Source organism: Pseudomonas sp. PHC1 (genome assembly GCF_046487845.1).
In the GTDB taxonomy this organism is placed as follows: Bacteria; Pseudomonadota; Gammaproteobacteria; order Pseudomonadales; family Pseudomonadaceae; genus Aquipseudomonas; species Aquipseudomonas sputi.
The window spans coordinates 339,154-394,800 of sequence record NZ_JBJXHJ010000002.1 but is presented as its reverse complement, the minus strand read 5'-3'; the positions used below and the strand labels follow the sequence as shown (position 1 = coordinate 394,800).

Sequence of the window (55,647 nt, the reverse complement as noted above, 5' to 3'; positions counted from 1 at the left end):
GAGGGCGCTGTAACGCTTCGTCATGGACAATCTCCGGATCGGCGGGAAGTGAATTCTGCGATCGGACAGAGCATGGGCCGTGCCAAAACGCCGGTTTCGCTATGCAAAGCCACGGGGTTAGCGGGTTTGCTCGGTCTTACTGGTCTGAACAGTCAGCTCGGGTTTCGCACTGCGATAGCGCATCGGCTTGGGCCGCCGAACCCCGGTGGGGCACGACTTGCCTGATGCCTCGAATAGCTTTACAACTGGCCGCACCTTGGCCTGGTTCGTCTGGAAAACCATGAACTCGATCTCCCGCGCCGTACCCGAAGTGGCGTTGCAAGCGATCCGCAAACTGATTACCGAGCAGGGCTTCGGCCCCGGCGATGCGTTGCCCTCGCAGCGGGATCTGGCGGTTCAGCTGGGTGTCAGTCGCGCATCGTTGCGTGAGGCGTTGTCGTCCTTGAGTGCGCTGGGTGTGGTCAGTATCCAGCCGGGCAAAGGCGTGTTCGTGCAGGCGCCTTTGGAACTGCCGCGCGGCGAGGGCGCGCCGGCCTGGCCGTTTGCCGCCCAGGCGTCGCCGCTGGAAATCTTTCAGTTGCGCTATGCGCTGGAAGGGTTCGCGGCCGGGCTGGCGGCGGTGACGCTGAGCACGTTTGATCTGGACGAACTGGAAGACAACGTTGCCGCCATGCGCGAGCAACTGCGCGCCGGCGACTTCGAGGCTGCGGCGAAACTGGATTTTGAATTTCACCGGCGGATCCTGCTGGCCAGCGGCAATCAGGCGATGCTGAGCATCCTCACCGCCAGTGCCGACATCTTTCTGGAGAGCCAGAAACTACCGTTCATCCGCGCCGAGCGGGCCATGGAAACCTGGCAGGAGCACCGCAAGATCCTCCGCGCCCTCGCTCGCCGGGCCTGCGCCGCCGCGCAGAAAGCCATGCAGGAGCACGTGCGCAACGCGGCCCTGCGCACCGGAATTTCCTTCATCGCCCCCGCCAGCGCGTGACTTGAGCTATACCCAAACTCATCGAGTGCCATAGCAAGACTCAATCATCTGCGGCTTCCTGAACAAGGGAAGGGCGGCTATGATGGGCCACGTTTTTTTGCTTACAACCTGGAGAATTCCATGAGCAGCGATCTGATCAAACACGTTAGCGACGCTAGCTTCGAAGCCGACGTACTCAAGGCCGAAGGCGCTGTCCTGGTCGACTACTGGGCTGAATGGTGCGGCCCTTGCAAAATGATCGCTCCGGTTCTGGACGAGATTGCAGAGACTTACAAAGGCAAGCTGACCGTTGCCAAGCTGAACATCGACGAAAACCAGGAAACCCCTGCCAAACACGGCGTACGCGGTATTCCGACCCTGATGCTGTTCAAGAACGGCAACGTGGAAGCGACCAAGGTCGGCGCTCTGTCGAAGTCGCAACTGGCTGCTTTCCTCGACGCCAATATCTAAGCGTCGCGGTAAAGACTGTCCTCAAAAGGCCCCGCAAATTGCGGGGCTTTTTGCGTATTCAGGGCTAGACGCTCCGAAACTCAGGTGGTACATTCGGCCCCGCACTGGTTTCTCCACTGCCCCCTGCTAGCCGTCGCCGACGCACTCCTTTTCGAATAAGTACGCGATCCTGTCGCCTTCTCCGCGGCGCGGCCTCATTAAGCCAAAAGCTTAATTTTCCCCCCTCCATAAATGATTACGTCATTCCTATATGAATCTGACTGAACTCAAGCAAAAGCCGATTACCGAACTGCTCGAATTGGCCGAACAGATGGGCATAGAAAATATGGCCCGTTCGCGCAAGCAGGACGTGATTTTCTCCCTGCTGAAAAAGCACGCTAAAAGCGGTGAGGAAATCTCCGGTGATGGCGTGCTGGAGATTCTCCAGGACGGCTTCGGCTTCCTGCGCTCCGCAGACGCTTCCTACCTCGCCGGTCCTGACGACATCTACGTCTCGCCGAGCCAGATCCGCCGTTTCAACTTGCGCACCGGTGACACCATCGTTGGCAAGATTCGTCCTCCGAAGGAAGGCGAGCGTTATTTCGCCCTGCTCAAGGTTGACACGATCAACTTCGATCGTCCGGAAAACGCGAAGAACAAGATTCTCTTCGAGAACCTGACCCCGCTGTTCCCGAACGTGCGCATGAAGATGGAAGCCGGCAACGGTTCCACCGAAGACCTGACCGGTCGTGTGATCGACCTTTGTGCGCCGATCGGCAAAGGCCAGCGTGGTTTGATCGTTGCACCGCCAAAAGCCGGTAAAACGATCATGCTGCAGAACATCGCAGCGAACATCGCCCGTAACAACCCTGAAGTTCACCTGATCGTGCTGTTGATCGACGAGCGTCCGGAAGAAGTGACCGAAATGCAGCGCACCGTGCGCGGCGAAGTGGTTGCCTCGACTTTCGACGAGCCGCCGACCCGTCACGTACAAGTGGCTGAAATGGTGATCGAGAAGGCCAAGCGCCTGGTCGAACACAAGAAGGACGTGGTGATCCTGCTCGACTCCATCACCCGTCTGGCCCGTGCCTACAACACCGTGATCCCGAGCTCCGGCAAGGTGCTGACCGGTGGTGTCGATGCCCACGCCCTGGAGAAACCGAAGCGTTTCTTCGGCGCCGCGCGCAACATCGAAGAAGGCGGCTCGCTGACCATCATCGCCACCGCGCTGGTTGAAACCGGCTCGAAGATGGATGAAGTGATCTACGAAGAGTTCAAGGGCACCGGCAACATGGAGCTGCCACTGGACCGTCGTATCGCCGAGAAGCGTGTGTTCCCGGCCATCAACATCAACAAGTCCGGTACCCGTCGCGAAGAGCTGCTGACCGCCGACGACGAACTGCAGCGTATGTGGATCCTGCGCAAACTGCTGCACCCGATGGACGAAGTGGCCGCCATCGAGTTCCTGGTCGACAAGCTGAAAACGACCAAGACCAACGACGAATTCTTCCTGTCGATGAAGCGCAAGTAACATCGTCGGTTGATTCAGAAAATAGCGTCCCTTCGGGGGCGCTATTTTTTTGCCTGTTTTTTGTCCGGCCTATAGGAGGTTTGCGATCTGGTAAGGTCAGTGACTTGGCAAAACATGAAGCAGCGCCCGATGCTGTACAAAAAACAACCATCTGATTGGCATTAAAGATTTATGAGCACACTCGCTTATCGAAGGGATATCGACGGCTTGCGGGCAGTCGCGGTGATTGCCGTGGTGCTGTTCCACTTTGGCGTCCCGGGTTTCACCGGCGGTTTTGTCGGTGTGGACGTGTTTTTCGTGATCTCCGGTTATCTCATCACCTCGATCATCTGGAACCAGCGTCAGGCCGGCCGGTTCAGTTTCGTCGAATTCTGGTCGCGGCGTGCGCGGCGGATTCTGCCGGCGCTGTTTGCGATGATCATCGCGGTGCTGGCCGTGGGCTGGTTCCTGATGGCGCCCAAGGACTACGAAGAGCTCGGGCGCTCGGTGCGCTATCAGGTGCTGTTTGTCTCGAACATCCTGTTCATGCGCCAGGACGGCTATTTCGATGTCGCCTCGGATCTCAAGCCGCTGTTGCACACCTGGTCGCTGGCGGTGGAGGAGCAGTTCTACATCGTCTTCCCGCTGTTGCTGACCCTGATGTCGAGCCGCTTGAAGCACTGGCGGCTGGCACTGTTCGGCGTGTTGCTCGTTTCCTTCGGGTTGAGCGTCTGGGCGGTCCATCATCACCCGGAAAAAGCCTTCTTCCTGTTGCCGATGCGCGCATGGGAACTGCTGGCCGGGGCGATGCTGGCGATCGCGCCGAAACATGCCTGGCGCCTCAAGCCGATGGCGGCGCAATGGTTGAGTCTGCTGGGCATGGGCCTGATTCTGTTGGCAGTGTTCGGGTTCGACAAGCGCACGCCGTTTCCCGGTGCGGCCGCATTGCTGCCGGTGCTGGGCGTGGTGCTGTTGATCCTGGCCAATGGTCATCGCCGGACCTGGGTGGGCCAATTCTTGAGCAGTCGGGTCATGGTCGGTTTTGGCCTGATTTCCTATTCCTGGTATTTGTGGCACTGGCCGGTGTTTGTGTTTTCCAGCTACGCCAGCATCGAGGAACCGAGCGCCTTCGACAGCGCAGGGTTGATCCTGCTGACCCTGGTGCTGGGTTATCTGTCGTGGAAATTCGTCGAGACGCCGTTCCGCGAGCGGCGCTTGCTGGCCGGACGTCGGCAGATTCTGATCGCCGGTGCATTCGGCGTGCTGATAATCGGACTGGCCGGGCAAACCCTGCGCTGGACCGATGGCCTGCCGTGGCGTCTGTCCGATCAGGCACTGCAATACGCCAAGGGGCGCGAGTGGCGGCCGGAGTTGATGGCATGTCTGGCGGACGACAAGACTCCCGATGACAAGCTGTTTTGCCATTACGGATTGCAAAGCCGTGCTTCGCGGGCGCTGGTCTGGGGCGACAGTCATGCCACGGCGTTGATCCCGGTCTTCGATGAGGGGGCAAAAGCCCATGACGTCAGTGTGATCCTCGCCAGTTCGCCGGGGTGCATACCGGTGGAAGGTCTGGAGCATGACGCCCGCTGCGCGCGGTTCAACCAACGTGTGGTGCAGGCAATCAAACCGCAAACCGTCAGTGATGTGGTGCTGGTTGCGCGCTGGAGTCTGTATCTCTATGGCGATGCCAAAGGTGATCTGGGCCATGTCTTGAGAACGCCTGACGGGCACTACGACCGTTCCGTCGCCGAGCAGCGTCTGGCTGACGGGCTGCGCGCGCGGGTGGCGCAGTTGCGGGCCGGCGGGCATCGGGTCTGGCTGGTGAAAGAGGTGCCGTTACAGGCTTTCAGTCCGCCGTACCGTTTGACGCGGCTGGCGATGCTGGATCGCTCGGTGGGTGGCGTCGGGCTGAACGTTGCCGAACACCACAAGCGCCAGGCTTTTATCAGTCACCTGTTCGCCGATCTGGCGAAGGATCCGGCAGTGCGCGTTGTCGATCCGGCGCCGAAGCTGTGCGATGAAAGCGGTCTGTGCCGTGCCGAACTCGGTGGATACTCCCTGTATACCGATGACAATCATCTGTCGGAGGTCGGCGCGCGTTTCGTGGCGCCGATCCTCGAACCGCTGTTTGTCGGCCTGCAGGCCAGGGCAAATCTGGGAAAAGGTCAGGCGAATGCAGCCAAGTAAGCAGTGACGGGCTGCCAGCGACCGGCATAGCAGGTAGGATATACGCCTATTTTGAGGGTGCCATCGTCCAATGAAATTCAAGGATCTTCGGGATTTCGTGCAGCAGCTTGAGCAGCGCGGAGAGTTGAAACGCATCCAGATTCCCGTCTCGCCGGTGCTGGAAATGACCGAGGTGTGCGACCGCACGCTGCGGGCCAAGGGCCCGGCGCTGCTGTTCGAGAAGCCGACCGGTTACGACATCCCGGTGCTCGGCAACCTGTTCGGCACGCCCGAGCGGGTGGCCATGGGCATGGGCGCCGAATCGGTCAGCGAGCTGCGCGAAATCGGCAAGCTGCTGGCGTTCCTCAAGGAGCCGGAGCCGCCGAAGGGCTTGAAGGACGCGTGGTCGAAGCTGCCGATCTTCCGCAAGATCATCGCGATGGCGCCGAAAGTCGTCAAAGACGCACCGTGCCAGGCAGTGGTCATCGAAGGCGATGACGTCGATCTGGCGATGCTGCCGGTGCAGACCTGCTGGCCGGGCGACGTGGCGCCGCTGATCACCTGGGGCCTGACGGTCACCAAAGGTCCGAACAAGGATCGGCAGAACCTCGGTATCTACCGTCAGCAAGTGATCGGCCGCAACAAGGTCATCATGCGCTGGCTCAGCCACCGTGGTGGCGCACTGGATTTCCGTGAGTGGTGCGAGAAACATCCGGGCCAGCCGTTCCCGGTGTCCGTGGCCCTTGGCGCGGATCCTGCGACCATTCTTGGCGCGGTGACGCCGGTGCCGGACAGCCTCTCTGAATACGCCTTTGCCGGCCTGCTGCGCGACAGCCGCACGGAGCTGGTGAAGTGCCGCGGCAACGACCTGCAAGTGCCGGCCACCGCCGAAATCATCCTTGAAGGCGTGATCCATCCGGGCGAAATGGCCGATGAAGGCCCGTACGGCGACCACACCGGTTACTACAACGAAGTCGACAGCTTTCCGGTGTTCACTGTCGAGCGCATCACCCACCGGATCAAACCGATCTACCACAGCACCTACACCGGCCGTCCGCCGGATGAGCCGGCGATTCTCGGCGTGGCGCTGAACGAAGTGTTCGTGCCGATCCTGCAAAAGCAGTTCCCGGAGATCACCGACTTCTACCTGCCACCGGAAGGCTGCTCGTATCGCATGGCCGTGGTGACGATGAAGAAGTCGTATCCGGGCCACGCCAAGCGCGTGATGCTGGGTGTCTGGTCGTTTTTGCGACAGTTCATGTACACCAAGTTCGTTATCGTCACCGACGACGATATCAACGCACGGGACTGGAACGACGTGATCTGGGCCATCACCACGCGCATGGACCCCAAGCGCGACACGGTGATGATCGACAACACGCCGATCGACTACCTCGACTTCGCCTCGCCGGTGTCGGGACTCGGCTCGAAGATGGGCCTGGACGCCACCCACAAGTGGCCGGGCGAAACCACTCGCGAGTGGGGTCGCGTCATCGTCAAGGATGACGCCGTCACCCAACGGATCGATGCCATCTGGAATCAGTTAGGAATAGATTGATGCGTGTAACCCTGCAGCCCTCCGGAGCGGTGCTCGAGATACGGCCCGGAGAGCGGATTCTCGATGGTGCGCGGCGCCTGGGCTACGAATGCCCGCAAAGCTGCCGCAACGGCAATTGCCACGTGTGTGCGGCGCTGCTGGTGGAAGGCCGCGTCGAACAGGCCGGCGAGGTGCACGACCATGGCGAGTTCTACACTTGCATAGCGGAGCCGCTGGAAGACTGCATCGTGCTGTGGGATGGCGTGCTCGCGCTGGGAGAACTGCCGGTGCGCAGCGTGTCGTGTCAGGTCATCGAATGCCGGAACGTCGGTGGCGATACCTTTCGTGTGCGCCTGCGGGCGCCGGCCGGCAAGCCGCCGCGCTACCACGCTGGTCAGTATTTGATGATCGAGCGCGAGAACGGCGAGAAGTCGGCGTTCTCCATGGCCTCCGCGCCTCACGGCGGGCGTGATCTGGAAATCCATGTGCTGGCGCGCGAATCCAGTGCGTTGAGCCTGATCGATCAGCTCAAGCGCAACCCGATGGTGCGGGTCGAACTGCCGTTCGGCGACACCCACCTGGCGGAGCTGCCGGACGGGCCGCTGGTGCTGATCGCTGCGGGCACCGGCATGGGCCAGATCCACAGCCTGATCGAACATTGCCGGGCCACGGGCTTCAAACACCCGGTGCACCTGTATTGGGGCGTGCGCCGTCCAGAAGACTTCTATGCAATCGAACATTGGGACGAATGGCTGAAGTTGCCCAATCTGTTCCTGCACAAGGTCGTCAGTGACCAGTGCGGCTGGGAAGGGCGCTGCGGGATGTTGCACGAAGCGGTGTGCGAGGATTTCCCCGATCTGAAACCGCTGCACGTCTATGCCAGCGGCTCGCCGGCCATGGTCTACGGCACGCTGGATGCGCTGGTGGAAGCGGGGATGGATGCCCATCAGATGCGTGCGGATGTATTTGCTTACGCCCCCCGCTCCTAAGTTCGTTATAACTCGCTATATAGCCGATCGGTATTTATGTAATTACATAAATACCGGTAGGTTATATATCCATCAGGCAATCAACTAAGAACGGTGCCATGGCACTTAAATTGCCTTAAAACATATGTGCCTTATTGTTACAGCGGTGCGTTCTATTAAGTAATTCTTCACCCGCGGGGAGCTGAACGCTATTCGCCATGAGCGCCATTGAAAACGCTTTTCTGAACCTGGCTTATCCTCCGCGGCTCGATCTCGGGCCGCAACTGACGCACGAACAACTTCTCGCCTCCATGCAATCGACCATGGCACGCCACAAGGGCGGGCCGGTGTGGCTGTTCGCTTACGGTTCGCTGATCTGGCGGCCGGAATGCTCCGCCGTCGAGCGGGTGCGTGGGCGCGTGCATGGCTATCATCGTGGCTTATACCTGTGGTCCCACGAGCATCGCGGCACGCCGGAAATGCCGGGTCTGGTCTTTGGTCTGGATCGGGGCGGTTCGTGCAGCGGCTTCGCCTACCGGTTGCCGGAAGACAATCTGGACAGCGCGCTGTATGCGTTGTGGAAACGCGAGATGCCGTTCCCGTCCTATCGGCCACACTGGCTCAACTGCCGACTCGAAGATGGCAGCCAGGTTCAGGCCTTGGGATTCGTATTGGAGCGACACCTGCCCAGCTATGCCGGCAACTTGCCGGATCATGTGCTGAGCCAGGTGTTCGAAAGCGCTTGTGGGCGTTATGGCACGACTCGCGATTATGTCGAGCAGACCGCGCACGCCCTGCGCAGCCACGCCATGCCAGACCGGAATCTGGAGGCGCGGCTCAAGCGCTGTAAGTCAAAGGCCGATCAGGCGACTGCTTCGCGGCTCTGACTGGCGACTTGCTTGTGCCACAGGGTCGGGGCCAGGAAGGCCATCGACAGCAGGCAAGCGCCCACTAGCAGCACGAAACCGCCATCCCAACCGAAATGGTCCACGGTGTAGCCCATCGCTGCACTGGCCGCGACCGAACCACCCAGATACCCGAACAGACCGGTGAAGCCCGCTGCGGTGCCGGCGGCTTTCTTCGGCGCCAGTTCCAGCGCCTGCAGACCGATCAGCATCACCGGACCGTAGATCAGGAAGCCGATGGAGAACAGCGCGATCATGTCGATGGTCGGGTGGCCGGCCGGGTTCAGCCAGTACACCAGGGTCGCGACGGTCACCAGGGCCATGAACACCATGCCGGTCAGGCCACGGTTGCCACGGAAGATCTTGTCCGACATCCAGCCGCACAGCAGCGTGCCCGGAATCCCCGCCCACTCGTAGAAGAAATAGGCCCACGAGGTTTTATCCACGGTGAAACCCTTGGCTTCCTTCAGGTAGGTCGGCGCCCAGTCCAGCACGCCGTAGCGCAGCAGGTAAACGAAGACGTTGGCCATGGCGATGTACCAGAGCATTTTGTTGCGCAGCACGTATTTGACGAAGATTTCCTTGGCGCTGAATTCGTCTTCGTGGCTGGCGTCGTAGCCTTCCGGGTAGTCGTTCTTGTACTTCTCGATCGGCGGCAGGCCGACCGATTGCGGGGTGTCGCGCATGGTCACGAAAGCGAACACCGCTACCGCCAGGGCTACGGCAGCCGGGACGTAGAACGCTGCGTGCCAGTCGTTGAACAGGCCCATGCCGATCAGGAACAGCGGGCCGATCAGGCCGCCACCGACGTTATGCGCCACGTTCCACACCGACACCACGCCGCCACGTTCTTTCTGTGACCACCAGTGCACCATTGTGCGTCCGCTCGGCGGCCAGCCCATGCCCTGGGCCCAGCCGTTGATGAACAGCAGGATGAACATCATGGTGACGCTGGAGGTTGCCCAAGGTGCGAAACCGAAAATGAACATCACCCCGGCCGAGACCAGCAGGCCGAACGGCAGGAAATAGCGCGGGTTGGAGCGGTCGGACACCAGGCCCATGAGGAACTTGGACAGACCGTAGGCGATGGCGATGGCCGACATCGCCAGGCCCAGGTCGCCACGGCTGTAGCCTTCGTCGATCAGGTACGGCATGGCCAGCGAGAAGTTCTTGCGCAGCAGGTAATAACCCGCGTAGCCAATGAAGATGCCGGCGAAGATCTGCCAACGCAGGCGTCGGTAGGTGCTGTCGATTTTTTCTTCAGGCAATGGAGCCTGATGTGCGGCAGGACGAAAGAAAGCAAACATTCAAGAGCTCCAGATTTCTTGTTTTGACTGCGGATGCGAATGTTACAGTTTCGTTACCGAAAATAGCACCGCTTCCCATCGGCAAAACAGCGGAAATGTTGGAAGTCGCGCGTTCCTTTATGAACATGTCGCTCAGATATAAGTGCGGGGCGTTGTGGGAAAGGTTACTTCGGCGTCTTCCTGCCGGGTTTCAGGGTTTTGTAAGGCGCAGGTTTGGGAAATGTCCTGCGAACAATACAGAAGGCGCGGCGTTCTGTTTCAGGCTGCCGGGCTCTACCCTTTTACGGTGCCAATCAGGCACTCGTGCTGTGAAGGGGGGAGGGCTCATGCAGTGGTGTGTGTTGCTTATATTGCTGATTGTATCGGGAGGCGCGTGGGCGTCCGAGGTGCTGCTGATTCCGGAAAACAACCCGCGGCCGGTCTATCCGTTGGCGCTTTTCAGGGCGGGTATTACAGGTGAAGTGGGAGCCGAGTTCACCGTCCATGCCGACGGTTCAGTCGACCGGATCAGTTTTGCGCAAGGTGGCCATCCGGAGCTGATCGAAGCGGTCAGGAGCGCCATTGAACAATGGCGTTTCAAACCATGGATCGTCGAGGACGGTAAACCGGCTTACAGGCGAGTCCTTGCACCGATGGTGTTCAGGCTGGATCTGGATCAACCCATCCACATCAATCAACAACTGAAAGCATTGAAATGCCGCACCTTGAATGAGAGTCTCGGAAAGATTGCGGAACAGTCGTGGATCGATACGAAGGTGTTCGTTCACACCAGGGCTTACCTTTCCAATGCCTTCCATAAAGCGCAGCTGCCGGACGACCAGCGACTGGCGATGATCGCGAGGCTGAACAAGCGGATTCCGACGATTGTCAGGGGATGCCGCGAAAGCCCGGTCCGGACCTACATGAGCCTGTTGCCGGAGGATATTCGCAGGTTGATGTAGGACTGGAGTGTTCTGAAGGACGATCCGGATTGGTCATCAATTCCGGATCGTCCGATCAGCTCAGCGCACTTGCACCACAACCTTGCCTACGGCCTTGCGCTGCCCGAGATCATTGATCGCCTGCGCGGCATTGCCCAGTGGATAGACCTGCGACACCAGCGGTTTCAGCTTGCCTTCGGCAAACCAGCCGAACAGTTGCTGGAAGTTCGCCGCATTGTCCTGCGGCTGTCGCTGGGCAAAGGAGCCCCAGAACACCCCAAGCACCGCCGCGCCCTTGAGCAGGGCGAGGTTGACCGGCAATTCGGGAATGCGGCCGCTGGCGAAGCCGACCACCAGCAGACGGCCGTTCCAGGCGATGGCGCGGATGGCCTGGTCGAACAGGTCTCCACCGACCGGGTCGTAGATCACGTCGGCGCCCTGGCCATCGGTCAGGCGCTTGATTTCGTCCTTGAGGCTGGTTTCGTTGTAGTTGATCAGTTCGTCGGCACCGGCAGCCTTGGCGACTGCGAGTTTTTCCGCGCTGCTGGCGGCGGCGATCACCCGGGCGCCCATGGCTTTGCCGATCTCAACGGCCGCGAGCCCGACGCCGCCAGAGGCGCCGAGCACCAGCAGGGTTTCCCCCGGCTGCAGGTTGCCGCGCTGCTTGAGGGCGTGCATCGACGTGCCGTAGGTCATGCTGAACGCGGCGGCGGTGTTGAAATCCATTGAGGGCGGGATCGGCAGCACGTTGTAGCCCGGCACTGCGACCTGCTCGGCGAAGCTGCCCCAGCCGGTCAGGGCCATGACCCGGTCACCGACTTTCAGGTGACTGACCTTTTCCCCCACCGCGCTGACCACGCCGGAAGCTTCGCCACCCGGCGAGAACGGGAAGGGTGGCTTGAACTGGTACTTGCCCTCGATGATCAGCGTGTCCGGAAAGTTGACCCCGGCGGCGTGCACGTCCAGCAGGATTTCGTTCTTCTTGGCGACAGGACTGGCGACGTCTTCCAGCACCAGCGATTCGGCAGGGCCGAAGGCTTTGCACAGCACGGCTTTCATCAGGGCTATTCCTTTGGGAGTGATGGCCGATAAGTGTAGGTGTGGCAGTCAACGGGTCAACGAGCATGCCCGGCCCTGATAGTCCGCCATAAGCTTGTGCTTGCGCGGCGGGTCGTTATGCTAGGCCGCAAACCGGATAAGGAGCGAATTGTGAAAGCGTGGATCATGTTGTTGCTGGCCCTGTCTCTGCCTGTGGCAGCGCTGGCCGAAGAAGCCAAAGAGGGCGAGGCGCCGAAGGTCAACTACATCACCCTGAGCCCGCCGTTTGTGGGTAACTACGGGTTGGACGGCACCCCGAAGCTCAAGGTCTACAAGGCCGACGTGGCACTGCGGGTGACGGGCGAAGAGGCGACCAAACTGGTCAAGGCCAACGAGCCGCTGATCCGCAATCAACTGGTGGCGCTGTTCACTCAGCAGACCACCGAGGCGATGGGCAGCATCGAAGGCAAGGAAAAACTGCGTCAGGAAGCCTTGAAGCAGACCCAGCAGGTGATGAACGACGAAACCGGTAAGCCGGTGGTTGAAGACCTGTTGTTCAACAACCTGATCATTCAGTAAGGCATTCGTTGTCCGGGCGGGACTCTTCGCGAGCAAGCTCGCTCCCACAGTGGATTTGCGGTGATGCAGATTTTTGAGTTCACCGAAAAAAATCTGTGGGAGCGAGCTTGCTCGCCAAAGCACTTTGTCAGGCGACAAGTGCCTCAGGGTTTCAATGCGATAACCACCGCCCACTGTTCGGCGGTCACTGGCATCACGGACAGTCGCGAACCCTTTTGCACCAACGGCATTTCTGCCAGCGCGGTCTGCTGTTTCAGATAATCCAGCTTCAAGACCCGGCTGAACGTCTCCACGTGGGCCACATCAATGGCGCTCCAGGCGTTTTTCTCCGGAGTGGCTTTCGGGTCGAAGTAGTGACTCTCCGGCTCCAGTGCGGTGGGATCCGGGTATGCCGCCTGTATTATTTTTCCAATGCCTGCGATGCCTGGCTCCGGGCAACTGGAATGGTAGAAAAAGAATTCGTCCCCCACCGTCATGGCCCGCAGGAAATTGCGTGCCTGATAGTTGCGAACCCCGTCCCAGCGCGCTTTGCCGAGTTTTTCCAGGCCTTTGATCGAGAGTTCGTCGGGCTCGGATTTCATCAGCCAGTAGGCCATGGTGTGTGCTCCTCAAGCGGTCATTGGGCAGGTTGTCCGGCAATTTTATGACAAACCGACGGTCGGTTGACGTCAGCATTTGCGCAGAGGTTCACGTTGTCGCAAAATGCCGGGCTTTAAAGCTTGACGCTGCTGCACGGCCTACGAATGGAAACCGCTGCTGTCATCGTGATGATGTGCCTTGAGGGGGGCAATCGATGAAACGCAAACCGGATTTGCTGTGGACTTTGGTAATTTTGTTCGGTCTGGGCGTCGTGACCACCGGTTATGCGCAAAGTCTGTGGGCCAACAAGGCCGATGCACCGATTGAAGTGGCGCAACAAGTACAACAGTCGACAGCCTTCAAACGCTGAAACTGCCTTTTCGACGCCGCTGATCCGCGCGGCGTCTATCTAGCGAAATACCACGCCTTGTCCGTGACCGTGCCTTGCAACGGTACATCCCAGCTGGCCTGCGCCAATCGTTCGACTTTCTGACATTCATGGGCCAGGCCCAACAGCGTCGGCTTGCGCCAGTTCTGGCGTCGGGCCAGGTAGGCCAGGCTGCGGTCGTAGAATCCGCCGCCCATGCCCAGACGCCCGCCGACATCGTCAAACCCCACCAGTGGCAACAACACCAGATCCAGCGCCCAGATCTTGCGCTGGCGGGCCAGATTGGCGCGCGGCTCAAGAATGCGGAAACGGTTGGGTTTGAGCTTTTCGCCGGGGCGGATCTGCTGAAAGACCATTTTGGTCCGTGGCCAGGCACTGAGCACTGGCAGGTAGGTTTTCTTGCCCCGACGCTGGGCGGCGCGCAGCAACAGGCTTGGGTCGATTTCACCGTCGGTGGGCAGGTACAGGGAAACGTGTTTCGCCCGGCGAAAGTGCGGGTCTTGGGCCAGTTGTTTGTACAGGCCTTCGGCGGCCTGGCGTTGCTCGCTTCGCGTCAGGGAGCGGCGAGCCTTGCGCAGCAGGCGGCGCAGTTGGGGGCGGGGCAGCAACGCGGGTTCGGTCATGGTTCGGCTTCGGCAGGATGGGGACGAAAACGTACGCATAAAAAATCCGATGCCGGCATGCACCGGCATCGGATTCGAATCAGGCTCCCCGGATGAGCCGCTGTCGACTTAGCCCTTGAACCCGAGAGTTCAAGGTGGAGGATGCAGTAGGCTTTAAGGCTTTCCGTCTGGCGGACATGCACACCAGCCCAACGTGCAACCCCCAGGGTAGTGCAAATCGGCTCAGGGACATCGTCAACTGGCAAGCACCCCAGGGAGTGCGGCGAGTATAACTCAAGCGGCCTGGCGAATCAGCCCTTGGTGACGTCCGGATCGGTCGCCAGCACCAGATCGACACGATCGAGCAAGTCACGCACCTGTTCACGGGTCGAACCGCTGGCCTGGATGTCCGGACGCTCTTCTTTGTGCAAGAGGTCGTGGGTGATGTTGAGCGCGGCCATCACGGCGATGCGGTCGGCGCCGATGACTTTGCCGCTGCTGCGGATCTCGCGCATCTTGCCGTCCAGGTAGCGGGCGGCGCTGATCAGATTGCTGCGCTCTTCCTGGGGACAGATGATCGAATATTCTTTGTCGAGGATCTGCACGGTAACGCTATTGCTTGAACTCATGAGTCTTGCTCCAGGGCCTTGAGGCGCGAAATCATCGATTCGACCTTACGCCGGGCGATTTCGTTTTTTTCAATGAGGTGCGCGCGTTCCTCGCGCCAGGTCTTTTCCTGAGCAACTAAGAGTGCATTTTGACTCTTTAGTTGCTCGACTCGGGTAATCAGCAGTTCGAGTCTGGCCATCAGCGCTTGCAGGTCGGTGTCTTCCATTGTGTCCACTGATTCGGTCTGATGGGTTTGGCTGGCGGACAGCCTTTAATGGTCTTGGCGAGTCTGTCGATGTAGGATACAAGGCCTTCATTCTAGACATAGCGCCGTCTGGCGCCTAGCTGCCCATGCCCATTCAGAATTCCCCGTACCAAGGCTTCGCCACCCTGCTCAATTCCAGCGGTCACTCCGTTTCGCCTGCCGAACTGCACGGCCTGTTGCTGGGACGCAGTTGCGCCGGCGCCGGCTTCAATGCCGAAGAATGGCTGATCGATGCCGCCGAGCTGCTCGAAAGCGAGCCGCAGGACAACGTCCGCAACGCCCTGATCGGCCTGCAGGAAATGGTCAAGAGCGAACTCACCGGCGACGACGTCACCGTGGTTCTGCTGCTGCCGAACGATGATGCACCTCTGGCCGAGCGCGCCGCCGCGCTGGGCGAATGGTGCCAGGGCTTCCTTACCGGTTTCGGCCTGAACTGCCGCGACAGCAGTATGCTGAGCACCGAGGCTACCGAGGTGTTGCAGGATCTGGCAGCGATCTCTCAGGTGCAAGACGCACTGGAAGAATCCGAAGACGGCGAAAGCGACTACATGGAAGTCATGGAGTACCTGCGTGTCGCTCCGCTGCTGCTGTTCTCCGAAACCAAAAAGGCCGACGTGCCGCCAGCGGCCAAGCCGTCGCTGCACTGATCGCGTGCCAGGGAAAGCCATCTGCCCATGATTCATATCCCGAAAGCGGAATACGCCCGGCGCCGCAAGGCGCTGATGGCGCAGATGGAACCCAACAGCATCGCGATCCTGCCGGCCGCCGCGGTCGCCATTCGCAACCGCGATGTCGAGCATGTCTATCGCCAGGACAGTGATTTCCAGTACCTCAGCGGTTTCCCCGAACCGCAGGCGGTCATCGTCCTGATGCCCGGTCGTGAGCACGGCGAGTACGTGCTGTTCTGCCGTGAACGCAACGCCGAACGCGAACTCTGGGACGGGCTGCGCGCCGGCCAGGAAGGCGCGATCCGCGATTTCGGCGCCGACGACGCCTTCCCCATTACCGATATCGACGACATCCTGCCGGGCCTGATCGAAGGCCGCGACCGGGTGTATTCGGCCATGGGCAGCAACCCGGAGTTCGACCGCCATCTGATGGACTGGATCAACGTGATCCGCTCCAAGGCGCACCTCGGCGCCCAGCCGCCGAACGAATTCGTTGCGCTGGATCACCTGCTGCACGACATGCGCCTGTATAAATCGGCGGCAGAAGTGAAGGTGATGCGCGAAGCGGCGCGGATTTCCGCCCAGGCCCACATCCGGGCGATGCAGGCCAGCCGGGCCGGGCTGTACGAGTACAGCCTCGAAGCCGAACTGGATTACGAGTTCCGCAAGGGCGGGGCGAAGATGCCGGCCTACGGTTCGATCGTCGCTGCCGGACGCAACAGCTGCATCCTGCATTACCAGCAGAATGACGCGCTGCTCAAGGACGGCGATCTGGTGCTGATCGACGCCGGTTGCGAAATCGACTGCTACGCCAGCGACATCACCCGTACCTGGCCGGTCAACGGCAAGTTTTCCGCCGAACAGAAAGCGATCTATGAATTGGTATTGGCCTCGCAGGAAGCCGCGTTCGCCGAAATCGCCCCGAACAAGCACTGGAACCAGGCGCACGAAGCCACGGTTCGGGTGATCACCGCCGGACTGGTGAAGCTGGGTTTGTTGCAGGGCGAAGTCGACGAGTTGATTGCCTCCGAGGCCTATAAGGCGTTTTACATGCACCGCGCCGGCCACTGGCTGGGCATGGATGTGCATGACGTCGGCGAATACAAGGTCGGCGGCGAATGGCGGGTGCTGGAAGTTGGCATGGCGCTGACCGTGGAGCCGGGCATCTACATCGCCCCGGACAATCAGAACGTAGCGAAGAAATGGCGCGGCATTGGCGTGCGCATCGAGGATGACGTGGTAGTGACCAAGAGCGGTTGTGAAATCCTGACCGGCGGCGTGCCGAAAACCGTCGCCGAGATCGAAGCCCTGATGGCGCAAGCACGGACCTGCGCGGCATGAGTCGGGTCAATCTGGCAATCATCGGTGGCGGTCTGGTCGGCGCCAGTCTGGCGTTGGCGTTGCAGGCCGGGGCCAAGGCCCGTGGCTGGAAGATCGTGCTGATCGAACCGTTCGCCCCCGGTGACACCTGGCAGCCAAGCTACGACGCGCGTTCCTCGGCGCTGTCTTTCGGTTCACGGCAGATTTATCAGCGGCTGGGCGTGTGGCAGGAAATCTCCCGCCGCGCCGAGCCGATCAAACAGATTCATGTGTCCGACCGTGGACGCTTTTCCACCGCTCGTCTCTCGGCGATGGAAGAGGGCGTCCCGGCGCTCGGCTATGTGGTGGAAAACGCCTGGCTCGGCCAGTGCCTGTGGCAGCACCTCGACAAAGACGTAATCAGCTGGCGCTGCCCGGCGGAAGTCTCCCGCATGGAGCCGCTGCCCGACGGCTACCGCCTGACCCTCAACGATGAAACCACGGTCGAATGCGATCTGGCGGTGCTCGCCGATGGCGGCCGTTCCGGTCTGCGCGAGCAGTTAGGCATCAACGTGCGCAAGCGCCCGTACAACCAGAGTGCGCTGATCGCCAACATCACCCCGAGCGAAGCGCACAACGGCATGGCCTTCGAGCGCTTCACCGACGAAGGCCCGATGGCGCTGCTGCCGCTGCCGGAAAACCGCTGCGCGCTGGTCTGGACCCGTCTGGGCATGGACGCGCAACGGCTGGCGGACCTGAGCGAGCGTGATTTCCTCAGCGAGCTGCAAGGCGTGTTCGGCTACCGCCTCGGCACCCTGAAGCAGGTGGGTGCGCGGCATCTGTACCCGCTGTCGCTGGTGGAGGCCGAAGAACAGGTGCGTTCGCATCTGGCCGTTCTCGGCAACGCCGCCCACAGCCTGCATCCGATTGCCGGTCAGGGTTTCAACCTGTCCCTGCGCGATGCCGATGCGCTGGCCGCGGCGCTGCTGGGCAGCGACAAACCGCTGGGGGATTTCGCCACGTTGCAGGCCTATCGCGAGCGCCAGCGCCTCGATCAGGACCTCACCGTCGGATTCTCCGATCAGGTCACGCGCCTGTTCGGCAGCACCCAGCCGCTGGTATCGCTGGGGCGCAATATCGGCCTGCTCGGCCTCGATCTGCTGCCGCCGGCCAAACGCTGGTTCGCCCGCCAGGCCATGGGGCTGGGGACGCGGCCGGATGCGTGAGTGGCTGATCAGACGGTTCGGCAAGGCGCGGCTGATGCGCTGGATCATGACGTTCTACCCGCCGTATTTCGGCGCCGGTGTCCGGGTCAGGCACATCAGCGATGACTTTCGTGACATCCAGGTCTCGATGGGCCTGGGCTGGTACAACCGCAATTACGTCGGCACCCAGTTTGGCGGCAGTCTGTATTCGATGGTCGATCCGTTCTTCATGTTGATGCTCATGGAGAATCTCGGCTCGCGGTACATCGTCTGGGACAAGGCCGCCGACATTGATTTCATATCGCCGGGCAAAGGCCCGGTGTTTGCCCGATTCAACATCGACGACACCCTGCTCGACGAGATCCGTCGGCAGACCGCCAGTGGCGAGAAATACCTGCCGCAGTTGCAGGTCGACATTCATGACGGCGCCGGCAATCTGGTGGCGCGGGTCGGTAAAACCCTTTACGTGCGGCTCAAGCCGCCAGCGAGACAGGCTTAAAGCATGGAAATGCGCGCGGATGTGCTGATTGTCGGAGCCGGAATGGTCGGCAGCGCTTTGGCGCTGGCGTTGCAGGGCAGCGGGCTGGAAGTCCTGCTGCTCGACGGCAGCCCGTTGAGCGTCAAACCGTTCAATGGCGACGCGCCGTTCGAGCCACGGGTGAGCGCACTGTCGGCGGCCAGCCAGCGGATCCTCGATCGCCTCGGCGTGTGGGACGGCATCGTCAACCGACGCAGCAGCCCTTACACCGACATGCATGTCTGGGACGGCAGCGGCACCGGCCAGATTCACTTCTCGGCCAGCAGCGTGCACGCCGATGTGCTTGGGCACATCGTCGAAAACCGCGTGGTCCAGGATGCCTTGCTCGACCGCCTGCACGATTGCGACCTGGGCCTGCTGGCCAACGCGCGGCTGGAGCAGATGCGTCGCTCCGGTGAGGACTGGCTGCTGACCCTGGCTGACGGCCGCACATTGCGCGCGCCCTTGGTGATCGCGGCAGACGGCGCCAATTCCGCCGTGCGCCGTCTGACTGGCGTCGCCACCCGCGAGTGGGATTACCTGCACCACGCCATCGTCACCAGCGTGCGCAGCAGCAAGCCGCACCGGATGACCGCGTGGCAGCGTTTCACCGATCATGGGCCGCTGGCGTTTCTGCCGCTGGAGCGTGACGGCCAGCAGGACTGGTGCTCGATCGTCTGGTCGACCACGCCGAGCGAAGCCGAACGGTTGATGGCGCTGAATGACGCGGATTTCTGCCGCGAGCTGGAGCGCGCGTTCGAAGGCTGCCTCGGCGAGGTTATCAGCGCCGATCCGCGTCTGTGCGTGCCGCTGCGTCAACGCCACGCCAAGCGCTACGTGGCCGAAGGCCTGGCGCTGATCGGCGATGCCGCGCACACCATTCACCCGTTGGCGGGGCAGGGTGTGAACCTTGGCTTCCTCGACGCCGCAGTGCTGGCTGAAGTGCTGCTGCAAGCCAACGAACGCGGCGAACGACTGGCGGATGTGAAGGTCCTGAGCCGCTACGAGCGTCGGCGCATGCCGCACAACCTGGCGCTGATGGCCGCTATGGAAGGCTTTGAGCGGTTGTTCCAGGCTGATCCGCTGCCGCTGCGCTGGCTGCGCAACACCGGACTGAAAATCGTCGAGCAGATGCCCGAGGCCAAGGCGTTGTTTGTGCGTGAAGCATTGGGGCTGACCGGCGACTTACCTGCGCTCGCCAAGGCCTGACCAATGTCGTGCAACATCTGGTAACTCCTTGGGAAAGTGTTCGATTGAGAAGGTAAATGTGAGTCCTTATCATTTGGACCACTTTTCCCGAACGAGAGACCGCTCCCATGTTGGCATCCAAGCGAGTTCTGACCGCACTGGCCCTGACCCTGATCGGCAGCACTGCCGCCCAGGCCGCTGACGAGGTGGTGGTCTACTCCTCGCGTATCGATGAGCTGATCAAACCGGTGTTCGATGCCTACACCGCCAGGACCGGGGTGAAGATCAAGTTCATCACCGACAAGGAAGCGCCGCTGATGCAGCGGATCAAGGCCGAGGGCGAGAACGCCTCCGCCGACCTGCTGCTGACCGTCGATGCCGGCAACCTCTGGCAGGCCGAGCAGATGGGCATTCTCCAGCCATTCACCTCGAAAACCATCGACGCCAACATCCCTCTGCAATACCGTTCTTCGACCCACGCCTGGACCGGCCTGAGCCTGCGTGCGCGAACCATCGCCTACTCCACTGAACGAGTGAAACCGGGCGAGCTGACCACCTACGAAGCGCTGGCCGACAAGAACTGGGAAGGCCGCCTGTGCCTGCGCACGGCGAAAAAGGTCTACAACCAGTCCCTGACCGCCACCATGATCGAAGTGCATGGCGCCGAGAAAACCGAGAAAATCCTCAAAGGCTGGGTCAACAACCTGTCCACCGACGTGTTCTCCGACGACGTCGCGGTGCTGGAAGCAATCAACGCCGGTCAGTGCGATGTCGGCATCGTCAACACTTACTATTACGGCCGCCTGCACAAGCAGAAGCCGGAACTGCCGGTGAAACTGTTCTGGCCGAACCAGGCGGATCGCGGGGTGCACGTCAACCTGTCGGGCATCGGCCTGACCAAGCATGCGCCGCATCCGGAAGCGGCCAAGGCGCTGGTCGAGTGGATGACCACGCCTGAGGCGCAAAAGATCTTTGCCGATGTGAACCAGGAGTTCCCGGCGAATCCGGCGGTGAAGCCTTCGGAAGAAGTGGCGGCTTGGGGGCAGTTCGTGGCTGATACTTTGCCGGTTGAGGTGGCAGGCAAGCGCCAGGCCGAAGCGATCCGGATGATGGATCGGGCGGGTTGGAACTGAGTCTTTCCTGACAGCACTGTTTGATCGTTCCCACGTTGAGGCGTCGAACCGTCTGCGTGGGAATGCAGCCCCCGACGCTCTGCGTCGCATCATCGACAGCGTGACGCAGAACGTCACAGAATGTGTGCCCACGCAGAGCGTGGGCACAATCATTTGAACGAGACTGTTTCCTTGGCCCACCCCGCCCAACGCCGCTGGTACCCCATCGTCTTCACCATCGCCGCGTTGGTGCTGCTCCCCCTCAGCGTCCTCCTGCTCTCATGGCAAACCATCGATCACCAGATCTGGTCGCACCTGTGGGAAACCCAGATGCCGCGTCTGCTGGGCAACACCCTGACGCTGGTTCTCGGCGTTGGCGTGGGGGTAACGCTGATCGGCGTGAGCCTGGCCTGGCTCACCAGCCTCTGCGAATTCCCCGGTAGGCGCTGGCTCGACTGGGCGCTGATGCTGCCGTTCGCCATCCCGGCCTACGTGCTGGCGTTCGTCTTCGTCGGCCTGCTGGACTTCGCAGGCCCCGTGCAGACCCTGCTGCGCGAATGGTTCGGCGCCGGCCTGCGCCTGCCGCGAGTGCGTTCTACCGGCGGCGTGATTCTGGTGCTGGTGCTGGTGTTCTACCCCTACGTTTACCTGCTGGCGCGCACCGCGTTTCTCGCGCAGGGCAAAGGCCTGATGGAAGCCGCACGAGTGCTCGGCCAGTCACCGTGGCAAGCATTCTGGCGCGTGGCGTTGCCGATGGCGCGACCGGCGATCGGTGCCGGCGTGGCGCTGGCGCTGATGGAAACCCTGGCGGATTTCGGCGCGGTGTCGGTGTTCAACTTCGATACCTTCACCACCGCGATCTACAAGACCTGGTACGGCTTCTTCAGCCTGCCCAGTGCCGCGCAACTGGCCAGTCTGTTGCTGCTGGTGGTGATGCTGGTGCTGTATGGCGAGCGCCGTGCCCGTGGGGCGAACCGGGCAAGCAACGAGCGGCCACGGATCAAGGCGCTGTACCACCTGCGCGGGCCCAAGGCCTGGGCGGCGACCGGCTGGTGCGGTCTGGTGTTCGCCTGTGCGTTTGTCATTCCGGTGCTGCAACTGGGGGTATGGTTCTGGCAGCGCGGGCGCTTCGACCTGGATGAGCGCTACGCCGGGCTGATTCTCCACACCTTGTATCTGGGCGGCATGGCAGCCTTGATCACAGTCAGCGTGGCGATGTTGCTGGTGTTCGCCCGGCGGCTGGCGCCCACCCGGACGATCAACTCTGCGGTCGGTCTGGCCAATCTCGGTTATGCCTTGCCGGGTTCGGTGCTGGCGGTGTCGATCATGCTCGCGTTCAGTTATCTGGATCGGGAGCTGGTGATTCCGCTGTCCGGCTGGCTCGGTGGTGCGGGCAAGCCGCTGCTGCTGGGCAGTCTGGCAGCGTTGCTGCTGGCGTATCTGGTGCGGTTCGTGGCGGTGGCTTATGGACCACTGGAAAGCAGTCTGGCGCGTATACGGTCCTCTTTGCCTGAAGCGGCACGTAGCCTGGGTGTCAGCGGTCCGCGACTGTTTTTCAAAGTGTATCTGCCGCTGTTGCTGCCCGGCACGCTCAGCGCTGCGTTGCTGGTGTTCGTCGATGTGCTCAAGGAAATGCCCGCGACCCTGCTGATGCGCCCGTTTGGCTGGGACACGCTGGCGGTGCGGATCTTCGAAATGACCAGCGAAGGCGAATGGGCGAGGGCGTCGTTGCCGGCGCTGACGTTAGTGCTGGTCGGTCTGTTGCCGGTCATCGGACTGATCCGTCGTTCGGCGCACCGCAACACTTAGTCGTCAGTCCTGAATCATGCGGCTACAATGCGCGGCATTCGGTGCGGTCCGTCTGACAGACCCTGTCGCTGAAATCGGCTGAAGGCCCTTTGATACAGGGCTTTCCGATCCGTGCAGCAGCGCTCCGCACCTTCGCCACGCCCGGAAGGAGAAACCCATGGGACAGCGTACGCCTCTGTATGACCTGCATCTCGCCCTCGGCGCGAAGATGGTCGATTTTGGCGGTTGGGACATGCCCCTGCATTACGGCTCGCAAGTCGAGGAGCACCATCAGGTGCGCCGCGATTGCGGGGTATTCGATGTTTCCCACATGACCGTGATCGATGTCAGCGGCCCCCAGGCCAAGGCCTGGCTCCAGCATTTGCTGGCCAATGACGTCGAACGCCTGCACAGCCCCGGCCGTGCGTTGTACAGCACCATGCTCAACGAGCGCGGCGGCATCGTCGACGACATGATCGTCTACCGCCTTGAAGCCGGTTATCGTCTGGTGGTCAACGCCTCCACCCGCGATCAGGACCTGGCCTGGATGCAGGCACAGCTGGGCAGTTTCGATGTGCAAATGCACGAACGCTTCGAGCTGGCGATGCTCGCCATCCAAGGCCCCCATGCCCGGCACAAGATTGCCGAACTGGTGACTCAGTCCCGAGCCAACCTGATCCAGATGCTCAAGCCTTTCGAAGGCCACGTCGACGGCGACTGGTTCATTGCGCGCACCGGTTACACCGGCGAGGACGGTCTGGAAATCGCCCTGCCGGCCGATCAGGCCCCCGGGTTTTTCAACGATCTGGTGGGCGCCGGCATTTCCCCCATCGGTCTCGGTGCGCGCGACACGCTGCGGGTCGAAGCCGGCATGAACCTCTACGGTCAGGACATCCACCAGGAGGTTTCGCCACTGGCCTCGAACATGGCCTGGAGCATCGCCTGGGAGCCGGCCACGCGCCGGTTCATCGGTCGCGACGCGCTGGAAGCGGAAAAAACCGCCGGTGTGCAGCACAAACTGGTCGGCCTGGTGCTTGAGGAACGCGGGGTTTTGCGGGCTCATCAGGTGGTTCGTATCGCCGATGTTGGCGAAGGGGAGATCACCAGTGGTAGTTTCTCTCCTACGCTTAGCAAGTCGATTGCCCTGGCGCGTGTGCCGATGGCGACTGCCGACCGCGCCGAAGTGGAAATCCGTGGCAAGTGGTACCCGGTACGGGTGGTCAAACCGACCTTCGTACGCCATGGCAAAACCTTGATCTAACCTTTTCCGGCGGGCACGACCGCTGACCTATTTCCTGAGGACACAGAACATGAGCAATATCCCCGCCGACCTGCGTTTTGCCGAAAGTCATGAATGGGCGCGCCTGGAAGCCGACGGCACCGTCACCGTGGGCATCAGCGATCACGCCCAAGAAGCGTTGGGTGATGTGGTGTTTGTCGAGCTGGCAGAAGTGGGCAAGGTGTTCGCTGCCGGTGATGCCGCCGGTGTTGTCGAGTCGGTCAAGGCTGCTTCCGACATCTATTCCCCGGTTGGTGGCGAAGTGATTGCGGTCAACGAAGAGCTGGCCGGTTCGCCCGAAGAGCTGAACAACGATCCGTACGCCGCGTGGATCTTCAAGCTCAAGCCAAGCGACAAGGCCGAACTGGACAAGCTGCTCGACGCGGCCGCCTACAAGGCTGCCATCGGCGAATAAGCTGCACGCCAGGCCCCAAAGCCCCGACCCGTCGGGGCTTTTTTCTGCCCGGGACTTTTGCCGTCGGGGTGGCTGCTATGCTGGTTTGACCGTGTTGCATTGACGCCGAGCCGCCAGCCAAGAGAGAGCCCGTCATGTCCCAGTTGCCATCCCTGAGCCAGTTACGCGATCCCCATGCCTTTCTGCGCCGCCACCTCGGCCCCGATGCCGCCGAGCAGCAGGCGATGCTCGACAGCCTCGGCCTCGGCAGCCGGGTCGAACTGATCGAGCAGACCGTGCCGCCGGGCATTCGCCTCAACCGCGAGCTGGACCTGCCACCGGCGCTGGACGAGCAGGCAGCGCTGGCCAAACTGCGCGGCTATGCCGAACAGAATCAGGTCTGGACCAGCCTGATCGGCATGGGCTACCACGGCACCCTGACGCCGACCGTCATCCTGCGCAACGTGCTGGAAAATCCCGGCTGGTACACCGCCTACACGCCTTACCAACCGGAAATCGCCCAAGGCCGGCTCGAAGCGTTGCTCAACTTTCAGCAACTGACCATCGACCTCACCGGCCTTGAATTGGCCAACGCTTCGCTGCTCGATGAAGCCACCGCGGCGGCGGAAGCCATGGCCCTGGCCAAGCGGGTGGCGAAGTCGAAAAGCAATCTGTTCTTTGTTGACGAAAACTGTCATCCACAAACCCTTTCCGTGGTGCAGACCCGCGCCGAAGGCTTCGGCTTTGAGCTGATCGTCGACGCTGTGGATAACTTGAAGCAGCACCAGGTGTTCGGCGCGCTGCTGCAATACCCCGACACCCACGGCGAAGTCCGTGACCTGCGGCCGCTTATCGATCACCTGCACGCGCAGCAAGCACTGGCCTGCGTGGCGGCCGACCTGCTCAGTCTGTTGTTGCTGACCCCGCCGGGCGAACTGGGTGCGGACGTGGTGTTCGGCTCATCCCAGCGCTTCGGCGTGCCGATGGGTTACGGCGGCCCGCACGCGGCGTTTTTTGCCAGCCGCGAGGAATACAAACGGGCGATTCCCGGGCGGATCATCGGCGTGTCGAAAGATGCCCGTGGCAACGTCGCGCTGCGCATGGCCCTGCAAACCCGCGAGCAGCATATTCGTCGGGAGAAGGCCAATTCGAACATCTGCACCGCCCAGGTGTTGCTGGCCAACATCGCCAGTTTCTATGCGGTCTATCACGGCCCGGAAGGACTGAAACGAATCGCCCAGCGCGTGCACCGGCTGACCTGCATTCTCGCCGCCGGGCTTGAGCGCCATGGCATCCAGCGCCTCAACCGACACTTCTTCGACACCCTGACGCTGGACGTGGGCGGGGCGCAAACCGCGATCATCGAAAGCGCCCGGGCCGCGCAGATCAACCTGCGCATTCTCGGTCGTGGCCAACTGGGTCTGAGCCTCGACGAGACCTGTGATGAAAACACTGTGGCCAAACTGTTCGATGTGCTGCTGGGCGCCGATCACGGGTTGAGCGTCGATGATCTCGACGCTGAAACGCTGACCTCCGGTATTCCCGACACGCTGCAGCGCAGCACGCCGTACCTGCGCCACCCGGTGTTCAACGCCCACCACAGCGAAACCGAGATGCTGCGTTATCTCAAACAGCTGGAAAACAAGGATCTGGCGCTCAACCAGTCGATGATCCCGCTGGGCTCCTGCACCATGAAACTCAACGCCACCAGCGAAATGATCCCGATCACCTGGCCGCAATTCGCCAACCTGCACCCGTTCGTGCCCCGGGAGCAGGCTGTCGGTTACACGCTGATGATCGAAGAGCTGGAGCGCTGGCTGTGCGCGATCACCGGGTTCGATGCGATCTGCATGCAGCCCAATTCCGGCGCCCAGGGCGAGTACGCCGGGCTGCTGGCAATCCGCAAATATCACGAAAGCCGACAGCAGGGCGGGCGGGATATCTGCCTGATTCCTTCCTCGGCCCACGGCACCAACCCGGCCTCGGCGCAGATGGCCGGGATGCGCGTGGTGATTGTCGAGTGCGACGACGCCGGCAACGTTGATCTGGAGGATTTGAAAGCCAAGGCGTCCGAGGCCGGGGCCAAGCTGTCGTGCCTGATGGCGACCTACCCGTCGACCCACGGCGTGTACGAGGAAGGCATCAGCGAAATCTGCGAAGTTATCCACAAACACGGCGGCCAGGTGTACATGGACGGCGCCAACCTCAACGCTCAGGTCGGGCTGGCGCGGCCGGCGGACATCGGCGCCGACGTGTCACACATGAACCTGCACAAAACTTTCTGCATTCCCCACGGCGGGGGCGGGCCGGGCATGGGGCCGATTGGCGTGCGCGCACATCTGGCGCCGTTCGTTGCCAACCATCCGGTGATTCCGATCGACGGGCCGCAACCGCAGAACGGAGCGGTCAGCGCCGCCCCGTGGGGCAGTGCGAGCATTCTGCCGATCAGCTGGATGTACATCGCGATGATGGGGCCGCAATTGGCGGACGCCAGCGAGGTGGCGATTCTGGCGGCGAATTACCTGGCGCAGCACCTTTCGGGTGCTTTCCCCGTTCTGTACACCGGGCGCAACGAGCGGGTCGCCCACGAGTGCATTCTGGATCTGCGGCCGCTCAAGGCCGCCACCGGCATCAGCGAAGAGGACGTCGCCAAGCGCCTGATGGATTACGGTTTCCACGCGCCGACCATGTCGTTCCCGGTGCCGGGCACCTTGATGGTCGAACCGACCGAGAGCGAGTCCAAGGCCGAACTGGATCGCTTCATCGGCGCCATGCTGAGCATCCGCGCAGAAATCACCGAGGTACAGAACGGCAACTGGCCAGCCGAAGACAACCCGCTCAAACGGGCGCCGCACACCCTGGCCGATATCACCGGCGTGTGGGAGCGGCCGTACAGCATCGAACAGGGCATCACGCCGGATGCACACACCCAAGCGCACAAGTATTGGCCGGCAGTGAACCGGGTCGATAACGTCTACGGCGACCGCAACCTGTTCTGCGCCTGCGTGCCGGTGGACGATTACCGCTGATCAGCGGACAAAAAAATGCCGCTCGTGTGAGCGGCATTTTTGTCTGTCCGGAAAGTTATTCCGACGCCACGGCGTTCTTCGCCAGAATCGCGTTCGCCAGTTCCATGTCCGTTGCCTGCAGGCCCGGGTTGTCGGCGCGGACTTTCTGCATCGCGGCTTCCAGGTACGGGCCACGGATACCGCCATCGCTGGCGACGAAGCTGCCGGCGTCGTCCTGGGCGGCAACGATCAGTTTGTGATCCTTGAAGGTCAGGTAGGTCGAGCCGGTGGTGGCGCCGGACGAAATGACGTTACGCCAAAAGCTGTCGGCCATTGCCGAACCGACGGGTAGAGACAGCAGGGCAAGGGTGGCGACAGCAAGTTTGAGACGCATGTTGGGTGACTCCACTGGTGTTGAATAACGGGTTGGATCGTCGTTTCGCCGATCCGGTTCCGTGAGAGGCTATTTCTGCTCGCTCTGTGGTGTCACCCGCAATACTTCTTCAAGCGTTGTCAGCCCGGCCGCGACTTTCTGCGCGCCGGACAGGCGCAGGCTGCGCATGCCTTCCTTGAATGCCTGCCGACGGATCGCCGTCAGATCGGTGTCAGGGCTGATCAAGGCCTTGAGGCTGTCGGTCAGTTGCATGATTTCGTAGACCCCGGCGCGACCGTGATAACCGGTGTCACGGCATTCCAGGCAACCGATGGCCCGTTGCGCATTGCCCGGCAGCGGCGCCTGCCATGGCCGGGTCAGGGTTTGCCAGTCTTCTTCGTCCAGCGTCAGCGGCGCCTTGCAGTGCGGGCACAGGGTTCGCACCAGTCGTTGCGCCATCACACCGAGGACGGTGGCCTTGATCAGGTAATGCGGCACGCCGAGCTCCAGCAGACGACTGATGGCGCTTGGTGCGTCATTGGTGTGCAGGGTCGAGAGCACCAGGTGCCCGGTCAATGCCGCCTGGATCGCCATTTCGGCGGTTTCCAGGTCGCGGATCTCGCCAATCATGATGATGTCCGGGTCCTGTCGCATCAGCGCGCGCACGCCGGCGGCGAACGTCAGGTCGATGTTGTGCTGGACCTGCATCTGGTTGAAGGCCGGCTCGACCATCTCGATCGGGTCTTCGATGGTGCAGAGGTTGACCTCCGGCGTCGCCAGTTTTTTCAGCGTGGTGTACAGCGTGGTGGTCTTGCCGGAACCGGTCGGGCCGGTGACGAGAATGATGCCGTTGGGCTGGCGGGTCATGTCCTGCCAGCGGCGCAGATCGTCAGCTGAAAACCCGAGCTGATCGAAATCCTTGAGCAGCACCTCCGGGTCGAAGATCCGCATCACCATTTTTTCGCCGAACGCGGTGGGCAGCGTTGATAGCCGCAGCTCGACCTCGCCGCCGTCCGGGGTCTTGGTCTTGACCCGGCCGTCCTGGGGCTTGCGCTTCTCGGCGACGTTCATCCGGCCAAGGCTTTTCAGGCGACTGACGATGGCCATCGTCACCTGTGGCGGAAATTGATAGACGTTGTGCAGCACGCCATCGATGCGAAAACGCACCGTGCCTTGCTCGCGTCGGGGTTCAATGTGGATATCGCTGGCCCGCTGCTGGAAGGCGTACTGGAACAGCCAATCGACGATGTTGACGATGTGCGCGTCGTTGGCGTCGGGCTCCTGATCACTGGCGCCGAGGTTGAGCAGTTGTTCGAAGTTGCCGAGGTTGCCGTTCTGCGCATCGGCATTGCTGGCGCCGCTGACCGATTTGGCGAGGCGAAAGAATTCGACGCTGAATCGCTGAATGTCCGCCGGGTTGGCCACCACTCGCTTGATCGGCAGTTTCAGCACGTGAGTCAGATCGGCTTCCCAGCCGCTGACGTAGGGCTGGGCGCTGGCCACGGTCACCGCGTCGCGGTCGACCGACACCGCGAGGATCTTGTGGCGCTGCGCAAAGGCATAGGACATCAGCGGCGTGATGGCGGCGACGTTGATCTTCAGCGGATCGATCCGCAGGTACGGCTGGCCGGCCTGTTGCGCCAGCCACAGGGTCAGGCTTTCCAGATCGAGGTGTTTGCCCGGACGGCTGAGATCGTCCAGCTGCTGGCTGGCGATGAATTCCAGCGGGTGTTTCTGGCCGTGGGCGGCATGCCGACGCCGGGCATTCAGCGCCTGTTCGGCCGAGTCCTGGCAGATGAAACCCTGGGCGACCAGTTCACGCAGTACCTCATTGAGATCCAGCCAGCGGTCCTGAGCGGCGAGTTGAACGGACATGCGGGCTCCTTTTGAACGACAGTGCGCAAAGGATAGTCGTGGCCCCGCCGACCGTTGGGCCACTACCCGACGAAGACGTTTCGGTTTTTGTCAGCCGGCCGCCTGCGCCGGCGCATCCCACGCCGCCTCGGGGTTTTGCAGGTTCACCGAGCAGACGCTGATCAGGTTACGAAGTTTTTCCGCGATCACCTGGGCGCGGTGCCAGCTCAGGCCGCTCATGACGATGTCGATCGACAGCAGGTCGTCGAGCCGCTGGACATTGACCTGTTCCGGGGTAAGGCACTGCAAGGCGAACAGGTTCAGCACCCGCACCAGCAAATCCGGCTCGGCTTCGGCCAGGATCTGGTACTGCGCAAGGCAATGGGCGTTGCTGGCGTTCCACACATCGGCACGGGGCGCGGGGGTGTTGACGGCTTCGAGGTGTGGCATGGCAGGTCTCCGGAATCAGTGGAGGAATTTTTACATTCGATGCCGGGCATTTCTTGTCTAAGATGAGCTTCTTGCGCGATTGGTCGGGTATATCAATTCGGCATTGGCTGATTTTGAGGATTATTTATGCACAGCGAGCTGGACAGTTATGACCGGCGCATTCTCGCCCTGCTGCAAGAGGACGCTTCCTTGTCCAGCGCACAGATCGCCGAACAGGTAGGCCTGTCGCAGTCGCCATGCTGGCGACGGATTCAGCGGATGAAGGAGGAGGGGATCATTCGTGGTCAGGTGACCTTGCTCGATCGCAAGAAGATTGGCCTGAACACGCAGATCTTCGCCGAGATCAAACTCAACGCCCACGGCCGTTCGAACTTCACTGAGTTCACCGAGGCGATTCGCGGCTTTCCGGAAGTGCTGGAGTGTTATGTGCTGATGGGTGCGGTGGATTTCCTGCTGCGGATCGTCGCGGCGGACATCGAGGCGTATGAGCGGTTCTTCTTCGAGAAACTGTCGCTGGTGCCGGGGATTCAGGAAGTGAACTCGATCGTCGCGCTGTCGGAGATCAAGTCCACGACAAGCCTGCCGGTATTGCGCTGATTTGATGATCGTTCCCACGCAGACGGTTCGACGCCTTGACGTGGGAACGATCTTTAGCGGGGATTACATGCGCAGCAGCATTTTCCAGGCGCGATTCTGATACACCGCAATCGCCTGATGCTTGCGTGCATCGAGCAGTTCGTCGGTGATGGTCGGCTCATTGGCCAGTTGCGCCAGTTTGTTCAGCTCGCCGTACAGGCGATCCATTTCCGGGATCTCCAGCACGTTGCGCGCGTGGTGCAGCCAGACCTGGATGCGTTCGATGCGCGGCAGTTGCTCGGCCAGATCTTCCGGCTGCTGCTGATAACGCTGCAATTGCAGCGAAGTGGCTTCTTCGCCCAACAGGCGCGGCAGCCAGCTTTGCAACTGCGCAGCACCCTGGCGATTGCCACGGGTGTTGCGGTCAGCCGTCCAGGTACGGGCCAGCAACCAGCGCGAAGCGTTCAGCGAGAACAGGCCCCAGCGCGGGTCTTCCAGCTCTTCGAGGAACTGTTCCGGCGCGGCTTTGCGCACGTCTTCGTCTTCGATGCCGACCTGTACCAGCGGACGCCAGTCTTCCAGCAGCGCATCCAGTGCCACGCGCAAGTCGTGGGTCGACTGACGCGGTGCGGCCTGGCCGAGGCTGCTCAGCAGGGCGCGCATTTCCGCAAGGTTCTCGACCCAGTCCTGCAGCAGGCGCCAGTGACCGTTGAAGCGATACTGTTCGGCCAGACGCTGACTGCTGCCGAGCAAGTGCCAGGCCAGGGCGGCGAAGGCGTCGTCCAGCGGGGTTTCAGCGGTGATGGCCGGCGCCGGCAGGCTCAGCGAGTAGCTGTTGGCGTCGTACAGGCGATAACCGCGCTCGGCCTTGCTGATGTCGCACGGCATCAGGGCCAGGGTTTCGGCCAGCTCGGCGGCCAGCTCCAGCAGTGCGGCAGGCTCGCCTTCGCGCAGTTCCAGTTCCAGCTCGCAGATTTCTTCTTTCTGCTTGCCGACCACCACATGGCCCAGGTCCAGCGCGGCTTCGATGACCACTTTGGTCTTGCCACGGCCCCAGGCGATTTCGGCGCGCTCGCGGACGAAGTCGGTGGTGAAGATCGGCTTCAGGGTTTTCTTGTCCAGGTCGGCAAGGGACTCGGGCCAGCATTCGCCGTCGAGTTTCTTCACGTCGAGCCTGGCTTTGGGCAGGTTCCAGTCGTACTCGTTACGCTCGGACAGGCCGGCGACGCTCTGGCCACGGGTCTTGAGGGTCTGAATCACCTCTTCGCCGTCCTTGCGCAGGCGCAGGGCAACCTTGGCCCGGGCCAGGTCACGCTCAGGCGTGTCGAAATACTGATTCATCAACTCACGGCGTTCCCAGCCACTTTTGTTGCGTTTTTTCAGGAGAGGGTGCTCGCGCAGGGCGGCGAGGGTTTCGCGGCTGACGCGGAGTTTGATTTCGGTTTCTTTCTGCATGGCCGGAAAATCCAGGATCGGGAGCGCAGCCGGGGGAATGTGTGGCTGCCAAGGCCGTGCAGTGTACAGGACTGAACCTTCCTACGCTTTGCGGCGGTTTATTCTCGGCGCCGGATGGTTCTATGATGGACTTCAATCCGGGAGTTGGAGTCAGCGATGCCTTTGCCGTCCATGCAAGACCAGTTCGCTGCACTGATCGCTGCGCCGTCGGTCAGTTGCACCCAACCGCGCCTCGACCAGTCCAACCGGGCGGTGATCGATCTGCTGGCGGGTTGGCTTGGCGACCTCGGTTTCAGTTGCGACATCCAGCAGGTCAGCCCCGGCAAATTCAACCTGCTCGCCAGCTTTGGCAGTGGCCCCGGCGGGTTGGTGCTGGCAGGGCACAGCGACACGGTGCCGTACGACGATGCGTTGTGGAAAACCGATCCACTGAAACTCACGGAAGTCGACGGACGCTGGGTCGGTCTCGGCAGTTGTGACATGAAGGGCTTCTTCGCCCTGATCATTGAAGCCGTGCAACCGTTGCTCGACCAGCCGTTCAGGCAACCGCTGCTGATCCTCGCCACCTGTGATGAAGAAAGCTCGATGTCCGGCGCCCGGGCGCTGGCCGAGGCGGGGCGTCCACTGGGCCGGGCGGCGGTGATCGGCGAGCCGACCGGGCTCAAGCCGATCCGCATGCACAAGGGCATCATGATGGAGCGCATCGATATCCTCGGGCAGAGCGGCCATTCGTCGGATCCGCGTCTGGGACACAGCGCCCTCGAAGCGATGCACGACGCCATCGGCGAACTGCGTGGCCTGCGCCTGCTGTGGCAACGCGAATTCAACAACCCGCAGTTCAGCGTGCCGCAGCCGACCATGAACTTCGGCTGCATCCACGGCGGCGACAACCCCAACCGCATTTGCGGCCAGTGTTCGCTGGAGTTCGACCTGCGGCCGCTGCCGGGGATGGATCCCAAGGTCTTGCGCAACGACATTCTGCGCAAGCTCAACCCGGTCGCCGAACGGCATAAAGTGAAGATCGATTACGCGCCACTGTTTCCCGAGGTGCCGTCGTTCGAGCAGGCCGAGGACGCGGAGCTGGTGCGAATTGCCGAAAAACTCACCGGCCACACGGCCGAAGCGGTAGCGTTCGGCACCGAAGCGCCTTATCTTCAGCGTCTTGGCTGCGAAACCATCGTGCTCGGCCCCGGCGACATCGCCTGTGCGCACCAACCGGGCGAGTACCTCGAAATGTCACGTTTGAAGCCTACCGTGCATCTATTGCGGCAGTTGATCGAACATTACTGTCTCAAAACTGTATAAATTGCCCACCCATCCACCCGTATTCATGAGGAGAGCGCGCGTGTCGCCAAGCCTGTTCCGACGATAACCATCAGCCCGCTGTGCGTTTTCCGTTTCGCCCCTTTTCCGGCTGCTATTTATTACAGGCCCAGGTTCATGCCCGAATACGTCAATTGGCTTCGCCACGCGTCTCCTTATATCAATGCTCACCGCGATTGCACCTTCGTCGTCATGCTTCCGGGCGACGGCGTGGAGCATCCGAACTTCGGCAATATCGTCCATGACATCGTGCTGCTGCACAGCCTCGGCGTGCGGCTGGTGCTGGTTCACGGTTCCCGTCCACAGATCGAAACTCGCCTCGCCGCCCGTGGCCTGACCCCGCATTACCACCATGGCATGCGCATCACCGATGCCGCGACGCTGGAGTGCGTGATCGACGCGGTCGGCCAGCTGCGCATCGCCATCGAAGCGCGGCTGTCGATGGACATGGCTTCGTCGCCGATGCAGGGCTCGCGCCTGCGGGTCGCCAGCGGCAACCTCGTGACGGCACGACCGATCGGCGTGCTGGAAGGTGTCGACTATCACCACACCGGCGAAGTGCGCCGGGTCGACCGCAAAGGCATCAACCGCCTGCTCGACGAGCGCTCCATCGTATTGCTGTCGCCGCTGGGGTATTCGCCGACCGGTGAGATCTTCAACCTGGCCTGTGAAGATGTCGCCACCCGCGCCGCCATCGATCTGGGGGCCGACAAGCTGCTGCTGTTCGGTGCCGACCTCGGTCTGATCGACGAAAACGGCAAACTGGTGCGCGAGCTGCGTCCGCAACAGGTGCCGGCACATTTGCAGCGTCTGGGCAGCAACTATCAGGCGGAACTGTTGGATGCCGCCGCCGAAGCCTGTCGAGGCGGCGTGGCGCGCAGCCATATCGTCAGTTATGCCGAGGACGGCGCGCTGCTGACTGAACTGTTCACCCGCGACGGCGGCGGTACGCTGGTGGCCCAGGAGCAATTCGAACTGGTGCGCGAGGCGGCGATTGAAGACGTCGGCGGTTTGCTTGACCTGATCAGTCCGCTGGAGGAGCAGGGCATTCTGGTGCGCCGTTCCCGTGAAGTGCTGGAGCGCGAGATCGAGCAGTTCAGCGTGGTCGAGCGTGAAGGGATGATCATCGCCTGTGCGGCGCTGTATCAGATTGCCGATTCGGATGCCGGCGAGCTGGCGTGCCTGGCCGTGAACCCGGAATACCGTCATGGCGGTCGCGGCGACGAACTGCTCGAACGCATCGAGACCCGTGCCCGGGCGCAAGGCCTGAAAACCCTGTTCGTTCTCACCACCCGCACCGCCCACTGGTTCCGCGAGCGTGGCTTCGAACCGAGCAGCGTCGAACGCCTGCCGGCGGCGCGGGCTTCTCTCTATAACTATCAGCGCAATTCGAAGATCTTCGAAAAGACGCTTTGACTCATCAGGCTGTGGGGCAGCAGATGCAGGCCGCAAGCTCCCCACCCAGCCGTTTTCTGCAGCTCTTCTCCTGATTCAACATCACTGAACACGATGGCTGCACCGAGCCAGGTCAATCCGGCAAGTCGGCGGCTGCGTTGTGCGTGAAAGAAATATCCACGATACACAAACTGTAACAATTGATCCGGATATTGCGCGGGTTGGCTGTTGTTGTGATGGAAATGTTTCTGGATTACGTCAGCGCAAATCGCTCTAGGCAGGGTGGTTCAATACCCTTCAGAAATTGACCGGCAGGTTCGCATGGGGAGCACGCGAGCCTGTAAATACGGGGTTCAATTCCTAAAGGGTATTAGAAAAGAAGGTTTCAATTCTTTTCAGATTCATGACGAACTCATGAAGCGGCATGGACCAAAACACCGGAGATTAGACTATGGTCGTAGACACACAAAGTTACGATTGACTTGTGAGTCACGCTCTGGCGCTAATCGCTAACCTTCGGACTCGGGCGTTGATCCGGGCCAGGCAAACAAGAATTAGAAACGAGGAGCTTGAGAATGAATAAGTCCACCTTGGCCGTGGCTGTGGCCTTTGGGGTATTGGCGCAGCAAGCAGGGGCCGCGGGTTTCATCGAAGACAGCAAGGCTTCCCTGAGTTCCCGCACCATGTACTACAACAACGATAACCGTGATGGCGGCGCCGATCAGAAAGAGACCGCGCAGGGCTTCAAGTTCGATTACCTCTCCGGTTTCACTCAGGGCACGGTCGGGTTTGGTCTGGATGTGCAGGCGCTCAGCGGCATTCACCTGGATGGTGGACGTGGGCACCACCCGGACAGCAACACGTTCTCCCCGAGTGATTCCGACGGTTCGGCAACACATTCCTGGAGCCGCATAGCGGGTAACGTCAAGGCACGTCTGTCCAAGACCGAAGCTCACTTGGGTGGTGCACTGCAACCTAACTTGCCGATTCTGGTCGCGAACGATAGCCGCCTGCTGCCTCAAACCTTCGAGGGTGGCACGGTCACCTCCAAAGAAATCGACAACGTCACCTTCAACGCCGGTCAGCTCGAGCATGCAGTGGGTCGTGCCTCGACAAACAGCACTGGCCTCGCGGTGGCTGGTGGTACGCAGGACAGCAATCAGTTCCGCTATGCTGGCGCCGACTGGAAGGTCACCAAAGACCTGACCCTGCAGTACTACCACTCCAACCTGCAGGATTATTACAAGCAGAACTTCTTCGGCCTGGTGCATGTTCTTCCGATCGGCACCAACCAGTCGTTCAAGACCGATATTCGCTATTTTGACAGCAGCTCCGATGGCAAGAACGGCGAAGCCGGCTATCAGTTCAACAACAACGGTGGCTATGCCAAGAACGCCGGTGAAGTTGACAACAAAACCTGGAGTGCGATGTTCACCTACACCTTGGGTGGCAGTGCCTTCTTGGTGGGTCATCAGCGCGTCAACGATGACGGTGGTTTCGTCTACTTGAACCAAGGCAATGTGTTGGATGGCAACGGTCGTCCCGAAGGTGCCGGTGGAACCAGTTTCTATTTGTTCACTGACGCCATGGTTAACGGCTTTGTCCGTGCCGGTGAAAACACCACGTTCGGTCAATACAGCTATGACTTCGCTGCGCTGGGCGTGCCTGGCCTGAAAGCCTCGGTTGCCTACTTGTACGGTGATGACATCAAAGCCAAGAACGGTGGCGCCGATCAGTCGGAGTGGGAACGTGACCTGCGTGTGGACTACACCATTCAGCAAGGTGCTCTGAAAGGGTTTGGCACGACGGTGCGTCATGGTACTTACCGTGGCAGCGGTACTGGCATCGCCAGCCAGGATCAGACGCGTCTGATCTTCAACTACACCTATAGCTTCATGTAAAAAGTCCTCGAAAAAGAACCTCGCCCTTTGGCGAGGTTTTTTTGCGTTTTTTTTGATATTCCTTAATTATAGTTTCTAATTGTTTTTTATTCTTTTTGATTTTTATGCTGGGGTCTAAAGTGAGTCCGTCCGGAGCCGGTGATCTGCCCGGTTTTTTGGCAATTTTGTCCCTCGACAATCCTGATGTTCAGGAATCGGCGCTTCAGCCGATACCTCGGATCGGTGGTGCGTTTGCATATGCCCTAACGCTATGAAAAAGGGTTGAACAATTCTTTTTGGGATTATGCAGGGGTATTCTTCCGCGGCTTTGGCTGGGGGGTAAACGGCCAGCCGCGAATTACACGTTGAGGATTGCGGACAATCGATCCGCAACCGCCAACAAAAGAACTAGAAACGATAGGAGCGATACATGAACAAGTCCACCTTGGCCCTGGCCGTGGCCGTAGGGGTTTTGGCGCAGCAGGCAGGCGCCGCCGGTTTCATCGAAGACAGCAAGGCCACCCTGGGGCTGCGTAACTTCTACATCAATAACGATAACCGTGATTCTGGTGCTCACTCCACCCAGAGCAAAGCTGAAGAATGGGGCCAAGGCTTCGATCTGCGCTACATCTCCGGTTACACCCAAGGTACCGTCGGTTTCGGTATCGATGCCATCGGCCTGTTGGGCGTGCGTCTGGATTCGGGTGGCGGCACCAATGGGGCAACCAGCAGCACGTCGTACGGCGGCACGGTTTTCCCAAGTGAGTCCAATGGCAAAGCGGTTAACAACTTCTCCAGCCTGGGCCTGACTGCCAAAGCCAAGATCTCCCAGACTGAACTGAAGCTCGGCACCCTGCAGCCAAAGCTGCCAGTCATCGTGACCAACGATGGCCGTCTGCTGCCGCAAACCTTTCAAGGTGGCCAGATCACGTCCAACGAGATCAAAGACCTGACGCTGATTGGCGGTCAGATCGAAGCTGTGAAGGGGCGTAACTCCAGCAATAACGAGAACATGGCCATTGGCGGTGCAAGTGCTCGTACGGCTAACAGCAACAAGTTCATCTACGCCGGTGGTGATTACAAAATCACCAAAGACCTGACTGCCCAGTACTACTATGGCAATCTGGAAGACTTCTACAAACAGCACTTCCTGGGCCTGGTACACAACTGGGCCATCGGCCCGGGCGTATTGAAGTCTGACTTCCGTTACTTCAACAGCTCCGATGACGGGTTGAATGGCCACGACTCGGCTTATTTCAGTAACGGTAACTACACCGGTTTCAATGCGGGTAAGGGCAAAGTCGACAACAACCTTTACAGCGGCTTGTTCCTGTATAGCGTTGAAGGTCATACCTTCGGTGGCGGCTACCAGGTCAGCAACGGCAGCAGTGACTTCCCTTGGCTGAACCAGGGTGATGGTTCCTCGGCTTACATCACCACCGACATGCAGATCGCCAAGTTTGCCCGTGCTGGCGAACGTACGTGGCAGGCTCGCTACTCCTATGACTTCGCCAAGGTTGGCGTGCCTGGCCTGACCGCGGGTGTGGTTTACCTGCGTGGCGATAATATCGACACCGTGGGTAAAAATGGCCGTGAAAACGGCCATGGCAACTCCGAGTGGGAACGTGACCTGACCATCGGTTACGTCGTACCGCAAGGTCCGCTGAAAAACGTTGGCGTGATGTGGAAAAACGCTATGTGGCGCAACGACATCCCAGGTCAGCGTGACCAGGACGAAAACCGCCTGATCGTCAGCTACTCGATCCCGCTGCTGTAATAGCGCGCTCCTGCACTGATGTAAAAAAGCCCCGTCCGGCATTGCGCCGGACGGGGCTTTTGCGTTTTCGGGTCCGGCTCACCCCCGTAAGCCTTTCCCGATGTTCCCCTCTTTACAGCAACTCAAGGCCTTCTCGAACCTTGAGGGCGATGTTCGTCGCGATGCTGCGGGGCGTCCAGTGAACAGAAGTTTAATATTCAATATGGATATAAATATCTAGTTATTTATTCTTTTTCAGAAGAACGAATCCCGAGCTACAGTTGAGGTCTCCAACCTCTTATCAGGAGCCGCACCATGAGCCTCAGACTTGGCGATATCGCCCCCGATTTCGAACAGGATTCCAGCGCCGGCAAGATTCGTTTCCACGAATGGCTGGGCGATAGCTGGGGCGTGCTGTTTTCCCACCCGGCGGATTTCACCCCGGTGTGCACCACCGAACTGGGCTTCACCGCCAAGCTCAAGGACGAGTTCACCAAGCGCGGCGTGAAGGTCATCGCACTGTCGGTCGACCCGGTGGACTCGCATCACAAGTGGATCGAGGACATCAACGAAACCCAGAACACCATCGTCAACTTCCCGATCCTGGCCGATGCCGATCGCAAGGTGTCTGATCTGTACGATCTGATTCACCCGAACGCCAACGACACCCTGACCGTGCGTTCGCTGTTCGTGATCGATCCGAACAAGAAGATCCGCCTGACCATCACTTATCCGGCCAGCACCGGTCGCAACTTCCACGAGATTTTGCGGGTGATCGATTCGCTGCAGCTCACCGACAACTACAAGGTGGCCACACCGGCCAACTGGCAGGACGGTGAAGAAGTGGTGATCGTGCCGTCGCTCAAGGACGAAGACGAAATCAAGCAGCGCTTTCCCAAGGGTTACCGCGCGGTGAAACCGTACCTGCGCCTGACCCCACAGCCGAACAAATAACCTTACCGGGCACATCTCGTTGCAGATCGTTCCCACGCGGACGGTTCGACGCCTCGACGTGGGAACGATCAGTCAGGGAGCGATCAGTACACACCACGATGCAGGGTTTCAGGCCGCTTTGACGGCCTGTTTTTTTTGCCGCAGGAAAGTGAAATGTATATCTCCATAAAGAATAACCAAATGAATAAATATGATTTATAGATATATAAATCAGCTGGTAAGGTCACCGACATCGAAGCGAGATCGCAACCCGCGAATCGCCTGTAACGCGCAAAGGAATCGTCTGAATGCTGGTCGTCTCACTCGGTGGCAGTCCCAGTCAACGTTCTCGCTCCGGGGTGTTGCTGGAGCGCTCCCAACGCTGGTTACAGCAGCAAGGGGTGGAAGTGGTGAGTTATCAGGTGCGGGACTTCCCGGCCGAAGACCTGCTCCACGCCCGCTTCGACAGCCCGAAGGTGCTCGACCTGCTGCAACAGATTGAAAACGCCGATGGCCTGCTGATCGCCACGCCGGTGTACAAGGCGTCGTTTTCCGGCGCCCTGAAGACCGTGCTGGATCTGCTGCCCGAGCGTGCGCTGAACCACAAGATTGTTTTGCCGATGGCCACCGGCGGCAGCATCGCCCACATGCTGGTGGTCGATTACGCGCTCAAGCCGGTGCTGTCGGCGTTGAAGGCCCAGGAAATGCTGCAAGGGATTTTTGCCGAGGACAGCCAGATCGCCTACGGCGAAGGCAGTGCCCAGGCGCAGTTGGCACCGGCACTGGAGCAGCGGCTGCATGAGGCGCTGGACCAGTTTGTCAGCGCCATGGCCCGCCGGCCCAAGCCGCTGGAACCGGGCGTGTTGAACGAACGTTTGTTGAGTGCTCGCTGGAGCATTTGAGCCACACCGAAACTTGAAGTACTCACCTTACTCAGCCGCCAACGGCCAAGCAGGTGCAGCCTAAACCCAACAGCAAAAAGGAGAGCGCTATGCGCACTGTATTTTTGCGTCGTGGTCTGGTCGCTCTGTTTGCTGCGGCTGTGTCCTTCGGCGCCATCACTCAAGCTCAGGCCGAGACGCTACGAATCGGTTATCAGAAGTACGGCACTTTGGTGCTGCTCAAAGCCAAGGGCACCCTGGAAAAACGTCTCGCCGCCCAAGGCGTCGACGTGCAATGGACTGAATTCCCCGGCGGCCCGCAACTGCTCGAAGGCCTGAACGTCGGCTCGATCGACTTCGGCGTCACCGGCGAAACCCCGCCGGTCTTCGCCCAGGCAGCCGGCGCTGATCTGCTCTACGTCGCTTACGAGCCACCAGCGCCGAACAGCGAAGCGATCCTCGTGCCGAAAGACTCGCCGATCAAATCGGTGGCGGATCTCAAGGGCAAGAAAGTCGCCCTGAACAAAGGCTCCAACGTCCACTACCTGCTGGTGCGTGCGCTGCAAGACGCCGGCCTCAAGTACACCGACATTCAAACCGTATTCCTGCCGCCGGCCGATGCCCGCGCCGCGTTCGAGCGTGGCAGTGTCGACGCCTGGGTCATCTGGGACCCGTACCAGGCCGCTGCCGAGAAACAGTTGCAAGCGCACACCCTGCGTGACGGCAAAGGCATCGTCGATAACCACCAGTTCTACTTGGCGACCAAACCCTACGCACAGAAAAATCCCGAGGTGATCAAGACCCTCGTGGAAGAAGTGCGCGCCGTCGGCGAGTGGTCCAAGGCCAATCCGCAAGACGTGACCCAACAGGTGTCGCCGCTGCTCGGCCTGCCGGCAGACATCACCCTGACTTCGGTGAAACGCCAGGGCTACGGCGCGCTGTTCCTGACCCCGGAAGTGGTCGCCGCGCAACAGAAAATCGCCGACACCTTCTACCAGCTCAAGCTGATTCCCAAGCCGTTGAGCATCAAGGATGTGATCTGGACCCCACCGGCCGCTGTGGCCAAGGCGCAGTAATTCGAATCCCCAAGGAGACCACTCCATGAGCCTCAACATTTTCTGGTTCCTGCCTACCCACGGCGACGGCCATTACCTTGGCACCGCCGAAGGCGCCCGCGCCGTCGACCACGGCTATCTGCAACAGGTCGCGCAAGCGGCGGATCGACTGGGTTTCGGCGGCGTGCTGATTCCCACCGGCCGTTCCTGCGAGGACTCGTGGCTGGTGGCGGCATCGTTGATCCCGGTGACCCAGCGTCTGAAATTCCTTGTCGCCCTGCGCCCCGGGATCATTTCCCCGACGGTGGCGGCGCGTCAGGCGGCGACCCTGGATCGTCTGTCCGGCGGTCGTGCACTGTTCAACCTGGTGACCGGTGGCGATCCGGAAGAGTTGGCCGGCGACGGCCTGTTCCTCGATCACGAAGCGCGCTATCAGGCCTCGGTGGAATTCACCCGGATCTGGCGTCGGGTGCTGGAAGGTGAAACCGTGGATTACGACGGCGAGCACATCAGCGTGAAGGGCGCCAAATTGCTCTATCCGCCGATCCAGCAACCGCGTCCGCCGCTGTACTTCGGTGGCTCGTCGGAAGCGGCCCAGGATCTGGCCGCCGAACAAGTGGAAATGGTCCTGACCTGGGGCGAGCCGCCCGCAGCCGTCGCCGAGAAAATCGAACAGGTGCGCGCCAAGGCCGCCAGGCTCGGGCGCACCGTGCGCTTCGGCATTCGCCTGCATGTGATCGTGCGGGAAACCAATGCTGAAGCCTGGCAAGCGGCGGATCGCCTGATCTCGCACCTGGACGACGACACCATCAAGCGTGCCCAGGCTTCGCTGGCGCGGTTCGATTCGGTCGGCCAGCAACGCATGGCCGCGCTGCACGGTGGCAGCCGCGACAACCTCGAAGTCAGCCCGAACCTGTGGGCCGGCGTCGGCCTGGTGCGCGGCGGTGCCGGTACCGCGTTGGTCGGCGACGGCCCGACCGTGGCGGCGCGCGTGAAGGAATACGCGGATCTGGGCATCGATACCTTCATCTTCTCCGGTTATCCACACCTCGAAGAATCGTATCGGGTGGCTGAACTGCTGTTCCCGCACCTCGATGTCGAGCGTCCGGAATTGCCGAAAAGCGCCGGTTACGTCAGCCCGTTCGGCGAGATGGTGGCCAACGACATTCTTCCCAAAGCCGCGTCCCAGAGCTGAGGCGCCGCCATGAAGAAACTTATCCACAGCCTCGCGCCCTGGGCGTTGCCGGTGTTGTTGCTGGCGGTGTGGCAGTTGTCGGTGTCGGCGGGCTGGTTGTCGACGCGGATTCTGCCGGCGCCGATAGCGGTGATCGAAGCCGGTGTGAGCCTGGTGCGCAGCGGTGAAATCTGGACGCACCTGGCGATCAGCGGCTGGCGCGCCGCGCTGGGCTTCACCATCGGTGGCAGCATCGGTCTGGTGCTGGGGTTCATCACCGGCCTGTCGAAGTGGGGCGAACGCCTGCTCGACAGCTCGGTGCAGATGATCCGCAACGTGCCACACCTGGCGCTGATTCCGCTGGTGATCCTGTGGTTCGGCATCGACGAGTCGGCGAAGATTTTCCTGGTGGCATTGGGCACGTTGTTCCCGATTTACCTCAACACCTATCACGGCATCCGCAACGTCGACTCGGCGCTGGTTGAAATGGCCCGCAGTTATGGCCTGTCCGGTTTCAGCCTGTTCTGGCAGGTGATTCTGCCGGGCGCGCTGCCTTCGATTCTGGTCGGCGTGCGCTTCGCCCTGGGCTTCATGTGGCTGACGCTGATCGTCGCGGAGACCATCTCCGCCAGCTCCGGCATCGGTTACCTGGCGATGAACGCCCGGGAGTTCCTGCAGACCGACGTGGTGGTGCTGGCGATTCTGCTGTACGCGGTGCTCGGCAAACTGGCCGACCTCGCGGCCCGTGGACTTGAACGTGTGTGGCTGCGCTGGCATCCGGCGTATCAAGTGGCGAAAGGAGGTGCGGCATGACCGCTCAACAACCGCCACGCCTGCTGCGCGGGATTCCGCTGGCGGTGCACAACCTGCAAAAGACCTTCGGCTCCCGGCAGGTGTTGCGGGGCATCGATCTGCACATTCCGGCGGGGCAGTTTGTCGCCGTGGTCGGGCGCAGCGGATGCGGCAAAAGCACGTTACTGCGCTTGCTCGCCGGCCTCGATCAACCCTCCGGCGGCGACTTGCTCGCCGGTGCCGCACCGCTCAGCGATGCGCGGGATGACACCCGGTTGATGTTCCAGGAAGCGCGGCTGCTGCCGTGGAAAAAGATCATCGACAACGTCGGTCTCGGCCTCAAGGGCGACTGGCGCCCGCAAGCCTTGCAGGCATTGGATGCGGTGGGCCTGGCGGATCGCGCCCATGAATGGCCGGCAGCGTTGTCCGGCGGGCAGAAGCAGCGTGTGGCGCTGGCCCGGGCGTTGATCCATCAGCCGCGTCTGCTGTTGCTCGACGAGCCGCTGGGCGCGCTGGATGCGCTGACCCGGATCGAGATGCAGCAACTGATCGAACGTCTCTGGCAACAGCATGGCTTCACCGTGTTGCTGGTAACCCACGACGTCAGCGAGGCGGTGGCGATTGCCGACCGGGTGATTCTGATCGAGGACGGCAAAGTCGGCCTCGACCTGCCAGTGGAGCTGCCGCGCCCGCGGGTGCGTGGCTCTCATCGTCTGGCTGCGCTGGAAACCGAAGTGCTCAACCGTGTGTTGTCCCTGCCCGGCGAGCCGCCGGCGCCGGAACCCGTATCACCCTTGCCTACGCAACTGCGTTGGGCTCAATAACTCAAGCAAACGACAGGAATCAATGCCATGACTATCAAAGCCATCAACGTACGCAACCAGTTCAAAGGCGCGATCAAGGAGATCGTTCTCGGCGACGTACTGTCGGAAATCGACGTGCAGACCGCGTCCGGCATCGTTACTTCGGTGATCACCACCCGTTCGGTCAAGGAGCTGGAACTGGAGGTCGGCAGCGAAGTGATCGCCTTCGTGAAATCCACCGAGGTGTCCATCGCCAAGTTGTAAGGGCGTGGGACAAAAACAACCCCGAAGGGCGTGAGCCCTTCGGGGTTTTTTATTGATCGCTGATCGTGTCTCAGCGCTTGGGCAGATACGGTGGCAGATACAGCCCGATATAGGCATCGAACACCCGCATGCCTTCCTCGGCCATGCGCGGGGTGATCTGACCGTGCTGCTGCACCGAGCGGGCGTAGACGCGGTCGCCCAGTTCCATGGCCAGCGCGAACACATCGACGTCATCCGGCAGGCGCGGCAGTTCGAAGTGATGGTCGAACAACTTGTGCATCAGGTCGCCGAGTTCGAGGTCGTGCTGACGGTCGGCCTGGGTGACTTCGGTGAGGCCGTGCTGCGCGAGGATCAGTTGGCGGGCGGCGGCATCCTCGCCGTAGATTTCCAGCATCCGTTCTTCGACCAGTCGTGACAGGTCGCGCCAGTCGCGCAGGGCATCGTGATCGATCGGCGCTTGCAGACAGGCGCGAAAGGCTGCGTGCACATCTGCGGTGAGCGCTTCGAGCAACGCCGGGACGCTGGCGAAGAAGTGATAGACCGAGGAGGGCGGAATCTGCGCGCGCTCGGCCACGCTGTAGATCGACAGGCTCGCCACACCCTCGGCGGCCAGCAGCGTGCGCGCGGCGTCGAGTATCGAATCGATCCGCGCCTGACTGCGGGCACGGGGTTTGCGGACGGGGGCGGGGCGCGTCATGAAAGTCTCCTGCGGGGCAGCGAGCATTGTACGCAGAGCTTGAATGTCTGCCACAGAGGCCAATAAAAAAACGCCGCTGGCTGAGAAGCCAACGGCGTTTTCCTTTGCTGCAGTCCGCTTAAACGGTATGCAGATACCAGTTGTACTCGAGGTCGGAGATGGAGTGTTCGAACTCCTCCAGCTCGCTCTCTTTACAGGCGACGAAGATATCGATGTATTTCGGATCGATGTACTTGGCCATCACCTCGCTGTCGTCCAGCTCGCGCAGGGCATCGCGCAAGTTGTTCGGCAGGCTCTGCTCGTTCTGCTCGTAGCTGTTGCCTTCGGTCGGAGCCGGTGGCTCGATCTTGTTGGTCAGACCGTGGTGCACGCCCGCCAGCACCGATGCCATCAGCAGGTACGGGTTGGCGTCGGCGCCGGCCACGCGGTGTTCCAGACGGACCGCGTCGGCGGAGCCGGTCGGTACGCGCAGGGCCACGGTGCGGTTGTCCAGGCCCCAGCTCGGCGAGTTCGGCACGTAGAACTGTGCGCCGAAACGACGGTAGGAGTTGACGTTCGGGCAGAGGAAAGCCATCTGCGCGGGCAGGGTCTCGAGCACACCGCCGATCGCGTGACGCAGCGCGGCGTTCTGCTCGGGATCCTCGCTGGCAAAAATGTTTTTGCCTTCTTTGTCGAGAACCGAAATGTGGACGTGCAGACCGTTGCCTGCCTGGCCCGGATACGGCTTGGCCATGAAGGTGGTGTCCATTTCATGGTCGTAGGCGATGTTCTTGATCAGACGCTTGAGCAGGACCGCGTAATCGCATGCCTTGATCGGGTCAGCGACGTGGTGCAGGTTCACTTCGAACTGCGCCGGGGCACTTTCCTTGACGATGGCGTCGGCCGGGATGCCCTGCTCTTTGGCGCCTTCCAGAATGTCCTGGAGGCAGTCGACGTATTCGTCGAGGTCGTCGATCAGGTAAACCTGGGTCGAATGCGGGCGTTTGCCGGAGATCGGCGAGCGTGGCGGCTGAGGGCGGCCGTTCACGTTTTCCTGGTCGATCAGGTAGAACTCGAGTTCGAACGCGGCGCAGATGGTCAGGCCGAGCTCGTCAAACTTTGCAACAACTTGACGGAGCACTTCGCGCGGGTCGGCGAAGAAAGGATCACCTTCGAGTTCGTGCATGGTCATCAACAGTTGCGCTGTCGGGCGCTTCTGCCATGGCTCGTTGCACAGGGTGTCGGGGATTGGATAGCAGATACGGTCGGCGTCGCCGATGTCCAGGCCCAGGCCGGTGCTTTCCACCGTGGAGCCATTGATATCCAGAGCAAATAGAGAGGCCGGCAGGTTGATGCCTTTCTCGTAAACCTTGTGGAGGCTGGTGCGTTCGATGCGCTTGCCGCGCACCACACCATTCATATCCGCAATCAGAAGGTCAACGTACAGAACCTCAGGATGTTCCTTAAGGAACGCGTTCGCTTCGTTAAGCTGAACGGCACGCGGGGGTACCGACATGATGCAACACCTTTGTTGTTAAAAATATCAATCATTGATCTTTTCTGGTTTCAGTCAACCCGAACGGCCTGCCGAAGTCAAGCGAGGCCTTTTGTGCCCTGAAAAAGCGCCGCGAGGGCATTTATGGGGCACTTTGGGGCATTTTTTTAGCCGTGAAGGACGCGCCACCCGCAGGCTTGAGCAGGCCGTGTTGTATTTTTTACGGGGGTGTTGTGTAAAAAAATGAACAAGGCTAAGCTCGGATCAAACCCATAACAGCAATAATACCGGGGTGCTTCATGTCTCGCCTGCCGTTAATCGGCGTCACCGACTGCTCTTTGCAGCCCGGTCTGCATGCTTATCACATCAGTGGCGACACGTCCGTCCGCAGCGTGGCCAGCAAGGCCTGCAACGTGTCAGCGATCTCCAGATCCATGGCAGATCGAGTGGCAGCGTCCGATATTCTGGACGTGTGCGAGGGCATCCTCTTCAGCGTTTCTCCTTTCAATATAGATCTCTTTCCCGATCCCGGCCTGCACCGCGTCCGTCGCCGTGCCCGTGATTCTGCACGCCCGGGATGTGCACAGGAAATGCAACGCCAGCGTAAAGGGCAGGTAAGCTCCTCTTTCATTGTCTATGCGCGGTGCCGGGCGTAAGCCGGCACTGCGCGCAAGCAAGGCCCTTTAACGCGACGCCAGGTGCGTCAAACATTGCCTGACATCTGTCAGGAGACTCAGCCCAGAGGCATTTATGAGTAACAACCTCGACCAGCTCACCGATTGGTTGAAAGACCACAAGATCACAGAAGTCGAATGCATGATCGGCGACTTGACCGGCATCACCCGGGGCAAGATCTCGCCGACCAACAAGTTCATCGCCGAAAAAGGCATGCGCCTGCCAGAGAGCGTTCTGTTGCAGACCGTGACCGGCGACTACGTCGAAGACGACATCTATTACGAACTGCTCGACCCGGCCGACATCGACATGATCTGCCGTCCCGACCAGAACGCCGTGTACCTGGTGCCGTGGGCCATCGAGCCGACCGCCCAGGTGATCCACGACACCTACGACAAGCAAGGCAACCCGATCGAGCTGTCGCCGCGCAACGTCCTCAAGAAAGTCCTGAAACTCTACGCCGACAAGGGCTGGCAGCCGATCGTGGCGCCGGAAATGGAGTTCTACCTGACCAAGCGCAGTGACGACCCCGACTATCCGCTGCAGCCGCCAGTCGGCCGTTCCGGGCGTCCGGAGATTGGTCGTCAGTCGTTTTCCATCGAAGCGGCGAACGAATTCGATCCGCTGTTCGAAGACGTCTACGACTGGTGCGAATTGCAGGAGCTGGACCTCGACACGCTGATCCACGAAGACGGCACCGCGCAGATGGAAATCAACTTCCGTCACGGCGATGCGCTGTCGCTGGCCGACCAGATTCTGGTGTTCAAACGCACCATGCGCGAGGCCGCGCTCAAGCACAACGTGGCCGCCACCTTCATGGCCAAGCCGATGACCGGCGAGCCGGGCAGTGCGATGCACCTGCACCAGAGCATCATCGACATCGAGACCGGCAAGAACGTGTTCTCCAACGAAGACGGGACCATGAGCCAGCTGTTCCTGCACCACATCGGTGGTTTGCAGAAACTGATCCCGGAATTGCTGCCGCTGTTCGCACCGAACGTCAACTCGTTCCGCCGCTTCCTGCCGGACACCTCGGCACCGGTGAACGTGGAGTGGGGCGAAGAAAACCGCACCGTGGGCCTGCGCGTTCCGGATGCCGGCCCGCAAAACCGTCGGGTGGAAAACCGTCTGCCGGGCGCCGACGCCAACCCGTACCTGGCGATTGCCGCAAGCCTGCTCTGTGGCTACATCGGCATGGTCGAAGGCATCAACCCGAGCGCGCCCGTGGTGGGCCGTGGTTACGAGCGCCGCAACCTGCGCCTGCCGCTGACCATCGAAGACGCGCTGGAGCGCATGGAAAACAGCGCGACCATCGAGAAATACCTGGGCAAGACCTTTATCACCGGCTACGTCGCGGTCAAGCGGGCCGAGCATGAAAACTTCAAGCGCGTGATCAGTTCGTGGGAGCGGGAATACCTGCTGTTCGCCGTCTGATGCGCCCGGCGCGGCGGTCGAACGCCGCGCCTTCACCGATAACAAGGAGAATTGGCATGACCAGCAACAACCCGCAAACCCGTGAGTGGCAAGCGCTCAGCAGCGATCACCACCTGGCCCCGTTCAGCGACTTCAAGCAGCTGAAAGAGAAAGGCCCGCGGATCATCACCAATGCCAAGGGCGTGTACCTCTGGGACAGTGAAGGCAACAAGATTCTCGACGGCATGGCCGGCCTGTGGTGCGTGGCGATCGGCTACGGTCGCGATGAACTGGCCGACGCCGCCGCCAAGCAGATGCGCGAACTGCCTTACTACAACCTGTTCTTTCAGACCGCCCACCCGCCGGCGCTGGAACTGGCCAAGGCCATAGCCGACGTGGCGCCGGAAGGCATGAACCACGTGTTCTTCACCGGTTCCGGCTCCGAAGGCAACGACACCATGCTGCGCATGGTTCGCCATTACTGGGCGATCAAGGGCCAGCCGAACAAGAAAGTCATCATCAGCCGCAAGAACGGCTATCACGGTTCCACCGTGGCCGGCGCGAGCCTGGGCGGCATGACTTACATGCACGAGCAGGGCGATTTGCCTATTCCGGGCATCGTCCACATCGCCCAGCCTTACTGGTTCGCCGAAGGCGGCGACATGACCCCGGATGAGTTCGGGATCTGGGCGGCCAATCAGCTGGAAGAAAAGATTCTGGAAGTCGGCGTGGACAACGTCGGTGCCTTTATTGCCGAGCCGATCCAGGGCGCCGGCGGGGTGATCATTCCGCCAGATACCTACTGGCCGCGCATCAAGGAGATCCTCGCCAAGTACGACATCCTGTTCGTGGCGGATGAAGTGATCTGCGGTTTCGGCCGTACCGGCGAGTGGTTCGGCAGCGACTTCTACGACCTCAAGCCACACATGATGACCATCGCCAAAGGCCTGACGTCCGGCTACATCCCGATGGGTGGCCTGATCGTGCGTGACGAAGTGGTGGCGGTGCTCAACGAGGGCGGTGATTTCAACCACGGCTTCACTTACTCCGGGCACCCGGTGGCGGCGGCGGTGGGTCTGGAAAACATCCGGATTCTGCGCGAAGAGAAAATCATCGAACGCGCTCATGAAGAAACGGCACCGTATTTGCAGAAACGTCTGCGCGAACTGAACGACCACCCGTTGGTGGGAGAAGTGCGCGGGGTCGGTCTGCTGGGGGCCATCGAGCTGGTGCAGGACAAGGCCACTCGCAAGCGTTACGAAGGCAAGGGTGTGGGCATGATCTGCCGCCAGTTCTGCTTCGACAACGGGCTGATCATGCGTGCCGTGGGCGACACCATGATCATCGCGCCGCCGCTGGTGATCAGCAAGGCGGAGATCGACGAGCTGGTTACAAAGGCACGCAAGTGTCTGGACCTGACCCTGAGTGCGCTGCAGGGCTAAGTGCTAGGCTCAGAGCGATGGAGCTGCTGCACTGTCGCTCGGAGCTGTCACAAAGGCTGGTCTTTTCTTGAAAGACCGCCTCGGATCTTGCCAGACTAGCCGCGGTTGCAGTTGTCCGGGTTCGGCCGCTGAACAAAGTGGTTCAAAAAAGAAAAATTTGGAGCATTAACGCATGAAGGCATTAGGCAAAAAGCTCGCTGGCAAGACTCTGCTCGCCATGTCCCTGATGGGCGTGATGGCGGGTGCGGTCCAGGCGGACGACAAGGTGTTGCACGTTTACAACTGGTCCGATTACATCGCGCCGGACACGGTTGCCAATTTCGAAAAAGAGACCGGCATCAAGGTCGTCTATGACGTTTTCGACAGCAACGAAACCCTGGAAGCCAAGCTGCTGGCCGGCAAGTCCGGTTACGACATCGTGGTGCCTTCCAACAACTTCCTGGCCAAGCAGATCAAGGCCGGCGTTTATCAGGAACTGGACAAGTCCAAGCTGACGAACTGGAAGAACCTCGACGAAGACCTGCTCAAGGCCGTTGGCGATGCCAGTGACCCGGGCAACAAGCACGCGTTCCCGTACATGTGGGGTTCGATCGGCATCGGCTACAACCCGGCGAAGGTCAAGGCTGCGCTGGGCATCGACAAGATCGATTCCTGGGACGTGGTGTTCAAGCCTGAAAACATCGAGAAGCTGAAAAGCTGCGGCGTGAGCTTCCTTGACGCGCCGACCGAAATGATTCCGGCGGCTCTGCACTATCTGGGCAAACCGACCAACAGCAAAGACAAGGCTGACCTGAAAGCCGCCGAGGACCTGTTCCTCAAAGTGCGTCCTTCGGTTGCCTACTTCCACTCCTCGAAGTACATCTCCGACCTGGCCAACGGCAACATCTGCGTGGCGGTCGGTTACTCGGGTGACCTGGAGCAATCCAAGACCCGCGCCAAGGAAGCCGGTGACAAGGTCAAACTGGCCTACACCATTCCGAAAGAAGGTGCCGGTACTTTCTACGACATGGTCGCCATTCCAAAGGATGCCGAAAACGTCGAAGCTGCCTACAAGTTCATGAACTACCTGCTCGATCCGAAAGTGATGGCCGAAATCACCAACGCCGTGCGTTTCCCGAACGGCAACAAGGCGGCCACCGCCCTGGTGGACAAGGAAATCACCAGCGATCCGAGCATCTACCCTTCGGCTGAAGTGAAGAAGCAGCTCTACGCGATCAGCGATCTGGACGCGGCCACCCTGCGTCTGATCACTCGCAGCTGGACCAAGATCAAATCCGGTAAATAAGCCGGTTTGAAGCAGCCATCGCTGGCCGTCGCCTTCACCTGGGCGGTCAGCGGTGCAATTAAATGACAGAAAGTTTTGCTGGAACGGTTTTTCGAAGGTAAGTTGCGCGCCGGTTTTGTTGCCGGGCAACCGTGACTGTCATGCAGCACGGGGCAACTTGGGCCCAACTCAATTAGAGGACCTCCACTTGCCTATTTTTTCTTCTTTGCGCAATGCCCTGCTGGCCGCTGCCGGCCTGACGTTCGCTGTCGGTGCCCATGCCGCCGGTACTGTGCATATTTATAACTGGTCGGATTACATCGGCGAGACCACTCTGGCCGATTTCCAGAAAGAAACCGGGATCAAGCCGGTCTACGACGTGTTCGACTCCAACGAAACCCTGGAAGGCAAACTGCTCGCCGGGCGTACCGGTTACGACGTGGTCGTGCCGTCGAACCACTTCCTCGGCAAGCAGATCAAGGCGGGCGCGTTCCAGAAGCTCGACAAGGCGCAGCTGCCGAACTACTCCAACCTCGATCCGGTGCTGCTCAAGCGCCTGGAACAGAACGATCCGGGCAACCTGTACGCCGTCCCGTACCTGTGGGGCACCAACGGCATCGGCTACAACGTCGACAAAGTGAAAGCCGTGCTCGGCATCGACAAGATCGACTCCTGGAGCGTGCTGTTCGAGCCGGAGAATATCAAGAAGCTGCACAGCTGCGGCGTGGCATTCCTCGATTCGGCCGATGAAATGATGCCGACCATGCTCAACTACATGGGCCTGAACGCCAACAGCACCAATCCCAAGGATTACGAGAAGGCCACGGCCAAGTTGCTGGCGGTGCGTCCTTACGTGACCTACTTCCATTCTTCGAAATACATCGGCGACCTGGCCAACGGCGACATCTGCGTGGCCATCGGTTTCTCCGGCGACATCTTCCAGGCGAAGAACCGCGCCGAAGAAGCCAAGAAAGGCGTGAACATCGCCTACTCGATCCCGAAGGAGGGCGGCGCGCTGTGGTTTGACATGCTGGCGATTCCGAAGGATTCGTCCAACGTCAAAGAGGCCCACGCCTTCATCAACTATTTGCTGAAACCTGAGGTGATCGCCCAGGTCAGTGATTACGTCGGTTACGCCAACCCCAACCCGGGTTCGGACAAGCTGATGGAGCAGTCCATCCGCACCGACGAGTCGGTTTATCCACCGCAGGCCGTGCTCGACAAGACCTACGTGTCGACCGAGCTGCCGCCGAACATTCAGCGTTTGATGACCCGCAGCTGGACCAAGGTCAAGTCGGGTAAATAGCGTCAACGTACAAACTATCCTGGGTTCGTCTTGCGTGGGCGGGCTGCACTCTTTTTTTCTGGGAGTTTCGTAAATGGCAGTTGCCTCCGGCGCCTATAAGAAAGCCCTCGAGGGCGACCAGACACCGAAACAGGTGTTGGTCAAAATCGACCGGGTCACGAAGAAGTTCGACGAGACGGTTGCCGTGGACGATGTGTCCCTGGAAATCAAGAAGGGCGAGATCTTCGCCCTGCTCGGCGGTTCGGGATCGGGCAAATCCACTCTGCTGCGGATGCTGGCAGGGTTCGAACGGCCCACGGAGGGGCGCATTTTCCTCGACGGCGTCGACATCACCGACATGCCGCCGTACGAGCGACCGATCAACATGATGTTCCAGTCCTACGCCCTGTTCCCGCACATGACCGTGGCGCAGAACATCGCCTTCGGCCTGCAACAGGACAAGATTCCCAAGGCCGAGATCGACGCCCGCGTGGCCGAGATGCTCAAACTGGTGCAGATGAGCCAGTACGCCAAGCGCAAGCCGCATCAGTTGTCCGGTGGCCAGCGGCAGCGTGTCGCGCTGGCGCGTTCGCTGGCCAAGCGGCCGAAACTGCTACTGCTCGACGAGCCGATGGGCGCCCTGGACAAGAAACTGCGTTCGCAGATGCAGCTGGAACTGGTGGAAATCATCGAGCGCGTGGGGGTGACCTGCGTGATGGTGACCCACGACCAGGAAGAGGCCATGACCATGGCCGAGCGCATCGCGATCATGCACCTGGGCTGGATTGCCCAGATCGGCAGCCCGATCGACATCTACGAAACCCCGACCAGCCGTCTGGTCTGCGAATTCATCGGTAACGTGAACATCTTCGAAGGCGAAGTGATCGACGACGCCGAAGGCCACGCGACCATCACCTGCAAGGATCTCGACCGGCAGATTTACGTCGGCCACGGCATCAGCACCTCGGTGCAGGACAAGTCCGTGACCTACGCGATCCGCCCGGAAAAACTGCTGGTCACCGCCGATCAGCCGACCTGCGAGTACAACTGGTCGAGCGGCAAGGTGCATGACATCGCCTACCTCGGCGGTCATTCGGTGTTCTACGTCGAATTGCCGAGCGGCAAGCTGGTGCAGTCGTTCGTGGCCAACGCCGAACGCCGTGGCGCACGTCCGACCTGGGGCGATCAGGTCTACGTGTGGTGGGAAGACGACAGCGGCGTGGTACTTCGCTCATGAACATGCGCAAATTCAAACGCCGGCTCAATCGAATAATTCCCGGTGGCCGTCAGCTGGTCATCGGGGTTCCGTTCATCTGGCTGTTCCTGTTCTTCATGCTGCCGTTCTTCATCGTCCTGAAGATCAGCTTCGCCGAAGCGGACGTGGCCATCCCGCCGTACACCGAGATCTACACCTACGCCGAGCAGAAGCTGCAACTGCTGCTGAACCTGGGCAACTACGTGTTGCTCGGCGAAGACGAGCTGTACATCGCCGCCTACCTCGGTTCGCTGAAAATGGCGTTTTTCAGCACGCTGCTGTGCCTGTTGATCGGTTACCCGATGGCCTACGCCATCGCCAGCGCCCGCAAGGAGCTGCAGACGGTGCTGGTGCTGCTGATCATGATGCCGACCTGGACCGCGATCCTGATCCGCGTGTACGCGTGGATGGGCATCCTCAGCAACAACGGCCTGCTCAACGGTTTCCTGATGAGCATGGGTTTGATCGACGAGCCGCTGCAGATCCTCAACACCAACCTCGCGGTGTACATCGGGATCGTCTATTCGTACCTGCCGTTCATGATCCTGCCGCTGTACGCCAACCTGGTGAAGCACGATACCAGCCTGCTGGAGGCCGCGTCCGACCTGGGTTCGAGCACGTTCAACAGCTTCTGGAAAATCACCGTGCCGCTGTCCAAGAACGGCATCATCGCCGGCTGCATGCTGGTGTTCATCCCGGTGGTGGGCGAGTTCGTGATCCCGGAACTGCTCGGCGGTCCGGAGACCCTGATGATCGGTAAAGTGCTCTGGCAAGAGTTCTTCAACAACCGTGACTGGCCGGTGGCGTCCGCCCTGGCGGTGGTGATGCTGGCGATCCTGATCGTGCCGATCATCCTGTTCAACCGCAGTCAGGCCAAGGAAATGGAGGGTAAAGAATGAAGCGCTTCCGTTTCTCCAGCCTGATGCTGGTGCTCGGCTTGTTGTTCATCTACCTGCCGATGTTGATCCTGGTGATCTACTCGTTCAACGCCTCGAAACTGGTGACGGTGTGGGGCGGCTGGTCGGTGAAGTGGTACGTCGGCCTGCTCGACAACTCGCAACTGATGGGCTCGGTGGTGCGTTCGCTGGAAATCGCCTGCTACACCGCGATTGCCGCCGTGGCGCTGGGTACGCTGGCAGCCTTCGTGCTGACCCGCATCACTCGCTTCAAGGGCCGCACGCTGTTCGGCGGCCTGGTCACCGCGCCGCTGGTCATGCCTGAGGTGATTACCGGTCTGTCGCTGTTGCTGCTGTTCGTGGCGATGGCGCAGATGATCGGCTGGCCACAGGAACGGGGCATCGTCACCATCTGGATCGCCCACACTACGTTCTGTGCGGCGTATGTGGCGGTGGTGGTGTCGGCGCGCCTGCGCGAGCTGGACCTGTCGATCGAAGAAGCGGCGATGGATCTGGGCGCACGGCCGTGGAAGGTGTTCTTCCTGATCACCATCCCGATGATCGCGCCGTCGCTGGCGGCGGGCGGCATGATGTCGTTCGCCCTGTCGCTGGATGACCTGGTATTGGCAAGCTTCGTGTCCGGGCCGGGTTCGACGACCCTGCCGATGGAAGTGTTCTCGGCAGTGCGCCTGGGCGTGAAGCCGGAGATCAACGCCGTGGCCAGCCTGATTCTGCTGGCGGTATCGCTGGTGACCTTCCTGGTCTGGTTCTTCAGCCGCCGTGCCGAAGAAGCCCGCAAGAAAGCGATTCAGCTGGCCATCGAAGAAAGTGCTGCGGATTCGTGGAAGCAACCGGACGTGCGCCGGGCGCCGACGCCAGAAGCGGTTTAAGTCTGCGGACAGAAAAAACCTCGCGACCGGAAGCGGTCGCGAGGTTTTTTTACGCCTTTCAGGAAACCCAGGGCGACTGGCGAATCACCTCGACGAAATTCATCGGTTTGAACCCCGGCATTTGATCCTTCAGCACATCGG

Annotated in this window: 54 protein-coding genes and 1 other RNA gene (2 of these 55 cut by a window edge); 40 read left to right on the top strand and 15 right to left on the bottom strand. The window is 60.8% G+C overall.

Features of this window, described 5'->3' with window-relative positions; genetic code table 11:
• Positions 1-24, bottom strand: the 5' portion of a protein-coding gene (locus ACKJSM_RS04395; protein WP_064379930.1) for a transporter substrate-binding domain-containing protein. The gene continues 762 nt to the left of window position 1, outside the view; only the first 24 of its 786 coding nucleotides appear in the window; its start codon is at positions 22-24; the stop codon falls past the left edge of the window.
• 256 nt (positions 25-280) lie between these two features.
• Here ACKJSM_RS04395 and ACKJSM_RS04390 point away from each other — a divergent pair, with 256 nt between their 5' ends.
• The 7 genes from ACKJSM_RS04390 (at position 281) to ACKJSM_RS04360 (ending at position 8,488) form a co-directional block, all read left to right on the top strand.
• Positions 281-988, top strand: coding sequence for a FadR/GntR family transcriptional regulator (locus ACKJSM_RS04390; protein WP_410236721.1), 708 nt, complete (start codon positions 281-283; stop codon positions 986-988).
• Between the two features lie 120 nt (positions 989-1,108).
• Positions 1,109-1,438, top strand: a complete 330-nt coding sequence (gene trxA, locus ACKJSM_RS04385; RefSeq protein WP_003206727.1) for a thioredoxin TrxA — start codon at positions 1,109-1,111, stop codon at positions 1,436-1,438.
• 250 nt (positions 1,439-1,688) lie between these two features.
• On the top strand, positions 1,689-2,948 hold the full coding sequence (gene rho / locus ACKJSM_RS04380; protein ID WP_007951825.1) for a transcription termination factor Rho: 1,260 nt from the start codon (positions 1,689-1,691) through the stop codon (positions 2,946-2,948).
• A gap of 171 nt (positions 2,949-3,119) precedes the next feature.
• The gene (locus tag ACKJSM_RS04375) at positions 3,120-5,117 is read left to right on the top strand and encodes an acyltransferase family protein (RefSeq protein WP_410236718.1); all 1,998 of its coding nucleotides are present in this window, start codon (positions 3,120-3,122) and stop codon (positions 5,115-5,117) included.
• A gap of 70 nt (positions 5,118-5,187) precedes the next feature.
• On the top strand, positions 5,188-6,654 hold the full coding sequence (gene ubiD / locus ACKJSM_RS04370; protein ID WP_410236717.1) for a 4-hydroxy-3-polyprenylbenzoate decarboxylase: 1,467 nt from the start codon (positions 5,188-5,190) through the stop codon (positions 6,652-6,654).
• Positions 6,654-7,622 carry a CDP-6-deoxy-delta-3,4-glucoseen reductase gene (locus ACKJSM_RS04365; RefSeq protein WP_410236716.1) on the top strand — a complete coding sequence of 323 codons (969 nt, stop codon included), beginning with the start codon at positions 6,654-6,656 and terminating at the stop codon, positions 7,620-7,622. The genes ubiD and ACKJSM_RS04365 overlap by 1 nt, the downstream gene beginning before the upstream one ends.
• Positions 7,623-7,819: 197 nt before the next feature.
• Entirely contained in the window at positions 7,820-8,488 is a 669-nt protein-coding gene (locus ACKJSM_RS04360) for a gamma-glutamylcyclotransferase (protein ID WP_007951821.1), read from the top strand.
• Here ACKJSM_RS04360 and glpT read toward each other — a convergent pair.
• Positions 8,464-9,813 carry a glycerol-3-phosphate transporter gene (glpT, locus tag ACKJSM_RS04355; protein ID WP_236178737.1) on the bottom strand — a complete coding sequence of 450 codons (1,350 nt, stop codon included), beginning with the start codon at positions 9,811-9,813 and terminating at the stop codon, positions 8,464-8,466. The two genes, ACKJSM_RS04360 and glpT, sit on opposite strands and share 25 nt — an antisense overlap.
• 326 nt (positions 9,814-10,139) lie before the next feature.
• On the opposite strand from glpT, the gene ACKJSM_RS04350 reads away from it, so the two are divergent.
• Positions 10,140-10,754: an energy transducer TonB gene (locus ACKJSM_RS04350; protein WP_410236714.1), complete on the top strand. Its 615-nt coding sequence runs from the start codon at positions 10,140-10,142 to the stop codon at positions 10,752-10,754.
• A gap of 60 nt (positions 10,755-10,814) precedes the next feature.
• On the opposite strand, the gene ACKJSM_RS04345 is transcribed toward ACKJSM_RS04350, so the two are convergent.
• Positions 10,815-11,792, bottom strand: coding sequence for an NADPH:quinone oxidoreductase family protein (locus ACKJSM_RS04345; RefSeq protein WP_410236713.1), 978 nt, complete (start codon positions 11,790-11,792; stop codon positions 10,815-10,817).
• 150 nt (positions 11,793-11,942) lie between these two features.
• On the opposite strand from ACKJSM_RS04345, the gene ACKJSM_RS04340 reads away from it, so the two are divergent.
• Positions 11,943-12,350 (top strand): flagellar basal body-associated protein FliL, encoded by a 408-nt coding sequence (locus ACKJSM_RS04340; protein WP_027610485.1) that lies wholly within the window; start codon positions 11,943-11,945, stop codon positions 12,348-12,350.
• A gap of 143 nt (positions 12,351-12,493) precedes the next feature.
• Here ACKJSM_RS04340 and ACKJSM_RS04335 read toward each other — a convergent pair whose 3' ends face one another.
• Positions 12,494-12,946, bottom strand: a complete 453-nt coding sequence (locus ACKJSM_RS04335; RefSeq protein ID WP_236178740.1) for an EVE domain-containing protein — start codon at positions 12,944-12,946, stop codon at positions 12,494-12,496.
• 197 nt (positions 12,947-13,143) lie between these two features.
• On the opposite strand from ACKJSM_RS04335, the gene ACKJSM_RS04330 reads away from it, so the two are divergent.
• Complete coding sequence (locus tag ACKJSM_RS04330; RefSeq protein ID WP_007911192.1) at positions 13,144-13,299, top strand: hypothetical protein; 156 nt, start codon at positions 13,144-13,146, stop codon at positions 13,297-13,299.
• Positions 13,300-13,334: 35 nt separating this feature from the next.
• On the opposite strand, the gene ACKJSM_RS04325 is transcribed toward ACKJSM_RS04330, so the two are convergent.
• From ACKJSM_RS04325 to ACKJSM_RS04310, 4 genes are all read right to left on the bottom strand, one after another.
• A complete protein-coding gene (locus ACKJSM_RS04325) occupies positions 13,335-13,940 on the bottom strand; it encodes a 5-formyltetrahydrofolate cyclo-ligase (protein ID WP_410236712.1) in 606 nt (201 codons plus the stop codon).
• Positions 13,941-14,021: 81 nt separating this feature from the next.
• Positions 14,022-14,200, bottom strand: a non-coding RNA gene (ssrS, locus tag ACKJSM_RS04320) — 6S RNA.
• A gap of 30 nt (positions 14,201-14,230) precedes the next feature.
• Positions 14,231-14,548: a cell division protein ZapA gene (locus ACKJSM_RS04315; protein WP_039765346.1), complete on the bottom strand. Its 318-nt coding sequence runs from the start codon at positions 14,546-14,548 to the stop codon at positions 14,231-14,233.
• Positions 14,545-14,754, bottom strand: a complete 210-nt coding sequence (locus ACKJSM_RS04310) for a TIGR02449 family protein (RefSeq protein WP_236178742.1) — start codon at positions 14,752-14,754, stop codon at positions 14,545-14,547. The genes ACKJSM_RS04315 and ACKJSM_RS04310 overlap by 4 nt, the downstream gene beginning before the upstream one ends.
• A gap of 125 nt (positions 14,755-14,879) precedes the next feature.
• On the opposite strand from ACKJSM_RS04310, the gene ACKJSM_RS04305 reads away from it, so the two are divergent.
• From ACKJSM_RS04305 to gcvP, 10 genes are all read left to right on the top strand, one after another.
• The gene (locus tag ACKJSM_RS04305) at positions 14,880-15,440 is read left to right on the top strand and encodes a YecA family protein (protein WP_007951810.1); all 561 of its coding nucleotides are present in this window, start codon (positions 14,880-14,882) and stop codon (positions 15,438-15,440) included.
• A 27-nt stretch (positions 15,441-15,467) separates the two neighbouring features.
• Positions 15,468-16,802 carry a Xaa-Pro aminopeptidase gene (gene pepP, locus ACKJSM_RS04300; protein WP_085696903.1) on the top strand — a complete coding sequence of 445 codons (1,335 nt, stop codon included), beginning with the start codon at positions 15,468-15,470 and terminating at the stop codon, positions 16,800-16,802.
• Entirely contained in the window at positions 16,799-17,986 is a 1,188-nt protein-coding gene (gene ubiH, locus ACKJSM_RS04295) for a 2-octaprenyl-6-methoxyphenyl hydroxylase (protein ID WP_236178743.1), read from the top strand. Before pepP ends, ubiH begins: the two co-directional genes overlap by 4 nt.
• Positions 17,979-18,464 (top strand): DUF4442 domain-containing protein, encoded by a 486-nt coding sequence (locus ACKJSM_RS04290; RefSeq protein WP_410236710.1) that lies wholly within the window; start codon positions 17,979-17,981, stop codon positions 18,462-18,464. Before ubiH ends, ACKJSM_RS04290 begins: the two co-directional genes overlap by 8 nt.
• A 9-nt stretch (positions 18,465-18,473) precedes the next feature.
• A complete protein-coding gene (locus tag ACKJSM_RS04285) occupies positions 18,474-19,691 on the top strand; it encodes a 2-octaprenyl-3-methyl-6-methoxy-1,4-benzoquinol hydroxylase (protein ID WP_410236805.1) in 1,218 nt (405 codons plus the stop codon).
• 107 nt (positions 19,692-19,798) lie between these two features.
• Positions 19,799-20,803 carry an extracellular solute-binding protein gene (locus tag ACKJSM_RS04280; RefSeq protein WP_236178745.1) on the top strand — a complete coding sequence of 335 codons (1,005 nt, stop codon included), beginning with the start codon at positions 19,799-19,801 and terminating at the stop codon, positions 20,801-20,803.
• A gap of 171 nt (positions 20,804-20,974) precedes the next feature.
• Positions 20,975-22,591, top strand: a complete 1,617-nt coding sequence (locus ACKJSM_RS04275) for an ABC transporter permease (RefSeq protein ID WP_410236708.1) — start codon at positions 20,975-20,977, stop codon at positions 22,589-22,591.
• Between the two features lie 157 nt (positions 22,592-22,748).
• On the top strand, positions 22,749-23,831 hold the full coding sequence (gcvT, locus tag ACKJSM_RS04270; RefSeq protein ID WP_410236706.1) for a glycine cleavage system aminomethyltransferase GcvT: 1,083 nt from the start codon (positions 22,749-22,751) through the stop codon (positions 23,829-23,831).
• A 49-nt stretch (positions 23,832-23,880) separates the two neighbouring features.
• Positions 23,881-24,264, top strand: a complete 384-nt coding sequence (gene gcvH, locus ACKJSM_RS04265; RefSeq protein ID WP_410236705.1) for a glycine cleavage system protein GcvH — start codon at positions 23,881-23,883, stop codon at positions 24,262-24,264.
• 134 nt (positions 24,265-24,398) lie between these two features.
• Complete coding sequence (gene gcvP, locus ACKJSM_RS04260) at positions 24,399-27,272, top strand: aminomethyl-transferring glycine dehydrogenase (RefSeq protein ID WP_410236703.1); 2,874 nt, start codon at positions 24,399-24,401, stop codon at positions 27,270-27,272.
• 55 nt (positions 27,273-27,327) lie between these two features.
• Here the strand turns inward: gcvP and ACKJSM_RS04255 are convergent, their stop codons facing one another.
• The 3 genes from ACKJSM_RS04255 to ACKJSM_RS04245 form a co-directional block, all read right to left on the bottom strand.
• A complete protein-coding gene (locus ACKJSM_RS04255; protein ID WP_007951791.1) occupies positions 27,328-27,645 on the bottom strand; it encodes a DUF2388 domain-containing protein in 318 nt (105 codons plus the stop codon).
• Between the two features lie 69 nt (positions 27,646-27,714).
• Entirely contained in the window at positions 27,715-29,499 is a 1,785-nt protein-coding gene (locus ACKJSM_RS04250) for a GspE/PulE family protein (RefSeq protein ID WP_339486508.1), read from the bottom strand.
• A 90-nt stretch (positions 29,500-29,589) separates the two neighbouring features.
• Positions 29,590-29,928 (bottom strand): hypothetical protein, encoded by a 339-nt coding sequence (locus tag ACKJSM_RS04245; protein ID WP_207984276.1) that lies wholly within the window; start codon positions 29,926-29,928, stop codon positions 29,590-29,592.
• Positions 29,929-30,054: 126 nt separating this feature from the next.
• On the opposite strand from ACKJSM_RS04245, the gene ACKJSM_RS04240 reads away from it, so the two are divergent.
• Positions 30,055-30,525: an Lrp/AsnC family transcriptional regulator gene (locus tag ACKJSM_RS04240; RefSeq protein WP_007951785.1), complete on the top strand. Its 471-nt coding sequence runs from the start codon at positions 30,055-30,057 to the stop codon at positions 30,523-30,525.
• A gap of 63 nt (positions 30,526-30,588) precedes the next feature.
• Here ACKJSM_RS04240 and ACKJSM_RS04235 read toward each other — a convergent pair whose 3' ends face one another.
• Positions 30,589-31,959, bottom strand: coding sequence for an inorganic triphosphatase (locus tag ACKJSM_RS04235; protein WP_410236701.1), 1,371 nt, complete (start codon positions 31,957-31,959; stop codon positions 30,589-30,591).
• A 156-nt stretch (positions 31,960-32,115) separates the two neighbouring features.
• Here ACKJSM_RS04235 and argE point away from each other — a divergent pair, with 156 nt between their 5' ends.
• The 11 genes from argE (at position 32,116) to ACKJSM_RS04180 (ending at position 44,215) form a co-directional block, all read left to right on the top strand.
• Positions 32,116-33,264 carry an acetylornithine deacetylase gene (gene argE / locus ACKJSM_RS04230; RefSeq protein WP_410236699.1) on the top strand — a complete coding sequence of 383 codons (1,149 nt, stop codon included), beginning with the start codon at positions 32,116-32,118 and terminating at the stop codon, positions 33,262-33,264.
• A 135-nt stretch (positions 33,265-33,399) separates the two neighbouring features.
• Positions 33,400-34,698 carry an amino-acid N-acetyltransferase gene (gene argA, locus ACKJSM_RS04225; RefSeq protein ID WP_064389470.1) on the top strand — a complete coding sequence of 433 codons (1,299 nt, stop codon included), beginning with the start codon at positions 33,400-33,402 and terminating at the stop codon, positions 34,696-34,698.
• A 554-nt stretch (positions 34,699-35,252) separates the two neighbouring features.
• Positions 35,253-36,578: an OprD family porin gene (locus tag ACKJSM_RS04220; protein ID WP_410236698.1), complete on the top strand. Its 1,326-nt coding sequence runs from the start codon at positions 35,253-35,255 to the stop codon at positions 36,576-36,578.
• Between the two features lie 409 nt (positions 36,579-36,987).
• The gene (locus ACKJSM_RS04215; RefSeq protein WP_410236697.1) at positions 36,988-38,334 is read left to right on the top strand and encodes an OprD family porin; all 1,347 of its coding nucleotides are present in this window, start codon (positions 36,988-36,990) and stop codon (positions 38,332-38,334) included.
• A 294-nt stretch (positions 38,335-38,628) separates the two neighbouring features.
• A complete protein-coding gene (locus tag ACKJSM_RS04210; protein WP_410236695.1) occupies positions 38,629-39,267 on the top strand; it encodes a peroxiredoxin in 639 nt (212 codons plus the stop codon).
• A gap of 287 nt (positions 39,268-39,554) precedes the next feature.
• Positions 39,555-40,148, top strand: coding sequence for an NADPH-dependent FMN reductase (ssuE, locus tag ACKJSM_RS04205; protein WP_410236694.1), 594 nt, complete (start codon positions 39,555-39,557; stop codon positions 40,146-40,148).
• A gap of 89 nt (positions 40,149-40,237) precedes the next feature.
• Positions 40,238-41,203, top strand: a complete 966-nt coding sequence (locus ACKJSM_RS04200; RefSeq protein WP_410236692.1) for a sulfonate ABC transporter substrate-binding protein — start codon at positions 40,238-40,240, stop codon at positions 41,201-41,203.
• Between the two features lie 25 nt (positions 41,204-41,228).
• Positions 41,229-42,377, top strand: coding sequence for an FMNH2-dependent alkanesulfonate monooxygenase (gene ssuD, locus ACKJSM_RS04195; RefSeq protein WP_236178756.1), 1,149 nt, complete (start codon positions 41,229-41,231; stop codon positions 42,375-42,377).
• Between the two features lie 9 nt (positions 42,378-42,386).
• Complete coding sequence (ssuC, locus tag ACKJSM_RS04190; protein WP_236178757.1) at positions 42,387-43,169, top strand: aliphatic sulfonate ABC transporter permease SsuC; 783 nt, start codon at positions 42,387-42,389, stop codon at positions 43,167-43,169.
• The gene (ssuB, locus tag ACKJSM_RS04185) at positions 43,166-43,972 is read left to right on the top strand and encodes an aliphatic sulfonates ABC transporter ATP-binding protein (protein ID WP_410236690.1); all 807 of its coding nucleotides are present in this window, start codon (positions 43,166-43,168) and stop codon (positions 43,970-43,972) included. Before ssuC ends, ssuB begins: the two co-directional genes overlap by 4 nt.
• Positions 43,973-43,999: 27 nt before the next feature.
• Positions 44,000-44,215, top strand: a complete 216-nt coding sequence (locus tag ACKJSM_RS04180; RefSeq protein ID WP_007953520.1) for a molybdopterin-binding protein — start codon at positions 44,000-44,002, stop codon at positions 44,213-44,215.
• Between the two features lie 70 nt (positions 44,216-44,285).
• Here ACKJSM_RS04180 and ACKJSM_RS04175 read toward each other — a convergent pair whose 3' ends face one another.
• Both ACKJSM_RS04175 and ACKJSM_RS04170 read right to left on the bottom strand, forming a co-directional pair.
• On the bottom strand, positions 44,286-44,912 hold the full coding sequence (locus ACKJSM_RS04175; RefSeq protein ID WP_007953517.1) for a TetR/AcrR family transcriptional regulator: 627 nt from the start codon (positions 44,910-44,912) through the stop codon (positions 44,286-44,288).
• Between the two features lie 118 nt (positions 44,913-45,030).
• The gene (locus ACKJSM_RS04170) at positions 45,031-46,407 is read right to left on the bottom strand and encodes a glutamine synthetase family protein (RefSeq protein WP_011336449.1); all 1,377 of its coding nucleotides are present in this window, start codon (positions 46,405-46,407) and stop codon (positions 45,031-45,033) included.
• A 278-nt stretch (positions 46,408-46,685) separates the two neighbouring features.
• Here ACKJSM_RS04170 and ACKJSM_RS04165 point away from each other — a divergent pair, with 278 nt between their 5' ends.
• From ACKJSM_RS04165 to ACKJSM_RS04130, 8 genes are all read left to right on the top strand, one after another.
• The gene (locus ACKJSM_RS04165) at positions 46,686-47,042 is read left to right on the top strand and encodes a glutamine amidotransferase (RefSeq protein ID WP_236178760.1); all 357 of its coding nucleotides are present in this window, start codon (positions 46,686-46,688) and stop codon (positions 47,040-47,042) included.
• 94 nt (positions 47,043-47,136) lie between these two features.
• Positions 47,137-48,495 carry a glutamine synthetase family protein gene (locus ACKJSM_RS04160; protein WP_007953514.1) on the top strand — a complete coding sequence of 453 codons (1,359 nt, stop codon included), beginning with the start codon at positions 47,137-47,139 and terminating at the stop codon, positions 48,493-48,495.
• Between the two features lie 56 nt (positions 48,496-48,551).
• Entirely contained in the window at positions 48,552-49,916 is a 1,365-nt protein-coding gene (locus ACKJSM_RS04155) for an aspartate aminotransferase family protein (RefSeq protein WP_236178761.1), read from the top strand.
• Between the two features lie 172 nt (positions 49,917-50,088).
• Positions 50,089-51,201 carry a polyamine ABC transporter substrate-binding protein gene (locus tag ACKJSM_RS04150; protein ID WP_236178762.1) on the top strand — a complete coding sequence of 371 codons (1,113 nt, stop codon included), beginning with the start codon at positions 50,089-50,091 and terminating at the stop codon, positions 51,199-51,201.
• A 187-nt stretch (positions 51,202-51,388) separates the two neighbouring features.
• Positions 51,389-52,486, top strand: a complete 1,098-nt coding sequence (locus ACKJSM_RS04145; RefSeq protein WP_276574204.1) for a polyamine ABC transporter substrate-binding protein — start codon at positions 51,389-51,391, stop codon at positions 52,484-52,486.
• 73 nt (positions 52,487-52,559) lie between these two features.
• Positions 52,560-53,702: an ABC transporter ATP-binding protein gene (locus tag ACKJSM_RS04140; protein WP_007953506.1), complete on the top strand. Its 1,143-nt coding sequence runs from the start codon at positions 52,560-52,562 to the stop codon at positions 53,700-53,702.
• A gap of 35 nt (positions 53,703-53,737) precedes the next feature.
• Positions 53,738-54,619, top strand: a complete 882-nt coding sequence (locus tag ACKJSM_RS04135; RefSeq protein WP_236178982.1) for an ABC transporter permease subunit — start codon at positions 53,738-53,740, stop codon at positions 54,617-54,619.
• Positions 54,616-55,506: an ABC transporter permease subunit gene (locus ACKJSM_RS04130; RefSeq protein ID WP_410236689.1), complete on the top strand. Its 891-nt coding sequence runs from the start codon at positions 54,616-54,618 to the stop codon at positions 55,504-55,506. Before ACKJSM_RS04135 ends, ACKJSM_RS04130 begins: the two co-directional genes overlap by 4 nt.
• Before the next feature lie 58 nt (positions 55,507-55,564).
• On the opposite strand, the gene ACKJSM_RS04125 is transcribed toward ACKJSM_RS04130, so the two are convergent.
• Positions 55,565-55,647, bottom strand: the 3' portion of a protein-coding gene (locus ACKJSM_RS04125) for an HD domain-containing protein (RefSeq protein ID WP_410236688.1). The gene runs 541 nt beyond the window's last position; 83 of the gene's 624 nt are visible here — the last part of the coding sequence; its start codon lies beyond the right edge, outside the window — the gene reads right to left on this strand; it ends in the stop codon at positions 55,565-55,567.

What these genes read in the sequence shown, in the direction of transcription:
- ACKJSM_RS04280 (WP_236178745.1), top strand. Translation starts at nt 19,799, where the DNA reads ATGTTGGCATCCAAGCGAGTTCTGACCGCACTGGCCCTGACCCTGATC.
- pepP (WP_085696903.1), top strand. Translation starts at nt 15,468, where the DNA reads ATGATTCATATCCCGAAAGCGGAATACGCCCGGCGCCGCAAGGCGCTG.
- ACKJSM_RS04375 (WP_410236718.1), top strand. Translation starts at nt 3,120, where the DNA reads ATGAGCACACTCGCTTATCGAAGGGATATCGACGGCTTGCGGGCAGTC.
- ACKJSM_RS04255 (WP_007951791.1), bottom strand. Translation starts at nt 27,645, where the DNA reads ATGCGTCTCAAACTTGCTGTCGCCACCCTTGCCCTGCTGTCTCTACCC.
- ssuB (WP_410236690.1), top strand. Translation starts at nt 43,166, where the DNA reads ATGACCGCTCAACAACCGCCACGCCTGCTGCGCGGGATTCCGCTGGCG.
- ACKJSM_RS04305 (WP_007951810.1), top strand. Translation starts at nt 14,880, where the DNA reads ATGCCCATTCAGAATTCCCCGTACCAAGGCTTCGCCACCCTGCTCAAT.
- ACKJSM_RS04290 (WP_410236710.1), top strand. Translation starts at nt 17,979, where the DNA reads ATGCGTGAGTGGCTGATCAGACGGTTCGGCAAGGCGCGGCTGATGCGC.
- argA (WP_064389470.1), top strand. Translation starts at nt 33,400, where the DNA reads ATGCCCGAATACGTCAATTGGCTTCGCCACGCGTCTCCTTATATCAAT.
- ACKJSM_RS04155 (WP_236178761.1), top strand. Translation starts at nt 48,552, where the DNA reads ATGACCAGCAACAACCCGCAAACCCGTGAGTGGCAAGCGCTCAGCAGC.
- ACKJSM_RS04240 (WP_007951785.1), top strand. Translation starts at nt 30,055, where the DNA reads ATGCACAGCGAGCTGGACAGTTATGACCGGCGCATTCTCGCCCTGCTG.
- ACKJSM_RS04200 (WP_410236692.1), top strand. Translation starts at nt 40,238, where the DNA reads ATGCGCACTGTATTTTTGCGTCGTGGTCTGGTCGCTCTGTTTGCTGCG.
- ACKJSM_RS04250 (WP_339486508.1), bottom strand. Translation starts at nt 29,499, where the DNA reads ATGTCCGTTCAACTCGCCGCTCAGGACCGCTGGCTGGATCTCAATGAG.
- ACKJSM_RS04210 (WP_410236695.1), top strand. Translation starts at nt 38,629, where the DNA reads ATGAGCCTCAGACTTGGCGATATCGCCCCCGATTTCGAACAGGATTCC.
- ACKJSM_RS04235 (WP_410236701.1), bottom strand. Translation starts at nt 31,959, where the DNA reads ATGCAGAAAGAAACCGAAATCAAACTCCGCGTCAGCCGCGAAACCCTC.
- ACKJSM_RS04215 (WP_410236697.1), top strand. Translation starts at nt 36,988, where the DNA reads ATGAACAAGTCCACCTTGGCCCTGGCCGTGGCCGTAGGGGTTTTGGCG.
- ACKJSM_RS04285 (WP_410236805.1), top strand. Translation starts at nt 18,474, where the DNA reads ATGCGCGCGGATGTGCTGATTGTCGGAGCCGGAATGGTCGGCAGCGCT.
- ACKJSM_RS04180 (WP_007953520.1), top strand. Translation starts at nt 44,000, where the DNA reads ATGACTATCAAAGCCATCAACGTACGCAACCAGTTCAAAGGCGCGATC.
- ssuC (WP_236178757.1), top strand. Translation starts at nt 42,387, where the DNA reads ATGAAGAAACTTATCCACAGCCTCGCGCCCTGGGCGTTGCCGGTGTTG.
- ACKJSM_RS04310 (WP_236178742.1), bottom strand. Translation starts at nt 14,754, where the DNA reads ATGGAAGACACCGACCTGCAAGCGCTGATGGCCAGACTCGAACTGCTG.
- argE (WP_410236699.1), top strand. Translation starts at nt 32,116, where the DNA reads ATGCCTTTGCCGTCCATGCAAGACCAGTTCGCTGCACTGATCGCTGCG.
- ACKJSM_RS04130 (WP_410236689.1), top strand. Translation starts at nt 54,616, where the DNA reads ATGAAGCGCTTCCGTTTCTCCAGCCTGATGCTGGTGCTCGGCTTGTTG.
- ACKJSM_RS04245 (WP_207984276.1), bottom strand. Translation starts at nt 29,928, where the DNA reads ATGCCACACCTCGAAGCCGTCAACACCCCCGCGCCCCGTGCCGATGTG.
- ACKJSM_RS04345 (WP_410236713.1), bottom strand. Translation starts at nt 11,792, where the DNA reads ATGAAAGCCGTGCTGTGCAAAGCCTTCGGCCCTGCCGAATCGCTGGTG.
- ACKJSM_RS04170 (WP_011336449.1), bottom strand. Translation starts at nt 46,407, where the DNA reads ATGTCGGTACCCCCGCGTGCCGTTCAGCTTAACGAAGCGAACGCGTTC.
- ssuD (WP_236178756.1), top strand. Translation starts at nt 41,229, where the DNA reads ATGAGCCTCAACATTTTCTGGTTCCTGCCTACCCACGGCGACGGCCAT.
- ubiH (WP_236178743.1), top strand. Translation starts at nt 16,799, where the DNA reads ATGAGTCGGGTCAATCTGGCAATCATCGGTGGCGGTCTGGTCGGCGCC.
- ACKJSM_RS04140 (WP_007953506.1), top strand. Translation starts at nt 52,560, where the DNA reads ATGGCAGTTGCCTCCGGCGCCTATAAGAAAGCCCTCGAGGGCGACCAG.
- ACKJSM_RS04165 (WP_236178760.1), top strand. Translation starts at nt 46,686, where the DNA reads ATGTCTCGCCTGCCGTTAATCGGCGTCACCGACTGCTCTTTGCAGCCC.
- trxA (WP_003206727.1), top strand. Translation starts at nt 1,109, where the DNA reads ATGAGCAGCGATCTGATCAAACACGTTAGCGACGCTAGCTTCGAAGCC.
- ACKJSM_RS04390 (WP_410236721.1), top strand. Translation starts at nt 281, where the DNA reads ATGAACTCGATCTCCCGCGCCGTACCCGAAGTGGCGTTGCAAGCGATC.
- ACKJSM_RS04365 (WP_410236716.1), top strand. Translation starts at nt 6,654, where the DNA reads ATGCGTGTAACCCTGCAGCCCTCCGGAGCGGTGCTCGAGATACGGCCC.
- ACKJSM_RS04325 (WP_410236712.1), bottom strand. Translation starts at nt 13,940, where the DNA reads ATGACCGAACCCGCGTTGCTGCCCCGCCCCCAACTGCGCCGCCTGCTG.
- rho (WP_007951825.1), top strand. Translation starts at nt 1,689, where the DNA reads ATGAATCTGACTGAACTCAAGCAAAAGCCGATTACCGAACTGCTCGAA.
- glpT (WP_236178737.1), bottom strand. Translation starts at nt 9,813, where the DNA reads ATGTTTGCTTTCTTTCGTCCTGCCGCACATCAGGCTCCATTGCCTGAA.
- ACKJSM_RS04330 (WP_007911192.1), top strand. Translation starts at nt 13,144, where the DNA reads ATGAAACGCAAACCGGATTTGCTGTGGACTTTGGTAATTTTGTTCGGT.
- gcvH (WP_410236705.1), top strand. Translation starts at nt 23,881, where the DNA reads ATGAGCAATATCCCCGCCGACCTGCGTTTTGCCGAAAGTCATGAATGG.
- ssuE (WP_410236694.1), top strand. Translation starts at nt 39,555, where the DNA reads ATGCTGGTCGTCTCACTCGGTGGCAGTCCCAGTCAACGTTCTCGCTCC.
- ACKJSM_RS04175 (WP_007953517.1), bottom strand. Translation starts at nt 44,912, where the DNA reads ATGACGCGCCCCGCCCCCGTCCGCAAACCCCGTGCCCGCAGTCAGGCG.
- ubiD (WP_410236717.1), top strand. Translation starts at nt 5,188, where the DNA reads ATGAAATTCAAGGATCTTCGGGATTTCGTGCAGCAGCTTGAGCAGCGC.
- ACKJSM_RS04160 (WP_007953514.1), top strand. Translation starts at nt 47,137, where the DNA reads ATGAGTAACAACCTCGACCAGCTCACCGATTGGTTGAAAGACCACAAG.
- ACKJSM_RS04220 (WP_410236698.1), top strand. Translation starts at nt 35,253, where the DNA reads ATGAATAAGTCCACCTTGGCCGTGGCTGTGGCCTTTGGGGTATTGGCG.
- ACKJSM_RS04315 (WP_039765346.1), bottom strand. Translation starts at nt 14,548, where the DNA reads ATGAGTTCAAGCAATAGCGTTACCGTGCAGATCCTCGACAAAGAATAT.
- ACKJSM_RS04350 (WP_410236714.1), top strand. Translation starts at nt 10,140, where the DNA reads ATGCAGTGGTGTGTGTTGCTTATATTGCTGATTGTATCGGGAGGCGCG.
- ACKJSM_RS04360 (WP_007951821.1), top strand. Translation starts at nt 7,820, where the DNA reads ATGAGCGCCATTGAAAACGCTTTTCTGAACCTGGCTTATCCTCCGCGG.
- ACKJSM_RS04150 (WP_236178762.1), top strand. Translation starts at nt 50,089, where the DNA reads ATGAAGGCATTAGGCAAAAAGCTCGCTGGCAAGACTCTGCTCGCCATG.
- ACKJSM_RS04335 (WP_236178740.1), bottom strand. Translation starts at nt 12,946, where the DNA reads ATGGCCTACTGGCTGATGAAATCCGAGCCCGACGAACTCTCGATCAAA.
- gcvP (WP_410236703.1), top strand. Translation starts at nt 24,399, where the DNA reads ATGTCCCAGTTGCCATCCCTGAGCCAGTTACGCGATCCCCATGCCTTT.
- gcvT (WP_410236706.1), top strand. Translation starts at nt 22,749, where the DNA reads ATGGGACAGCGTACGCCTCTGTATGACCTGCATCTCGCCCTCGGCGCG.